Origin of the sequence: Pseudomonas sp. DWP3-1-3b3, assembly GCF_049896305.1 — a bacterium.
Lineage (GTDB): Bacteria > Pseudomonadota > Gammaproteobacteria > Pseudomonadales > Pseudomonadaceae > Aquipseudomonas > Aquipseudomonas azotoformans_A.
Map to the genome: position 1 here is coordinate 1 of NZ_JAFCUA010000008.1, position 57671 is coordinate 57671.

A 57671-nucleotide genomic window follows, 5' to 3' on the forward strand; every position below is an offset into this window, starting at 1 on the left:
CTTGCTCGCGAAGGCGGCGTGTCAGCGATTACATCTCTGACTGATCCACCGCTTTCGCGAGCAAGCCCGCTCCCACAATTTAGATCTCAGATAGACATCAATCTGCTCTGGCTCTGGCTCTGTTTTTGATTTGATCTTAGGCGGCCCCCCAAATCCCTGTCGGATTACGGGCACACCGAGCCTAGGCGAGGTGCCGAGTGTTGGGGCAAGAGCCTTTTGGTTACTTTTGGGCTCTTTTCAAAAGTGACCCGCCGTAAGGGCGGAACCAATACCCGCCATTACCCAAATAACGGATATGCACTCAATCAAAACCCCACCCCCTGCAACGGCAACTCATAAGACTTCTTAACCGTCCGAACCACCAACGTAGAAGAATAAGTCCGAATCGGAATATCCCGATAAGTCTCCAAAAACCGATAGATATACTCGGTGTACTCCGCAGCATCCCGAAACTTCGCCACCATCACAAAATCAAACTCCCCCGTCATCAAATAACAGTCCTGAATCTCCGGGTGACTAGCGAGTATGTGCTGCATCCTGCGATCAATATCATTGCTATCCCTATCCAACTTGATCAGAAAAAACGCCGTCACCTGGATCCCCAGCTTGCGCTCATCCAAGACCGCCACTTTCGCCTTGATAATCCCCACGTTCTCCATCCGACGAATCCGCCGGTAACAACTGGTGGAAGACAGCCCCACACTGTCGCTCAACAACTCCAGGCTCTGGTCGCAATCCTTTTGCAACTTGCCCAGGATCTTCAAATCCATGGCGTCTGTCATCGGTTCCAAATCGTCCTTGAAAATTGCAATGAATCCGTCGCAATGACGGGCCAATTTGCACAAATCCTGCACAGTGGCTAGTTAACATCGATTCAGCTTAGCAGCCCGGCCAACACCTGGCCTTACGGCGGCATGAGAGGGATCTTATGATAGTCGCGAAACCGACATGGACCGCTGATATTCAAGGACTTTTCAGCGCACCCTACTGGATACCCGCCAGCCAGCGCGCCGCCGTTGCGGCCACTTGGATCGGCTGCATGAATGCCTACGATGTGTTCCTGGAAGACCCTGCGTCGGTCAAGACCTGGTCGCAAACCATCTACCAGCACCTTGCCTCGCGCAACATGCCGCTGACCACCGACCAACAGCAGTTCTGGCCCATCGATGCCCTGGAAACCTTCCGCCTGTGGGTCAACCAGGGTTGGCGGCTGGACAGCATCTCGCCCTTCGACATGGCCGAGCGCATCCCACCACCGGCGTTGCCGCAGCCGGTCAAACGCGTGCGCCAGGACATCCGCTCGCTCAGCCCTGAAGCGTTGAACCTGTACCGCGCCAAACTGGATGACGTGATGCGCATCAGCGACCCCGACAGCGGTTCGCCCTGGCAGCGTTACGCCTACATCCATACCAACTGGTGCCTGCATTACCAGGAAGCCTTCGCCCTGTGGCATCGCGCCTATCTGCTGTACCTCGAAGCGTTGATCGACTGTGCGATCCCTTACTGGGACTGGATGGCCGTCGACGCCAGCATCGACGGCAGTCCCCAGGCTGGCCTGCCCCAGGCGTTCCTTGACGAAACCTATGTGCACCCGCAGACCGGCGAAGTGCGGCGCAACCCGTTGCGGTATGCGGCGGCCAAGGACGGCTGTTCCAAGGTGTGCGCCACCGCGCCGGTCGGGGACGTGGATTGCCTGTATGTGCAGCGCAACCCGCTGTTCTATACCCAGGGTGAGGCCTTTCGTTTCGAGCGCACCCAACTGTATGGCATGAGCCGGATCTTCCAGCAGCAGGTGGTCGATGCGCTCACGTTCACCACATTTAGCCAGCCCCAAGGGGTGCCGGGTTACCCCTGGGCCAACATCACCAGCTTCGACCCACCGCAACCGAATGACCTGTACCCCAACCGCGCGCTGAATTTCGACGGGCTCTACGAGCAGCCCCACGACAACTATCACGGCTGGATCGGTGGTGACATGGCCGACAACGCCTACACCGCGTTCGACCCGGTGTTCTGCTCCTACCACGCCAATATCGACCGCATGCTGGAAGTCTGGATCCGCGCCAACCCGGCGGCGCAGTACACCACCCAATGCCTGTTGCAGCCCTTCGCTGGCCATCAGGCGGCCGAGGTGAGCTTCACCAGCGCCGACGCCTGGCGCTACACCACTCTGGGTGACATGGCCCAGGACAGCCGACACATCGGCTACGACTACGGCACCCCGGTGGCCCCGCAGTTCGGCGCAGCCAAGGCTGCGTGCTGCCATCAGCAAAAGGCTGCCACCACCGGCCCCTGGGTGGTGTTCGATCACGTGCGCTGCACCCACGACACTTACCTGATCGACATTTTCCTCAACCAACCGGACGCCACGGCGCAACACGCGAATACCGACAACCCGCATTACGTCGGACGCTTCAGCCGCATCGGCATGGGCCTGGTGGACGACAAGGGCCGCTGCATCACCCAGGGCGTCTGCCGCGCACTGAATGCCGCGCGCAACGCCCAGGCGCTGAGCCTTAAACCGAGCGATACAGCGCAGTTATCGCTGATCGTGACCCATCCCGATACTGGCCAGGTATTGACGCCCGATGCATACGCGCCCCTGCCTGGCTTTATCGCGCAACTGGTGTGGGACGACCCACGCCAAACCTCCGCCGGGCCCGCTCCGGGTACCGGTTGCTGCTCCACTTCCACCACCGCCAATGCTGGAGAACCGACATGAGCACGCCCTTCACCCAATTCACCTCCCCTGCCGAACAAGCCCCCAAGGACTACAACAAGCTAGGCCTGGAGAACGAGCTGTCCACCTTCGAAACGAACTGGAACAACAACGTCACCGGCTGGACCCAGATGTCGGTGATCGGTAACCCCTGGTCCAACCTCAACGACGCACCGCGCTCGGGCTACTACAACCCGATTGAAAGCGGCTACGGCACACAGACGCCAGTGACCATCACCTGGCAGCCCTTCCCCAACCGGCTGTGGACGTTCTTCTACAACAATGGCGCCGCCGTGGTCCCGCAACTGGGCGGCAAGGCCATGACCCTGGACCAGGTGATGCAGTTGACCGACCACGGCCAGATCACCCTCAACAACACCCTGTACTCGCTGTACCCGGACCCCAAGGCGACCCAACTGCAGATCCCCAGCGTGCTGTGCAAGTCCATCAACTGGAACGGCCCCTACGCCGACTTTTCACCCTCGGGCCCACGGGGCTGGCTGGATGAATACTGCGAGTGGTCGATCACCCGCGACCCCGACGGCAACATGCGCAGCATCATGTTCACCAGCGAGAACCCGGCGTATTTCCTGACCATGTGGAACATCGACCCGCAGGCCGTGCTGGGGCTGTACAAAGCCTATGTCGACCCACAAGTGAAGATCGAAGACCTGTACCTGCGCTACACCGCCAACGGCCCGACCGGCAACGCCGGCGACCCGGTGCTTGACCCCACCACCGGCCAGCCCGCCTACGACACCGTGAATAAATGGAATTCCGGCACGGTGCGCATTCCCGGCGTGTCGGGCGGCGCAATGCACCTGACCTCCGGCCCCAATACCTTGAGTGCCGAAATCTACCTGGCAGCGGCGGCGACTATCTTGCGCCCGCTCAACAGCAGCCGTAACCAGCAAAGCCTGATCTGCTGCGCCCAGTACGGGCAGAACTACCGCAACTCCGATCCGCATATCGGTTATTCCGCCAACCAGGAAGCCGTGAAAGCCCTGATTTCCTTGACCAACCCCATCGGCCTGTACCTGCAACAACCCAAGTCCTTCAGCACCTGGAAAGGCCCGCAAGGCCAGGACGTGAGCAGCTACTGGCGCATCACCCGTGGCACCGCCGGCACCGGGCCGAACAACTCCGACCAGATCCTGCAGGCGGTGTTCGAGGTGCCGGCCAGCGCGGGGTTCTCGATCAATGACATCACCATCAACGGCACGCCGATTGACTACGTGTGGGTGATCGCCAACGAGCTGAATGTGGCCTTGAGCGTCACCCCGGCACCGCTCAGCGGCACGCCCAAGGAGTGCGATTGCGTGGCGGCCAACAACACCGATGCGCAACCCTGGCCCGTGCAGTTGCTGCCGATTGACCTGTTCTACGGCCAATCCCCCAGCGACTTGCCGGCCAGCTTTGCGCCCGGCAGCTCAGGCCAGTTCGTGCTGGTGGTGCAAGGCGCCGACCCGAACACCACGGCGGCGGATGCACGGGTGCAGTTCTCCAACCCAGGCATCACGGCCCAGGTCACGCAGTTCCTGCCGGATGCTTCGGCGATTCCTGGGCAGACCGACAGCGGCGGCACCCAGGGCTACATCATGACCGTCACCGTCAGCAGCAACGCGGCGCCGGGGCTGGTCAGCGTGCGCGCGCTGAACCCCAGCGAAGCCGCCAACCCCAGCGCCACCCAGCACCCATGGGAAAGTGGCCTGGCGCTGGTGCCCGTCGCCTGAGTGCCTGCCGGCCGCCCATGCCTGGCGTGGGCGGCCGCCTCTTGAGTCTTGAGCAAGGAATGCGACCATGAACGGATGGCTTCGCCCGCTGCGCCGGGCACGCTTGAATGTGTTGTGCTGGATAACCTGCGCCCTTCTCCCTTTCGCACCCGCACCGGTCAGCGCGGCGTCAGATGCCCAGAGCTGCATCAGCCAACTGGTGTTCGACCCCACCAGCGGCGGCTTCCTGCCGGTGAACAACTTCGGCACCGAGCAGGACTTTCTCAACTGTTTCGGCTGGCAACTGTTCATCGCCATGAACTGGCCGGTCAACCCCGGCTGGCCCGCCAACCCGAGCCTGGCCGGTGAGCCGGACACGCAAAGCACCGCGGCCCAGTTCGGCGTGCCGCCCACGCCCGGCCAGCCCATGAGCAATGCCCCGGTGTGGGCCAGCTACAAGGATGCCAGCGAGATCTTCCTGCCCGGTGCGCCCAAGCCTTCCGGATGGGGCGTGGAAACCCGGGTGCCGTCCAATTGCACTGCCACCGGCAACCTCAAGGCGTTTTCCACGGGCGCGCGTAAATTCATTACGGCCACCTCCGAAAGCGCGATCAACCGCAAACACCGCTTCCACCTGTCCAGCGGCACCCAGGTGACCTTGCCGGATTCGATCATGGAAGCTTCCGGCGGCTGGCTCACGGACCAGTCGGGCAACCTGGTGTTTTTCGAGCGCAAAGTCGGCAAGGCCGAGTTTGATTACATCGTCGATAACGGGCTGTACGACGCCGCCAACCAACTGATCGTGGCGCAGAACAGCGACAACCGGCACCCGGCCGGCCTGTCACTGCCGGCCGGCAAACTGGTGCGCGAGCTGCCGGCCCAGGCGCTGCCCCAGGAAGAACTCGGCGCCCTGGAACTCAAGGCGGCCTGGCGCGTACTCACCAACAAACCCGAGCTGTACGGGCGTTACCTGACCACCGTCGCCTGGCTGCAACGCCCGGATACGCTGCAATGCACCCAGGAAGTGGTGGGCCTGGTGGGCCTGCACATCATCAACAAGACCCAGACCCAGCCGAACTTCATCTGGACCACCTTCGAGCAGGTCGACAACGTGCCCGACGGCGGCGCCACCCCGCCCGGCGGCTACAGCTTCAACAACCCGGCCTGCACCGGTGACGCGTGCACGCCCAACGTCGCACGGGTGCAGTGCGATGCCACCCACACACCGCCCAACTGCACACCCCTTGATCAGCCGGTGCAGGCCACGCGGGTCAATGCCACGCCTCAGGACATGCAAGCGCTGAACACGGCGGTGCAGCAGACTTTCGTGCAGAAGACCCAGGGCCAGTCGGTGTTCCAGTACTACAAACTGGTGAATGTGCTGTGGTCCAAGACGCCCAACGCGCCCAACGATCCAGGCCCTGGGCCCAACGTGAAGGTGCCGCTGTCCTATGGGCCGTTTGTCAGCGACCAGAGCGTCGTCGTCGCCAACACCACGATGGAAACCTATGTGCAGAGCGACAACTGCAACGACTGCCATCAGTACGCGACGATTGCCGGCGGGTCCAAACTGGCGTCGGATTTCTCGTTCCTGTTCGGCAATGCCGACTCCGCGAAGAACACGCGCCTGATCAAACGCATCGAGGCGTTCAAGACCCTCAAGGACAATCCGTAGCTGCCAGGCTCACTGCAGATAAAAAGGGGCTGCTTCGCAGCCCAACGCGGGGCAAGCCCGCTCACCACAGGTCCTTGCCAAAGTTTTACAGGCTGATCTGCTTGCGCTCCTCGTCCGTCAGCCGCGCCCGCGCTTGTTCACTCAGCGGCCCCGCGCCCAGTACCTGCACGGGGCTGTTGGGGTTGTAGCCGGAGGTTTTCTGCGCCGGTGCAGGCTCCTGTGGCAACGGCTCGCTGCCCAGGCTCAACACCTCAACCGTCATGATCGACGGCCGGCCCTGCTTGGCCGCTGCCTGTTGGCTGCGCGCCGCGTCTTCCGCCGCCTGGGACGCCGCTGCCCCGGCCGCGCTGGCCGAACTCATGGCGTTGGTGTTGACCGCCGCAGACACCGGCACCCCGGACGACTTGCCCTGAGTCTGGATGTTCGCCGCGTTCACCACACGCAAGGCGGCAATGTTGACGTTGCCCGACACACGAATGCCCGCCTCGCCCGCATCGATGGTGCCCAACGGCGCGATCAGGTCGATGTCCCCGGCTGGCACTTCCGGAATCGGGTTGAGCGTGGCAATCCCCGCACCCGTGCTCGGCACCGATGGCGACAGGCCCACATTGCCCCAGTTGTCGTAGACACGCTTGGGCGGCGTGTAGACCACGGTGGTCTTGGAGCCGCGCCCGGCGTTGATGTCGCCCTCGGCAGTCCAGCCCATGATCGAACCGCCAAAGGTGGTCATGATGCGGCTCTGGCCAAGCAGGATGCTGCCCAGGGAATACAGCTGGATGTCCCCCGCGCCCTGGGTGATCACTCCTGCTGTCGACGGCGGCGCCGTACCTTCGATGCCGAAGGTCTGGCTGCCGCCTGGGGTGAGCATCTGGATCGAGCCACCGAAGTTGGTGTGCACGCCCGCGCCGCCGAACATCGTGATGTCGCCTTTGTAGGTGACCGGGTTGCCGGCCACGTCCTTGTCCGGGAACAGCGCTGCAATCGCCGCGCGGCCACGCAGGTAACTGCCCTGGCGCACGCTGCCATCGGTGTTGTACTCACGGCCGGCGGCCTTGAGCTCGGCGAAGTACACGTCACGGGCGAACACCCGTTGTTGCTCGGCGGGAAGTGCCGCGTAGTAAATACGGGCCTGTTCGGTGTCTCCGGTAAAACCGAAGCGCTCGACCAGCCAGGCGAGCAACTCTCTCTCGTAGGTCTTGGCGACCTTGCTACCCTGGATCGACTCACCCGGCTGCGCCAGGTTGGCGGGGTTCAGGTAAGCCTCGACAAACCGGCGGTAGTCCGGCCCATTGGGGCCGACGCCGGCTTGCAGGACAATGCTTGCACCCGCTCGGTTGTCGCCGGCCGCCACGGCGCCCAGACTGTTCACACCCACTTGGTCATCCATCTGGATATTGCGCCCGGCCGTCAGCTCAAGGGTGCCGGGGCCCGCAACGTTGAAACTGCTGTAAAGGATGTCACGCCCGGCACTGGCAATGGAGATATCGGTTGCGCCGGTGTGCACGAACAGGTTGCCGGTGAACGTGTATTGACCGGTGCTCACGTCCCCCCCAAGGGCACCGTTCAAGCGGGTACCGCTGCTGACGATATCGCGCCCGGCGAGCATCCATACCGGGCCTGCACCTTCGTAGTAGGTCTGTCCGAATCGTGGGTCATTTGCCCCGTAAATCGTGAGCGCTCGCCCACTGTTGACCCCCAGCAGGTCACCGCGCAGTGCGTAGAAACGGGCCGGCTCCAAGGCGTCGCCCCACGCCATGCTGGCGGTGTCAGGGCCAAACGCGAACAGCGGATGAAGCCCCAGGCGTGCGATGTTGCCATCACTGGAAAGATTGCCACTGCCTGCGACCGGCAAACTGTTGATGAAGCCCAGGAAAGCAGGATGGTGGATCGTCGCCAGGCTTTGAGGGGCGGCGCTGGAACGGCTGATGGTCAAGTCGCCGCCGTAGATCGAATCGCCCGCCAGCAGTTCCAGTTGCCCGTTGGCCGACGGTGCCAGCACCAGCGCCTGCAGCGGCTGCGGTACATTCGGGTTACTCGTTGACGCACGCCCGTAGTACAAGCTGCCGCTGGCGGCGACCGCACGCAATGTGGCGGGGTAGACCGCCGCCATATCGGTTTCCAGCGTCTGGGTCAGTGGTGTGAGGTTTCCGCCGGAGGAGAACAGATCGACTGCCGTACGCTCGGTCCACAGGCTGAACCAGCTCTGCCCTACCCCGTTGACGCCTTCCTTTGCGTAGGCCAAGGCATTCATCTGCGGTGCACGGCCCGGATCGGCGACATCCTGGAGTACCAGGTCGCCCCGGGTCGCCAGGCTGAAGGTCGAATCCCCTGGCAGCAGGCTCAAGCCGCCGGCTGCCATGGCCGACGTGGAGCGCAGCGGGTCGTAGGCGCGCACTTCGCTGGGGCTCTGGTCCCTGAGCTGGTTGCCGTAACGCAAGGTCAGGCTGCCCAGGCTGCCGCCCGTCACCTGTACGTGGCCGCGCAGGTTCACCAACGAGCCATTGAGGTGATCGACAGTGAGCTGACTGGCGGGGTTCAGCGCACCGCCCACCCGCAGGTTCAAGTCGCCACCACCGGTCAGTTGCACGCTGCCATCGGCCGCGACCCGCCCGGTACCGCCGACCGCCAGAACCAGGCCTTGACTGCGGGGGCTGACGTTCTGGGCGGTTGACGACAGCGGGCTGATGATCCCCGCATTGCCCCCCACATCAACTGTGAGGTTGCCGCCGCCCAGGGTACCGAACCCGGTAAAACCGACCATTTGGTCCGAACGGACGTTGGCGACGTAAGAACCGAAATTGATCCACCAGGCGGTCGCTTGTGCCTGGCTGCCCCCGAGGTCATTGCCCTGTCGCCACAACCAATTGCCGACATTGGCTGAATCCTGCCCCAGGTCGACAGGCACAGGACGCGCCACGCCACTCTGCGCAGGGCTGGTGATATTGCCTGTCAGGTTGCCCCCCACTTTCACCAGCACATTACCGCCCGTGTCCGGGTACCAGGCGCGGTACAGGCTGCCGGTTTCACCGTTGACCCACTTTTCGTTACCGCCTGCGTTACCCAGGACCTTGCCATTGCTGCCCTTGGCGCGCTTGAGGTTATACGGGTCGCTAGCCGAGGTTGCAGTGGAGGAGCTGCCGGCGGTGTAGACACCGTACAACGACTCCATGCTCAGGTTGCCTGCTGCCAGCAAATCCAGATCCGCAGCGCCGGTGCGGATGACACTGAATCGCGTACTGCCGCCCGCCAGCAAGGTGTAGGCATCGCCTTCGGACGAGCAGTATTCCGGCATGTCGTCACAAATGCCGGGGTAGGCGAAACCATCATTCACATCGATGGGCTTGCCCACCATGCTGTTATCGCCATAGACATCCAAAGAGCCCTGCTCTGTCCAGACCAACGCACCCTGCCCGTACATCCCATAGTGACTGTCGGCCAACCGAAGGTTGCCCGTGACCGGATGCGGTTGCAGCAGGCGACTGTCCGCCGCGCCGGTGTCCGCGCCGGCCACCAGCCGAATCGACCACGCCTGCGAGCCTTCCTCCAGCATCGGCGCAATCGCCCAGTTCTTGCCCTGGCGCCCGGCGTCGGCGACACGCAGTTGTACCGAGTCTGCACCGCCCGGCAGCTTGACATCGGTACCCGACGGCAACAGCGCGCCACGGGGCAAGACTTGGCTGCCCGCCAGCTTGATGCTGGTGGCCAAAGGCACCCCCTTGGGCCAGATCAGCCCTTTGACGTTGGCCGAGCTGCCCAGCAAGGTGCCAGCGTCCAGTGTGCTGCCGGCGACGAGGGTCTGGCTCTGAGTCAGCAACGTGCCTGCGGCGAACAGCACATTGCCCGATGCATCCCGAACGGCGGCCGCCAATACCGTACCGGCAGGCAGCACCAAGGATTGGCTGAGCGTTGCCGCGACGGGCAACCGCGTGCCGGCAGGCAGGAACAGCGGCTGCGTCGACACATCGAAATTGAGCGTCACGCCGCCTGGAAACAGCGTGCCATCCGCCAGGGTCACGCCACTGCCCGGCACCACCACCGTGCCGCCGGTGTAGTCGATACCTGCACGCAGGACCCAGCCATTGTCATCGTCGGTTTCGGGCGGCGGCGCGAAGCCGTCGTTGATACTGCCGTAGATATTCAGGTCGCCACCGGCGCGCAAGGTCAGGCTGCCGGCCTCGGTGAGCTGGGTCGACTTGAGGCTGGCGTAGCGATAGCCGGACAGGTCCAGGTCGCCCTGTACCACCAGGTCGCCGTCGGGCGTCTTGCTGATGATCTCCACACCGGGCCGCAGGTGGAAAACATCGCCGTAGGTGGCGTTATTCAGGCCTGCCAGTTTGTTCTGCAGCAGGTTGGTATTGCCGAGCGCGGCATTGATGAACGTCGTGCTCAGTGCGTGCTTGCCGTCGAGGTAGGCTTGGTCGATCGCCTGGTACGGACGTCCGTTCGGGGTGGCATCGGTCTTGGTCGGGGCATCGTCGTAGGTGACCATGCCATTGAGCGCGATGGAGCGCGCACCGGTGATGGTCAGGCGCCCACTGGCATCGATGGCAATGTCATTGCTGCCCAGACGCGGCGCATTGAGCTCCAGGGTGCCGCGGCTGCGCCCGTCATTACCGGCCACTGCCCCCGTGCCATGGCGCAAGTCGATGCGCACGCCATCGGCCAGGGTCAACTGGCCCTGGCCTGAGCCGAGCACAACGGTGGCGCGGTTCGGCGCGTCGATGACCTTGCCATAACTGTCCACGCGCACTTGCGTGCCATGGGCATCGAGCACCGCCGTACCGTCCAGGACCAGGCCGTTCCTGGCGGCCAGGTTGATGCTGCCGACGCGTTCGCCGCTGGCGTCTACCAGGCCGGTAACGCGCAGGCTGCCATTGTCGACCGAAACGTTGACGCTGTTGGCCTTCACATCGCTGCCGATGACCAGATCGCCTTGCTTGAGCTGAAAGCTGCGCGAGCCATACACTTGGCCTTGATTGAGGCGTTGGTTGAGGGCGGCGAACTGTTCGTTCAATGTGCCGCTTGTGCCCAGCCGCTGAGCCTGGATCTCCACCGCGCCCGCCAGGTAAGGCACCCACGTACCGCCGGCATCGTAGTCGCCGCTGCTGCCGGCGACGATCCTGCCCGCCAGGTCGACGGTGCCCGCCGCGCCCTCTACGGCCACCGCCCGCAGCCGACCCGCCTGGTTGTGCTGCGCCGACAGGTCGATGGTCGAACCTGCCGCCTGCAGCACGTTGCCCGCACGGCTTTCCAGCAGGACCTCGCCGCCAGCGCTGTATTTAGTCAGGTCGTTGAACGCAATGGCCAGGCCGGCCACATCGATCAATGCCGCGTCAGTCAACACCACATCGCCACGAGCGCCCAGGGTGAGCTTGCCGCTGGGCAATACCACCGCGCTGGCCAGGCGGATGCTGTCGCCCTGCATAGACAACTCGCCGCCAATGCCTTTCGCCTCGCCCACCGGACCCGCCGAGGCGCTCACATCAATGGCGCCACCGGCAGTGATCCGGTTGACTGAGCCGGCTTCACCGGTCATCAACGGTGTGAGGATATTCAGGTTACCGCCACTGTAGGCAAAGCCCTTGACCGCGTCATACGCGCCCTGACGCTGGTACACCGAGAGGCTGCCCTTATGGTTGGCGGTGATGCGCTGGCTGGCGTTCAGGTTGACGTTGGCAAAGCCCAGGGCCAGGCGGTCCAAGGACTGGGTGGTGCTTGGCTGGGCAAAATCCCCATAACCGAACTCGATGCGCTCGGCATGGATATCCAGGCGCCCGCTGCCGCTGCCGGCACCGTCGGTCACTGCCGCCACAGGCGGTGTCGCGGCCCCCTGCCAGATCAGGTTGGCGGTGTGGATGGTGGCCACATCGTTGGCGCCGCCCGAACCATAAATGGCCGGCGTGGACAGCATCAGGTTGCTCAGCATCGACTTGCCGGTCGCCGAATCATAAGTGTCCAGGGTCGTGGTGCCATAGAAGTTGAAGCTGTCGCGTGCCGACAGCTGCAGGGTTTCCAGGGCCGGCGCGCCAAATTGAGTGTCACCCCGCAGCAGGCGCTCCAGGACTTGCTGGGTGAGGGTCATGCCCACCGGCAGGCGATTGCCGGCAGCGGCAGCAGCCAGGGCTTCGGGGCTACCGACGTTGATGCTGGATACGCCCAGGTTCAGGTGGCGGGTGCCATAACGCACCTGCGCACCCATCTGCAGGGTGCTGTCGGTCAAGGCCACGAGCGTGCCTTCGGAGTACAGAGCGGTCTGGCCGCTGCACGGCGCGCTGGTGCAAGCCCCCAGCTCGATCCCGCCGCTGGTCACACCCCCCATCGGCGTTGCTGCGACCACGTTGAGCAGGCCGTTGGACACCGCCAGCATATTGGGCATGTTGTAGACAAAGCCGTCACGTGCGTCATAACTGGCCTTGCCGCGACCAATGGTGTTGATCGAGGCCCCCTGTTCGACGGTTATCTTGCCGGTAGAAGACACCAGCAACACTTCCGGTGCCGCCAGGTTCGCGCCATCGCGCAGGTTGATGTTGCTCACCGCACCGTTGGCCAGGTTGATGTAATTGCCGCCCTGACCGTAGGTCACCACGGTCAGGCCACCGATCAACAGACGCGCCGCGCCGAGTGCGTTGAGGCTGTCGGCCTCGACGCTGATGCCGCTGAAACCCGTGGTCGCGCCCTTGCCTGCCGCGACGATCTCAATGTCCTTGCCCGTGCTCTTGTTGCCATTGGTCAACGCCACGGTGCCACCGTAGCCGCCATCAGCGGCCTCGAAGCGACCGATACCGTTGAACGAAAAGGCATTGGCACCCGCACCCGGGCTCAGGTTAAGTTGCAGGGTCTTGGCATCCACCGGCAACAACGCACGCGGCACCCCAAGCCGGGCTGCATCGGCCACGGCGAATTGCGCGTAACTGGTCTCGTTGTATTGGGAATAGCGGCGCAAGGTGTCGGCGGAGGTGAGGATCACCTGGCTCGCCGTACTGTTGCCGATGCCGGTATTGGCGATGGACAAGCGCCCCGCAGTCGACCATGAGCCGTTGCGCAGCAGCTGGGGCGAGCCCTCGCTGCCGAGCCCTGCCAAACCGTTGACTTCCAGGCGGAAGGCCCCCGGCATCAGGGCATATGTGGACGGCATCAAAGTGTAGGTGCCCGCTGTCAGCCCCGGCACACCGGCACCAATCGTGATTTGCTGGCCAATCAACGGGTCGCTCGCCCCGCCCTCCGGCCCCACCGGGGCATACCCTGGCTGCACGCCCGGCACGATCGCATAGACCGGGTTGGTGCCCAGCCCCGGCAACACAAAACCGCCGGTTGCCCCGAATTGCACCAAGGGGTTGTAGCGCGCATCGGTAGAACCGCCGCGCCCGGAAATAAACCCGGCCCCGAGCAGCTCGCCGCCGCCGGACAGGTCCACGATAGCGCCAGGCTGCACCGCCACCGATTCGCCACCCAGGACCATCCCGACATTCAAGCTGCCGTTCGCGTTGGGCAACGCCCCCTGCCCAAGGAATGTCACGGTCTTGCCGTTGTACTTGTAGACCTGGCCGTCCACCGTGCCGCCGTAGGGCAGCACCAGGCCCTTGCCACTCACCGATGTCAGGCTGCCGGGCAGCAGCTCGACACGGCTGGCTCCCAGGTTGCCGATTTCAATCAGGCCCAGGGGCGCACGTACCACCCCGCCCTGCTTGATCGTGGGGCCACCCAGTTGCAGACGGCCGAACGCCGAGTACGGCATGGCGGCATCAGCACTCCCCGTGCGTGCGATCGTCAAGGTGCGGGTCGGGTCGTACTTGAAGCCCGAGAAGGCATCGATAAAACCGGCCAGCACCCGTGCGCCGACTTCCGTTGCCGGGTACAACTGCGCGGCGCGCAGCGTCATATCGCCTTTGGTCATCAACTGAGTACTGATGCCCTGCGCGATCACATCCGCTCCGGCACCGGCCAGGAAGCGCAGGTCACCCTGGCTGCTCAACCGCACATCATCGAACCCACGGCGATCGATGCCCTGCTTGCTGGCATCGCTCAACGTCAGGTCACTCTTGTTGCCAAACAGCACGTTGCCGCGCACGTCGATCAGGTTGCCACTGGCCTGGAACAGCGCCTGGCTGGCACGTTGCGACATGTTGGACGCGAGCACCGGATGCAGGTACTGGTCCTTGCTGGGGTCCAGCGGCGCAAGGATGCCGGCCAGCAGCAGATAAGGCGCAGACAGGTTGATGCGAGCGTTGGCGGCGGCGTTTTCGGCAAGGCCCATGGCCCCGCTGTACAGGCGCAGGCTTTGCCCCATGTTCAGCGACACATCACCGTCGAAGCTCAACACGCCATTGCTGAGCAAGGCCAGGTTATCAAAGCCGCCGGTGGTGACCTGGTCCACACCGAGGCGGCCATGACCGTACTCGAGGGTATTCGGGAGGGGGCTGGCTTGATGGGACTGGCTGAGCACCAGTTCACGCACCTTGAGCACCGAGTCGGTGACCGCCGCCTTGAGGTAGTAAGGCGTTTCCAGTGCCAGCGACAAACTGCCGCCCGCCGCACCGGCACCGCCGGCGCGGGCGACAAAGCTGCCATCCAGATACAGGCCGTTGTTGGACGCAAAGCTGATGCTGCCGCCATTGCTGGCCACCTGCACCCGGCCCTGGCCCGGAATGTCGAGCATCGCCTGGGCACCGGAAGCGTCCAGCCGCGCGCCGTCGCGCACCACCACAAACAGGTCGCTGGTCTTGGCAATCCCGGTGGCCAGGTCAATTTCGCCGCCGAGGCTGATCCTGCCACCCTTGCTGACCTGGCCGTAGAGCCGACCGCGATTGTCCGCGGCACTGACCGCACGGGCTGCCACATCGATTACCGCGTGGTCGCCGACCCAGATAGAGCGGTTATGCCTGGCGGCATTGGCCACCTCGGAACCGACAGCGGTCAGGCCACCCAGACTGACGCTGCCGCCCCAGGCATTGAGCGTGCCGTTCAGGGTCAACTGACCGACGCTGCGCAGGTTGATGCTCTGGCCCGGGTCGACGTTGATCACTGCGCCCCGGCCCACTGTCAGGGCTGTGGTAGCCAGTTCGGCCGCCGTGGATTCCTGCCGGCCGGCAGTCAGGGTCAGGCTGGCGCCACGGCGCTGGGTCAGCATGCCTTTGGCAGCGTCTTCCTGATACAGCCCAGGGGTCCAGCGCTCCAATGCCGTGGCAGGATCGCCACCGGTTGGCGCAGCGGACGTCTGCTCGCCAAGGCGATACACCGGCGTGGTGACATCCACCTGGGTGCCGTCAGTGACCAGCAGGCCCTCGTTGCCGGTGATGTCATAGGCCGAGAAGCCCTTGTTGAAGAAGTCTTGCGCCAGTCGCACGGTGCCGGCGTCAGGCGCCCCGGCGCTGTTACCGATCTGTACCTTGCGGGCCTGCAACGCCAGGGTGCCGCCGCCATTGACACCATAACCACGAATCTCGCCCTCCAGCCCCAGGATGCCCAGTGCCCCCAAGGTCACGTCACCGCCCTTGCCGCCGATGAGCTTGCCATCCACACCGAGCGTGGCGCCGGAAGACGCATCCACCACGCTGCCTGACGCCAGGTTCAGGTTGCCGGTGCTGCGCAGCGATACCTTGCCGCCGTTCACATAGGCCACGCCTTCACGAAGGCTCGGGTCCAGTGCCAGATTGTTCCAGCGCCCGGCGGCGTCCAGCTTGACGCCTGTCGCCACATCGACCCGTCCGCTGCCCGCCAGGATCACATCGCCGACGGTGTTGCCCGAGTTGAGGTTGACCTGATTGAGGATGTTGCCCGCGTTGATACTGCCCCCCCGGGCGGTAAGATTGGCGTTGATACCGACCCCCGGCCCGAACAAGGTGATGTCGCCGCCGTCTGCCACCTTGAGCGCGCCATTCACCGTGATCTGCTGCTTGGCGCCCACCTTGATCGCACCCAACTGGTAACCGTTGAGCTGGTCGCTGTCGAGCACCATCTTGCCTTGGCGATCCGCCGGCAAGGCGGTGGTGAGGTCCAGGCCGTCGGCGATTTTCTGTGTCTTACTATCGATCAGCACCTGGTCGGCGGTGCCGCTGAGGGCATAGCGCAGGGTGCCGGTGGTCTTGTTGTAGATCGGAATGTACTGCCCGATGATCAACTGCGCCCGCCGGGCCATGGCCTTCTGGGATTGCTGGTAACCGTCGAGGTTGATGTTCGGCGCCTGGGTCTGGCGGTCGCCCTGGAACACATCGCTGATCACTTGCCCTTCCAGCACCGCGCTGGTGGTGCCGATGACCAGCTTGCCGGCGTCGCGGCCCACGGTGTAACCGGCCTCATAACGACGTTGCGGCGCAATCAGCGGGTTGTAGTAATACTCGGTCTGGCCCCAGCGTACGCTGTTGTCTTCATAGCCTTTGTATAACCCCGAATAAAGGATGTCGCCCGGCGCCTTGGACAGTTCATACAGCTGGCCATTGGGCCCCTTGAGCCAGGTCTGCTGGATATAACCGGCCTGCACATCCACAGTGCCGCCCGACAGGTTGATCTGCGCACCCTGCTGGGTCACCACATCCTTGCCGGTGAACGTCACGGTGCCGCCCTGGGCCATCCATTCGCCGACCGAGTGGCCCTGGGTGCCGAGGTAACCGCCCACTTCCAGCAGGCCGCCGGCGGTGTACCAGCGGTCCGTCGCATAGCCATTCGTGCCTGCCGGTACAAATACCAGCTCGCGCAGGTCCACCCACACATCGTTGTTGATCAGTTGCCCACCGTCACGGTTGACCGGCGCATCGCGCTGCTCGTTGCCCTGCACGTTGATCTTGATGTTGTTGGATTCCATCGACACCTTGACGCCGACCGCGCCCGACACATCGATCATCGCGCCATCGCGCACCAGGCTGCGCCCAGTCGCGCTGACCGCCACCTGGCCGCCGGTGGCCAGGGTGATCGAGCCTTTCTCGAAGTCAACCGTGCCGCCGCTGACGATCTCGATGCGTGACTGGTCAGTGCGGTCAGCCACGGCGCTGAGGTTATTGAACTGGCCCGTGATCAGGTTCGCGGGCGTGCCATCAAGCTTGATCAGGCCGTTATCCTTCTGGCCGTTGAGCGCGGTGCTGCCACTGCTGTCCAGCAGGATTGCGGTGGTGCTGCCCTCGCCCAGGGTCACGCTGCCGGTGGAATCGGTGGCGGAGTTGAGCAGGTGAATCGTGCCGCGTGTGTCCACCGAGGTGCTGGCCAGGGCCACGCCGTTTTGTTGCACCTGATGCCCGGTCAGGGTGATGTCGCCAGTAGAGGCCATGATCAAGCCGCTGTTGGTGACTTTGCCGGCGCTGCTGCCGGTATTGAGACGGGTCGCCACCTCGTTGCCGCGCGTGGTGGAGCGGTCGTTGCCGGTGGTGCCGACGCCCTTGCGAATGTAGAAGCTATCACCGGCGGCCAGGGTGGTCTGGCCCTTGGCGGTGATGACAGTACCGGCGTTCTCCACTTGGGTACCGAGCAGCAAGGCATAACCGCCGGCGTCGGTGGAGGTGGCCGGATTGTGGGTCTGGATCAATGCTCCGCGCTGCACCTCGACCTTGCCTGCCGCATCGGTGAAGGTCGGCTGGGTGCCGTTGGCATCGACGTAGAGGCCGTGCTGGGTGAACTGCGCGTCGGTGATGTTAGCGGCTGCGGCGACCAGGTTACGCACATTCACCTGGCTGGTGCCGCTGAACACCACGCCGTTGCGGTTCATGATCATCACCGTACCGGCGCCGTTGATCTGGCCCTGGATCTCACTGGGGCGCGCATTGGGATCGTTGACGCGGTTGAGCACCGCCCAACTGGCCTGCTGCTGGAAATCCACGGTGGTGTTGCGCCCGACGTTGAACGTCTCCCAGTTGAGGATCGCCTTGTCGGCGGTCTGCTCGATGGTCACCGTGGTCTTGCCGCCGGATTGACTCTGGGTCGGGTTCTTGGCGTTAGTCCAGCCCTGGGTCAGGCCGTTGTCCACCTGCAAGCCGCCCTTGCCCAGGCCATCGGGAACATTCGAGACCTGGCCGAACGCCGCCTGACGCCCCGCCGCTTGTGCGGCCTGCTGGGCCGCGATCGCCGCGACGCTGGTGTTCAAGGTGCTGATGGAGCGCGACAACTGCTGCTTGACCCGCGCCTGCTGGTTCAATGAGGGAATCCCCGGCACCTGGCCCGCGCCAGTGCGTGCCGCCGTGGCCGCCTGGGACGCGCCCTTGTCGGCAAACCAGCCGGAACTGAACGCTGTGGCCGCCTGGGCATTACCCGCCACCATCAACAGCGCAATGGCATGGGCCAACGGCTTGAGGCGCAGGACAGTCGCTTGGGCTTTCAGGTTTACCGGTGATTTGCAGCGGACCATCTGGAATCTTCCTTCTTTGTTTTAGCCCAGGGGCAAGACAAGCTCACGTATGAGGGTTAGGCGGTTGGCGAGGGGCGCGACTGAACTTCTGTCATGAAAAGTTCACATGGGGCTGTTAGTGCGGGGCAAAACGACACAAACGCAAAAATCAGCAACGGCACAGGCCGTTGCTGATCAGGTGTTGCCGGTCGGTGAACGCTTGGGTTACTGCGGACGACCGATGCCGTTGCAGACGTTGGTGTTGCCGATGCTCAGGGCATTGGAAGCGGTCAGGAAGCTACCGCGAATGGCGATTTTCCAGTTGTTTGGCAGTGGCACGAAAGCGTTGGCTTCGATCGCTGCGTCGTTGTTGGCAGACGAACCGTAGTGCTTGGTGAAGAAGTCACGCACTTGGGTGGTCTGGGTGGCATCGGCGTAGCACTGGCTGAAGATCACGTTGGTGAAGCCCAGGATCGGGTAGCCCGACGTTGGGTAAGGCACCACACCTGCGGTGTTGGCTTTGCCGAACACGGGAACCCAAGCGTCAGGGTTGCCACGGTCAGCGACAGCTGGCAATGGAACAGCGTTGATGGCAGCGGATACGTTGCTCGAAGCCGGCGATACACCCTGGACCGCCACACCGTTGACCACGTCCTTGCCCACGCGAGCGACTTTAGTTGCGTCATCCAGACCAGCCAGGGTCGGGGCGGCAAAGTCAGGGCTCATGTAGGTGATACCGCCGTCGGTACCGGCCAGGGTGGTCATCACGCCTTGGCTGCCAGTTGCGGAAACAGCACCGGTAGGCAAGCCATCGGTGTAGCTGGTGCCGAAGGTGGTGGTGACATTGAAGGTGCCGGTTTCAGCGCACTTGGCATTCAGGAAGCGCGTGAACAGCTCGGTGGTGCCACTGCTTTCGCTGCGGTAAACCACTTTGATGGCGCCACTGCGACCCGAACCTGTGATACCGCTCCAGTCGGTGATACGACCGGAGAACACACCGCACAGCTCGTTGACGCTCAGGTCAACGGCAGCAGTACCGCTTTTATTGAAAGGGATGGCAACCGAAGTACCCACCGATGGCACCTGGATCAGCTTGCCCCAGGTTGGTTGCTTGGCCGATACGTAGGTCGACAGTTCAGTGGCGCTCAGTTTGGAATCGCTGCCCGCCCAGTGCACGTTCACGTTGGAAACGCCAGTCTTCAACTTGGTGTAGTCGTTGGTCAAGAAAGCTGCCTTGCCATTGCCGCTGCCCACACCGATGTACGGGGCAAAACCTGCGGTCAACACGCCGGATGTCTGGTACAGCGCTTGTGGCAGAGTTGCGCCGCCGCCGTTGATGTCGGCCATTGCAGCCTGGGCCGAGCACAGTGCAGCGAGGGTCATGGATACCGCGAGAACGTTGCGCTTAAACATGAAGAATCTCCTTTCGTCGTGTTTGTACGTTTGGGGTAGATGGCTCTTGCATGACGCCATGGCTTCGGTCCCAAACCGTATTGCGGGGGTGGCTGGGGGTGAAAACCATGGAGAAAAAGTCGCAGTTTCCGATGACAGCTGTGGGAAAAAACCTCGGGAGGAACACCTTGATTTCTAAAAAGATTCTCGGGTGTTTTGGTCATGGTTTTGGGCGGTTTTGGCGCAGGTGACAGCGAGGTTTCAGCAACGGCCGAGGGCCCTGGGCTGGAGACAGCGCGGGCCGTGTGACGCGCAAGAAAGATGACGGAATGAGGAACCCGAGGTCGGTCGGGTGAGCTAGGTGACCAGTTGATTGATTTCAATGATCGGCAACAGCACCGCCATGACAATCACCAGCACCACGGCGCCCATCACCACGATCATCAACGGTTCCAGCAACGCAGTCATGCCCATGGCCCTTCGCTCAATATCCCGCGACAACGTCTGCGCCGCACGCTCCAGCATCGGTGGCAGCGAGCCGGTTTTCTCGCCGCTTGCGATCAGGTGGATCAGCACCGGCGGGAACACCTTCTCCACCGCCAACGCCGGGGCCAGGTTGACGCCCTCGCGCACCTTGGCAGTGGCGTCGTTGACGCACTGGCTCAGGCGATCATTGGACAGGGTCTGCCGCGCCGCTTCCAGAGCGCGCAACAACGGCACCCCGGCCCCGCCGAGAATCGCCAGGGTCGAGGCAAACCGCGCGGTGTTCAGGCCCAGCACAAAACGCCCGATCAGCGGCAACCCCAAGACGCGGCTATGCCAATTCAAGCGCGCCACCGGGTTACGCAAATACAAGCGCCAGCTCCAGAAGCCGCCAACGATCCCGGCAAAACACAGCCAGCCCCAGGCGCGGATAAAGTCACTGGCGTTGAGCATCGCCAGGGTCAAACCCGGCAAATCCTGACGCGCCTGGGAAAACGCACTGACCACCTGCGGCACCACGTAGCTCAGCAGGAAAATCACAATGCCGATGGACACCAGCCCCACCACGCCGGGGTAGATGAACGCGGTGAGGATCTTGCCGCGCAGGTTATTGCGTTCCTCGATATAGTCAGCCAGGCGCTCCATCACCTGGGCCAGGTCGCCGGACTCCTCGCCCGCCGCAATCAACGCGCGGTAGATCGACGGAAAATCCCGCGGCCGCGCCGCCAACGCATCCGCCAGGCGCATGCCACTGCGTACATCAGCGCGCACCGCGCTCAAGGTCTGGGCGATGTGTTTTTTCTCGGCCTGCTCCACCGTGGCACTCAAGGCGGCTTCCAACGGCAGGCTCGCGCCCAACAGGCTCGCGAGTTGCCGCGTGGCCCACGCCAGGTCGTTGTCCGACAGCTTGGCGGTGAACAGGTTGCTGCCGGCCGCCGTCTGCTGGCCGCCTTCGATCTGCACCAACAACGCCGTCAAACCCCGGCTGCGCAGGTTGGCAAAGGCCGCACTCTGGCTGTCGGCCTCCACATGCCCGGCCTCGACTTTGCCGCTGGCATCGGCGGCTTCATAACGATAGCGATTCATCAGGCGTCCCGTGTCACACGCAGGATTTCTTCGGGCGCGGTGGCGCCGCTGCGCACCCAACGCTCGCCGTCTTCACGCATGCTGAACATCCCGGCGCGGCGCGCGGCCAGGCGCAGGTCCTGCTCGTTGGGGCCCTGGTGGATCAGGCTGCGCACATCGTCATCGACGCAAAACAATTCATGGATACCGGTTCGGCCGCTGTAGCCGATCTGGTTGCACTGCGCACACCCGACCGGACGCCACGTGCCCGGCGCGGCCGGGTCTTCCTGCTTGCAGTGCGGGCACAGGCGACGCACCAGACGCTGGGCCAATACACCGAGCAACGACGAGGCCAACAGGAACGGTTCGACGCCCATATCGATCAGCCGGTTGACCGCCGACACCGCATCGTTGGTGTGCAAGGTCGCCAGCACCAGGTGGCCAGTGAGCGAGGCCTGTACGGCGATTTGCGCGGTCTCCAGGTCACGGATTTCACCAATCATGATGATGTCAGGGTCTTGGCGAAGGATCGCCCGCAGGGCCAGGCCGAAGGTCATGTCGATCTTGGCGTTGACCTGGATCTGGCTGATGCCCGGCAGGTCGTATTCCACCGGGTCTTCCACGGTGAGGATGTTGCTGGTGCTCGCATCCAGCCGCGCCAGGGCGGCGTACAGGCTGGTGGTCTTGCCGCTGCCGGTGGGGCCGGTCACCAGCACGATGCCGTGGGGTTGGCGGATCAGCGTATCCAGGCGTGCCAGCAATTGCGGTTCCATGCCCAGGGTTTCCAGCTGCAGGCGCCCGGCTTGTTTGTCCAGCAGGCGCATGACGACGCGTTCGCCATGGCCGGTGGGCACCGTGGACACGCGAATGTCGATGGGCCGCCCGGCTACGCGCAGGGCGATACGGCCGTCCTGGGGCAGGCGTTTTTCGGCGATATCGAGTTGGGCCATGATCTTGATCCGTGAGACCAGCGCGCCATGTAGGGCCTTGCGCGGCGAGACCACGTCACGCAGGGTGCCGTCGACGCGGTAGCGCACGACGGAGTGGGTTTCGTAGGGCTCGATGTGGATGTCGCTGGCTTCGTCGCGGGCGGCTTGGGTGAGTAAGGCGTTGATCATGCGGATGACGGGGGCGCCGTCCTGGGTGTCGAGCAGGTCGGTGATTTCGGGCATGTCTTGCATGAGGCGGTCGAGGTCGACTTCGTTTTCGGCGGCGCCCACTACGGCGGCGGCGCTGCCGGTGTCGGCGTAGGCGCTGGTGAGCAGGCCGTCGAGTTCGTCGTCGCGCACGTGTTCGATGTGGCATTGGCCGAATTGGCGGTGGACTTCGCTGATGGACCAGCCGGGGGTTGAGGGGCACACGGTTAGCAGGTGGCCGGCTTCGGTGGGGCGTAGGAGGATGCGTTGGGATTTGGCCCAAGCGTAGGGCAATAGGCTCATGAGTTTTGCCCTGGTTGTGGGTGTACATATCCGTTTTTTGAGTAACGGCGGCTATTGGTTCCGCTCTTACAGCGGGTCACTTTGGAAAAGCCCCAAAGTAACCAAAGGGCTCTTGCCCCAACACTCGGCACCTCGCCTAGGCTCGGTGTGCCCGTAATCCGACAGGTATTTTGGGGGCCGCCGCCACGCGCCATCCATGGCGCGGGGCGGCTAAACCGGCATCCCTGCCGGTTTACCCCCCAAATCCCTGCCGAATTCCGGCCAGCGTGTTTGACGGGGCGCCTAAGATCAAAATCAAAAGCAAAAGCACAGCGGCATGACAGCCGGCTTGAGTGGTGTAGATCAAGAGCAGTTTTTTGTGCACCGCAGGTTGTTTTTCTGTGGGAGCTGGCTTGTCGGATCGCCGCACCGCTGCGATGCGGGCGCCTTGGTGAATCAGATAGACCCAGGCGATACATTCGCAGGCAAGCCAGCTCCCACATTTGACTGGGGTCGACCACACAATACCGGTCGGCTCTAAGGCCGCCGCGCTCTGCTTTTGCTTTGGCTTGTGATCTTCGGCGCCCCGTAAAACCACGCTGGCCGAACGCAGGTTTGAATCCGTGGGTAACCCGGCAGGACGCCGGGTTAGCCGCACTGGGCCATGGATGGCCCATTGCGGCGGCCCACGGATTCAAGCCGGAGTGAGGGCACACCGAGCCTAGGCGAGGTGCCGAGTGGTGGGGCGAAGGCCTTTTGGTTACTTTTGGGCCTTTCCAAAAGTGACCCGCTGTAAGAGCGGAACCATAAGCGGCCGTTACCGAAGAAACGGATATGTACACGGCGATCACTTCGGCACCGCCCGAATCACCGCCCGCGGCCCCTGCTGCCCAGGAATCGCCTTCTCCACCGAAGGCAACTGCGGCGCCTGCACATCCGGCATCGCCCAACTATGCTCCGGCTGCAACCCCCCTTGCGCCCGCCGCATAAACTCATACCGATTCAACGTAATACTGCGCCCCGCCCCACTGTCCCGAATAATGTAAGGCCGCAAAAACACCATCAGATTGGTCTTGTTCACACTGCGCTTTTCATTCCTGAACAACGCCCCCAACCCCGGAATATCCGACAACCACGGCACCGCATCATTACTCTGGCTGTACCCATCCTGCAGCAACCCACCGAGCACCATGATCTGCCCGTCGTCCAGCAAAATACTGGTATCGATCGCCCGCTTGTTGGTCACCGTCCCGGCCTCCACCGAAGCCCGCGCATCCACCGTACTGACCTCCTGGTAGATATCCAGCTTCACCGTACCGCCTTCGGAAATCTGCGGCCGCACATTCAGCTTCAGCCCCACCTCCTCACGCTGCACCGTCTGGAACGGGTTGTTGCTGGTGCCCCCGCCGCCGGTCACATAGCTGCCGGTGACAAACGGAATCGTCTGCCCTACAAAAATGCTCGCTGCTTCGTTATCCAGGGTCAGCAGGTTGGGCGTGGACAGGATGTTGGTGCCACCCTTGCTCTTCAACGCACGCGCCAACACCTTGAGGTCGAGCACCTTGCCGATACCGGGAATATCCACGGTGCCATTGACCAGCCCCACATTCAGGCCCTTGGGCAATACGTCGATACTGGTCTTGCTGGTCGGCGTGCTGTTCACGCCACTGCCGCCGAGGTTCACGCCACCAAACCCGCCCTTGCCACCGAGGTTCCCGGCTTGCCACTGCACGCCAAACTCGGTGGCATCGTCTTCACCGACTTCTACGATCAGGCTTTCGATCACCACCTGGGCGCGGCGCTGGTCGAGCATGTCGATCACTTCACGCAGGTTGCGGTATAGCGGATCCGGCGCAGAAATCAGCAAGGTGTTGGTGGTGGCGTCGGCCTGGATGGTCACGCCGCCGGCACTGAATGCGGTGTCTTGATCTTTGGAGGTACCACTGCTGTTGTCGGTTGAACCCGTAGATTGACCATAGCCCGATTGCACACCACTGCCGGTAGGGGTACCGCTGCTGTTTTGCGCGTTGCTCGCGCCTTGGGTGTTCTTGCCATTGCCGCCCATGGCGCTGAGCTTGCCACGGGCATCGTCGCTGACGCCCGAATCGCTTTCACCGGTCAGCAACCCACGCAGTGACTGGGCCAACTTGCCCGCCTGGGCGTTGCGCAGGTACACCACGTGCATGTTGCTCGGATTGCTCTGGGCGTTGTCCAGCTTATAGATCAGGTTGCGCGCCAGCTCGGTACGCTCCGGGCTGCCGGAGCGGATGATGATCGAGTTGGAACGCGGGTCGCCGATCACGTTGATCTTCTGGGTCTGGTCGGCGCCCTGGGTTTCCAGCAGTTCGGAGACCATGGCGGCGATGTCCACGGCGATGCCGTTCTGCACCATCACCACGTCGGTGTCGATGGCACTGGGGGTGTCGATGCCGTTGATGATCTGCGCCACACGCGCGAGGTTTTCCGCGTAGTCGGTGATGACGATGCTGTTGTTGCCGGGGTAGGCGTTGATCGGGTTGTTTGGCGACACGATGGGGCGCAACACTGGAATCAGGTTCACCGCGTTCTCATATTGCAGGCGGAAGGTGCGCGTCTGCATGCCGCTGCTGCCGGCGCTGTAGATCGGCCCGCCGAGCAATTTGGCATCGGCTTCGGGCACCACCTGGGCCACGCCACCGACGTCGACCACGCTGAAGCCCTGCATGCGCAGCGCCGCCAGCAACATGTCGTAGGCCTGGTGCGCCGGCACCTGGCCTTCGCTGACCAGGGTGAGGTTGCCCTTCACACGCGGGTCCACCAGAAATTGCTGGCCGGTGGCGCGGGACAGCGCGCGCACCACCGCCTGGATATCGGCGTCGACGAAGTTGAGCTGAACCGGCTGGTCACCCAATGGGTTGCGTGCCTTGACCACCGCCGGGGCGTGGTCGCGTGCGCTGTTGGTGACCCGGTGTTGCACGGGGGCTTTGGGGGCCGGTTCGCGCAGGCGATCCTGCAAGGTCTCGCCGCTGCTGCGCGTATCGGCAAGCGGTTGGCCAAGTTCGCTGTCTACCAGCAACGGCTTGGTGGCCTGCTGGCTGCTGCACGCGCTCAGGGCCAGCACCAGCAACGGCGCGACCAGACGAAACGGGGGAACTGACCACTTCATGAAGCTTCCTTAGCGCCAAGCGCCTGATCCATGCGAACGGTCCCGGACACAGTGCCGGCCGAGTTGTCGACGGTGTCGAGGCTGCGTTGCAAACGCGCCTCGGACACCTCCAGGGAAAACGAACGGGCATTGCCCAGTAGCCACCCCACCACGGCATCGGCCGGGGCGTTATCGAAGGTCAGCCGCCAACCCGTGGGTTCCAGCGCCTGCAACTGGTAATGGCCTTGAAGACCTGCGCTATCCAAGGTGTTGCGCAGTGTGCTTTCGTCGCCCTGACGCGGCGCGGCGACATCCTGCAACAGCACCTGCAAGGCTGCGGCCTGGGCGCGCAGCTTGGGGGTTTCGGCCTGCCAGTAATCGATCTTCTTCAGCGCGGGCTGCACCAGCACCAGCCAGGTCAGCAGGCTCGCCAGCACCAGCCCGGCGCCGCCGAGCAGGCGTTTTTCGCGCAAGGCCAGGCCGCTCCAGAACACCTGGGCCTGGCTGCGCAGTCGCTGCACTTTATTCATCGCCGGCTCCTGGCTTTTCTGCGGCCTGGGCCGGGGCAATCGTCCAGGCATGCTCATTGCGACTGGCGGTAAACCCGGCCTGGGCCAATGCCGCCTGCCATTCACCCTCGGCAGCCGGGTTACGGCTGTCGGCGAGCAGTTCAACGTGCAAGCTGCCCTGTTCAAAGCTCAGGTTGTCGACGCTGCCGACCATAAATGGCAGGTTGCTGCCGGCCAGTTGCAGCAGGCTGGTAAAGCGTTGGCCGGGATCGGCGGCCGCACCGGTCTGGCGGGCGGCCAATTGCTGGCGGGCTTGCTGCAAGGGGTTGAGCACCACCGGCAGCTCGGGAAACGCCTGGCGCACCTGTTGGCTCATCAACGCTTTAAGGCGTTGGCCTTCCTCCACCTGACGTGCGGCATACAGGTTGAGGCCAAGGGTCCAGATGGCGGTGGCAAGCGCGACACAGGCGAGCGCCCGGCCCCATCCAGCCGTTGACGGTTGGCTGAGGCGGCCGTGCAAGCCCCACGTGGGTACCGCCCCACTCCAACGCTGCGCCGCTTCAACCAGTGGCCGCTCCAGCGCCTGCAAGCCGAGCGGGTGCACCGTGCCTTGTTGCAGGCTGTCACGTGTCAACAGATAGCCGTCATCCAACGCCGCAGCACCCACCGGCAAGGCAAAGGGTGCCGGGTAAAGCCCGCGCAGCTTGAGTGGCAGTTGCGCGAGCCGCTCCAACCCGGCCTTGGGCACCCATGCGACTTGCACGCGCCCATCGCTTTCGCGCGGGCCGTGGGCCACCTGCATCTGTTCCACCGGGCCGAGAATCAGCGCCTGCGCGGCGCAGGCCACCGCCGCCGCCGTTTTCGCGGCGGATAGCGGGGGCAGCTCCAGGCTGGTGAGCAGGCTGTCGCGCGGGTGCAGGAAACACTCCATCGCCTGGCGCGATTTAGCCAACTGCGCCAGGCTTTCATACCCCTCTTCAATGACTGCGCCGCGCTCCAGCCAGGCAAATCTGACCTGGCTGTCAGCAGTCAATTGATCCAGCGGCGGCAAGCCGATGCGCAGGCGTTTCATACGCCCACCCGCGACCAGATCACGCGCGGCTGACGGTCTTCAGGACGATGCAACAAGGCATCGATCGTCACCCGCCGCTGTTCACGCCGCGCCTGGCCCTGCACACGGAACCACTCACTGGTAATGCCCACGTGCACCGACTCCACTTCCACCTGAGGCAAACGCAGGCGGTTGACGAAATCGCCGCGGTTGATGAACCACTGCCCACTGTCCCGCTCGGCGACCAGACCATGAGCCTGGGCCAGGCTGAGCTGCGGCACCACCGCGCTGAGTACTTCGGCGCTGGCGGTGTTGCCGTTGACCCATGTAGGGCCGGGCAACACGCTGATATAGGCGTGCATGCGCTGTAATACGACGGGATCGAGGCCTTCGATGCCGCTCAGGTCATCCAGGCCGCGCAGCATCGGGTATTTGGCGGGCGGTTCATAAGAAGCAATCACTCGCTGGCTGATGCGCCGGCTCACCGTAGGGTCGACGCCGATCAACCGGCACAGCCGCTCGAAGCTCTGCAACTGCTCGGCATCCACCTGCTGGCGATTGACCAGGTTGCGCAGGTTGAACTTGCCCTGTTCATCCTCGATCCGGCCCTCGAAGTCGCCACGTTGGGCGCGGGCCCAGGCCTGGTCAAGGCGGGTCAACACGTCCTTCTGACGTGCGTCCCAAAGCATCTGCCGGCTGCGCTCAAGGCCGCCCTGCAACAGCCATTGGCCCTGGATGCGCAGTTGCTCGGCTTCCAGACCACGGGTGAACACGGTCTGGCGCGTGAGCATGGCGCCGGCCAACACGGCGACCACCGCGGCGATCAGCAAGGCGCTGATAATCGCCATGCCGCGCTGCTTCGCCGCTGGGGGCGAATACCGTTTCATGGTGGGCCTTACAACTGCCAGGAGCCGATATCGGCATTCACGCCGTCGCCATCTGGCTGGCCGTCGGCACCGAGGGAGAACACGTCGACCTCACCGTTGGCACCTGGGTTGAGGTAGTGATAAGGGTTGCCCCAAGGGTCGTTGGGCAGGCGTTCAAGGTAGGCGCGCCAGTTGCTGTTCTTCGCATCCGCCGGGCGCTCCACCAGCACTTTCAATCCCTGGTTCATGCTGGGGTAGGAACCGTGGTCGAGGCGATAGAGTTTCAGCGCCTGCATCAACCCACCAATGTCCTGCTTGGCCGCCGTGGCACGTGCCTGGTCCGGCCGGTCCAGCACCTTGGGCACCACCATGGCGGCCAGGATCCCGAGGATGACCACCACCACCATGATCTCGATCAAGGTGAAGCCACGCTGCCCGCGAGGGCCTGGCAATGGGGACGTTAGGCGCGCGATATCCATCTCGAAATTCCTTGGCTTGAGTGCAATTCGAGCCGCAGTGTTGCAAGAACACATGTCAGTCGTATTGAAAATCCTCGGGAGTTTCAGTCGCCAATCGGTCAACTGCCAGCGCTAGTCTGCGGGCCTGTTTCCCGGCTTTGAGAGCGCCATGTACGGCCGTCGCAAGGAGCAAGGTTTTACCCTGATCGAGGTGCTGGTGGCGCTGGCGATCATTGCCGTGGCCATGGCCGCCGCTGTGCGCGTGGCGGGCCTGATGACTCAGAGCAACGGCTTGCTGCGGGATAAATCCATCGCGTTGCTGGCCGCACAGAGCCGCCTGGCGGAACTGCGTCTGGAGGGGCATTTGCGGGGTGGCAAGAAGACCTTCGAGTGTGATCAAGGCCGCCTGAAATTGCGTTGCGAGCAGACCATCAACGCCGATGGCCGCCTGTTTCAGGTCAACCTGCAGGTGCTCGACGCCAGCCGCGAAGCGCCGCCCCTGGCGCGGCTGGACACCCAGGTCATGGCCGAGTGAGCAGCGGCAGCGCTGGGCCGTCCGGCAGCTTGTCGAGGTTGACGCGCAGCTTTTCACCACCGCGTTCGATTTCCACACCGTCACCCTGGATGGCGGTCAGCCGCACGCCGGGGCTAAGGCGTTCACCCACTAGAAAGCTGCGCGGCGGGCCGTCGTTGAGACTCAGGATCGCCACCGCACCACGGGCGCCTGCCAACACGCCAGTGACTTTGACTTGCAGCGCCGTCGGCGCATTGGAAAACCATTGCAGCGCCGGGTTATCGCTGCGCGCCGCCAGTGCCTGGGGCGTGGCTTGGGGCGTGTGGGATTCTGCCGTGGTCAGCAGCAGCGGCGTCCATACCGCCACGCCCGCCAGGGCAGCCAGTACACCCAGCGCCTGCACGCCGTGGGCCAGGGTGAAACGAGGGGCAAATGCCATGGGGAGGACCTCCTGTTTGTCCGTCGCACCAGCCTACAGATCAATTCGCACGCTTTTATTTCACAGACTCCCCAGTTCTCCAGGAAGCCCGCGATGAAACAGCAAGGTTTCACCCTGATCGAGCTGATGGTGGTGCTGGTGATCATCGGCATCGCCAGTGCCGCCATCAGCCTCACGATCAAACCCGACCCGCTGCACCTGCTGCGCAAAGACGCCGAGCGCCTGAGCCAGTTGCTGCAGGTGGCCCAGGCCGAAGCCCACGCAGACGGTCGCCCCATCACTTGGCGTGCGGATGCCAAGGGCTTTCGCTTCATCCGCCGCAGCGATGACGGGACGAGCGTGGAGTCCTTCCAGGGCGACACCCCACTGCGGCCGCGCCTCTGGGAAAGCACGCCCATGCAGATCAACATCGAACCCCGGCAAACCCTGGTACTCAATGCCGAGTGGATCAACCCGCCGTTGCGGGTGGTGCTGTCCGATGGGCAGCACAGCCTCAGCCTGCAACGCGACGCTGCGGGTTTGATGCGCGTGGTGAGTCAACCATGAACAGGTCCCAGCAAGGCTTCACCCTGATCGAAGTGATGGTGGCGATCATGCTCATGGCGGTGGTCAGCCTGATCGCCTGGCGTGGGTTGGATAGCGTAACGCGTGCCGATCAGCATTTGCAGGCGAGCAGCGAGCAGACCGAGGTGTTGCTGCGGGCGCTGAACCAGATGCAACGCGACATCAGCTTGCGCGCCAGTGTGGAGCTGGTTGCAACCGATATGGCGCAAGACCAGACGCCCAAAACCGAAGGGTTGGCCGCCGTGACCGTACGCAGCTCCGACAGCAAGGGCTTCAGGCTGGACGTGATCCGCAGCGCCCCAATGGCCGGGGATGGGCTGCAACGCGTGCGCTGGTGGCTCAAGGGCGACTCGCTGTACCGCGCCGCCGCGCCAGCGCGGGACCGATACCCGCTGCCGGCGGCGAAAGATGGGGTGGTGGTGTTAACCGGTGTGAGTGACCTGCAGGTGCGAGTGTGGGACGCGGACAAGGGATGGCGACAATTGAGCGGTAATCGTCGGGAGGATCCGCTGGGACTGGAAATCAGCCTGGTGCGGCAGACGCCTCAGGGCGTGGAAAAGTACCGGCAGGTGGTAGGCCCGTTGAAGTAGAGGCGGCTGCCTGGCCACCCCTGAACCCTTATTTGCCGCACTCCCCCGTCTCAAGCCACACCTTGCTGACACTCAAGGTGGTCGCCAGTTTTTCCATGCGAGCAACCGGCAAACCCCGTGAAAACCAATTATTGAGGCACTGCGGGCTGATGCGCATCCATTCGGCAAATGCCGTGGGTGGAATGCCGTAGGTGTTGAGCACCGAACGCAAGCGCTGGCCGGAATGGAGGATGGGGGGTTGTTGTGCGGTGTGGCGTCGGGGGGACTTTTTTCGGGTGTTCATGGATGGTCGGCTCCCTGCCGTGGTGGTTTCCATGAAGCACTATAAGCAGCGATAACGGAAATTGGCAGACGTCTGTAGACGCACGCAACAAGCAAACAGAACAGGCCTACAAGAGGATCTAGACATATCCTACAGACAGGGACGAACACTTCAGCCGGTAGGTGCCATCTGCTCACAAGCACCGACCTGCGGGACCAGTTGGATATCCACACGTCGATTAGCGGTACGCCCGGCCTCGGTCTCATTGCTGGCGATCGGCTGGTTGGCCGCCAAGCCCTGCACCGCAAAACAGCTGTCGGGGATATCGCCCATACGTTGCATCCAGTCACGCACGGCGGAAGCACGGGCATGGGACAAGGTCAGATTCTGCTCCATGGCCCCGGTCGCATCGGAATGCCCTGCGATCACGATCAGCCAACCTGGCTGCGCCTTGATGCCGACCAGCGCGTTGATCAGCACTTTGGTCGAGTCGGGTTTCAAGGCGGCACTGCCTGCATCGAACAGCGACAAACTATCCAGCCGCACGGGTTCCGGCATCGACGGTTGGCTGCTAGGCCTCATCAGCCATGTCCGCCAGCCGAACCCCGCGAGCACGGCAACCATCAGCGCCCCGGCAAGCAGCCACAAGGTCATGCGCCGCCTGCGGGGCTGTACTGGCGGAGGCGGCGAAATCACCAAAGGCGTCACCAACATCGGCGTCATCACCTTCATGGGGGCGAGCACCGTGTCGCCCACGACGAGATTCCGCTCCAGACGCTGGATCAGGTGACCAACCTGATAGCGCAGAGCCTGCAACGTCAGCAGAGGGCTGGCTAGTTGAGGCACTAGGCGGGCGTGCAGCCGAGCCAGTTCAGTGTCCAATTGAACCAGGGCGGCCTCACTGTGCGCTGTTGTCGCCAGACTGCGCAGCAGCAGTTGCAGTTGGTCGCATAACCAACCCAGCAGGTCCAGGCGCGCGGACTCCATTGCCGGCCACAGATGGCGCCATTCGCTGCTCAAGGCCCCCAGCAACACTATGCCTTGGGTGATGCCCTCCAGCCCGTGGCGCTGACCGCGGGCCAAGGTGTAAAAGCACGCGGTTTGCAGCTCTGCACCATTTTCCTCGAACAACGCCAGGCACAATTGTTCCACCCTGGCCCAGTCCACATCCGGGCAGGCAGGATGGCTCAGCTTGGCCAACTCTTCACGTAATGCCGCGAACTCACTGAAGCCACGCGGATCACCCCCCAACCGGATACGCATCTCAAATAACGCCGCCATCGGGCTTCCCTTCCGTTATCGGTTCAAGACTTCGACAGGTAATGCTGTCGCTTCAAGTGACGTACCAGCACCCTGCCCTCGGGAGCCAGGGTGGTGCCGAAGCTGACGTGCTGCCCATCTTTGAGTTGCGCGTCCAAGGCATATTCAAGATGCCCCGGCAGTGCCTGCGGCAGGAGTTCAATAGCGACAGCCGCCAGCCGTGGTTCGTACTTGAGCAAGGTGGCGGTCATGGTGCCGATCAAGCCATGGGCGGTGGCGGGCAAGCCTTGCAGAATCAGGCCCATGTCCGGCAACCCATAATCCGGCAGGTGGCTCAGCGCACCCGCGCGGCTATTGAGGATGCGTTGCAGGTTGTCCAGCACCGACAGGGCATGCTGGTCTTCCTCGCTGACGCGATGCAGTTCCAACTCGCCGTCGAAGTTCTGCAGCAGCATTTCGTACAGCGAGGGGTTGTACTCGGTCATGACTCAGTCCTTGGCCAGGGGCCGCAGGGTCAGGCGGTTGTCCCCCAACTCGATGACCCGCGCGGCATCCGGGTCCAGGTCGTCGCGGGCCAACGTCAGCCGCCAAGTGTTCAATTGCGTATCGGGGCTGCGAAACAGCGCCACCACCGTGACGTACTGTGCATCCTTGTCCATTGGCACGTTCAGCTGTGCGCCCTCCTCGGGCTTGACCACCACCGTGCGTTTGTCCAGCAAGGCACTGGCCAATAGCCGATCGTCATCATTCAGCACGCCGTCGTAAGTCGCTTGCTCGACCGTTTTGCTGTCGCGCAGTTGGTACACCCGCACCAGGGTTGGCACCGACAAGGCGCTCATGTCGGTGGCATCCGTGTTCAGCGCCGTGCGTGCACTGAAATCCAGATGCAGGGTTTTCACCTGCTTGTAGAAGATCGACTTGGCAGTGGACGCGGTGCCATCGGCCACCGTTTGGGCTAGCCCACAGCCGCTGAGCGCGACGAACATCACCAGACTAAAAACGATACGCAACATGCTGTGTCTCCCGGTTGATGGGATTAATCGAAAGGCCCTGATAACGGCCCAGGTTGATCGTGAGAGTGTCGTGCTCCGCCGACTGCCAGGCATCGCTGCCCAAGCCCAGTACGCCGGTCATGCCAAGCTGGATGGCAGATTGCCCCAGCACCGGCGTAGGCAAACTGTGTACCGGCAGCGACAACTGCAATTTCGCCGTGCAACGCCACCCGAGGTACACGCGCAGCAGCACCAGCAAATCGCTATACAGCTCGCCACCGGGTAACCAACTCCGGGCTTCATCTGTGTCTTCGGTATGAAGCGTCAAGCGCAACTGGCTGTTGGCATCAAAACCGACGCTGCCCAACGGCGTGCCTTGAGACAAACTCACCGGACGTTGGCAAGAAAGGCTGGCCGGCTGTTCCAGGGCAATTTTCTGTGGCCAATGCGCGGTCACCTGCGCCTGGGTGTTGGGCGCCAGTAACTTGACCAGTGCGGCGATGCCCTCGGCATTACGCGTAGGCAGGCGCATCACACTGAGCAAGGCCAGAAAGCGTGACACCGGCGTGGCGACCTGCTGCGCGGTGCCGGGAATACCCAAGCCGATCAGGCCAAGCAGGCATTGCGAAGTGGCATCGGTGCCGCCTGCTTCGAATGTCGCCGGGTAAGAGTACTTGCGCCAGATCCGGTAGAACTGGGTGAAGATCCGGTGGTTGAAGATATCCAGGAAGGCTTCCAGCGCGTCGTGCCCTTCCCGGCGCTGCGCGATGTCGTCCAGAAACACCGTCGGCAGCGGCGAATCAACCCCGTATAACCCGAGCAAACGCGTGCGTACCGTGGCGGGTCTCTCAGGGTAGGCGTCATCGGTTTCAATCGACTTCAACTCAGCGGCCGGAAAGCCCATACCCGGATCGGGACGAAAGCGCACCGCGTCATCGGCCGGGTGCGCGGTACTGCCCAGGGCTGGGTGATCGGGCAAGGCCTGCTCCAGCAACTGGCAAAACCGATACAGGTTGGCCTCGGCCACCTGCCCCTGCACGGCGTCGAGCAGACCGCTGGCGTTCAGCCGGGAATACGCTGACTGTGGTTCTCGTTCCATCGCAGGCACTTTCCAGTAGGTTGCAGGATCAGAGTGAGCTGGGTGTACAGATGAATATCGGCATACAGGGCAAAGAAACGGTTGAGCATTTCGCCGAACAAGCTGATATCGCCCTCGCCCGAAAAGCCATTGGCATCCAGGGTGATTTCGATATCCACGCCACGCAGCAGAAAGCCTTTTTCAAAACGCTGCACCAGGTGATGCTTGACCTCGGCAATCGCCGCCAGTCGACGTCGGTTGAGTTCGCTGCCGGTCCAGTCATACAGCGCCAGGGTGCCGCGCAGCACCTCGGCGCTGTCGAGCATCGGCAGGAAGTTCGACCCCAGGTGGCTGAGCACCCGCCAGTGAAAGCGGTCGCGATTCGGCGGGTAGCACGGCTGGGTCGGCGCACACAGGTTGCGCACGCGCAAACCGGCTTGGGTGGACTGCACCACCGTATCCAGCAAGGTGCTTTGCAGCGCCTTGCGCGGCAGTTGGCCGTGAGTGCCGGTCAAGCGCAGCGACAGGCTTTCACGCTCGCGCAAGCGGTCCTTGTCGAAGCCCTCGCCGCCGAGGACCAGCCAGGTGTCATGCAAGCCATTCGCCGCACGTTTCAAGCGCGTGTGAAAGTAGCGTTCCGGGGCGTCGTCGCGCAGCATGCCGCCCTTGTGGCGAAAGCTGGTGAACGGCACGTAATCCTGGCGTTCAGCGTTCTTCGACGCGGTCACCCGGTCTACCGAGTAGATCTCGGTATGCCCGTCCTGCAGGCGCATCGGGCGTAGCAGGTAGTCGGTCTGCAGCGGCGCCAAGGTCAGCGGGTCGGCCTCCAGCGGGAACAGGTTGATTACCGGCACCGCGTGCAGGCGGATGTGTTCGCCGCTCAAGTCGAAGTTCGCCGGCCAGGGTTCACGCAACACCACTTCGAGTTCGAACCAGGCAGTGCCTGGTGTGATCTTCAATTGCTCCAACCCACACAGGGTCACGAACATGAATTTCTCGCGCAAGCTGAAATACTCCAGCAACAGCTGGTAACCACTGAAAGCACTGTCACCCTTGGGCCACAGCCGGTCCTCCTCGGCGAAGCCCTTGGGGGCAAAATGCGCCGTCAACGGCTGGCGCTCGGTTTGGCCCGGCCAGCGCACATAGATCGCTTGCGCATTCAGGGTCAGTGCCTGATGCAGCGCACTGGCCAGGGGGGCATCGGCATTCAGGTACAGCGGCAAACGGCTCAGGTCGATCTGGCTCCAGTCCGTCAACGTGCCACAGGCGAAACGCAGACGCAGCACAGAGCGACCATCCAACTCATGGCCACGCCCCACCGACTCCAGGGCCAGCGGCCGTAGGGTCAGGTCCTGGGTGGTGGTGTAACGGCAGCGGGTGCGTTGTGGACCGATGGGTTGCGACAGCACCTCAAAGCCTTGAGCGATCAACTCGCTGCGTTTCATCTGTGCCAGTTCAGGCACCAGTTCGACCACCGACAGCGATGGGATGGTGCGCAGGTAATGTGGCCATAGCAGGCTGACCAGGCCTTCGGTCAACTCCGGCAGGTCATCGTCGAGCTTTTCCCGCAGGCGGCCCATCAAGAAGGCGAAGCCCTCGAACAGGCGCTCCACGTAGGGGTCCTGAGCGCCCGGTTTATCCAGGTTGAGTTGCGCCGCCCGATCCGGGAACGCGTCGGCGAACTCCTTGCCGGCCTCGCGCAAGTAGCGCATTTCGGCATCGAAGTAGCGCAGTGTCAGATTGTCCATGCTCACAGAAAGAATCCTGATATAGGAGGGTTAGCCGCACAGCACGGCGGCGCGTACCGGGTCGATGGCCACCAGCGCAGCCAGCAGGGTTTCCATGCGTCGCGCCAGGGTGGGTTTGTCGGCGTCGTTGCGCTGGGCCTTCACACGCAGCAGTTTGAGCAGGCGTGCCTTGACCTCGAAATTCAGTTCGGGCTCCCACTCGGCCAAAGCCTGGCGTTGTGCTGTGGAGTCCAGTTCCGTCAGCAAATGGATAGCCAAGTCACCCTTGCCGTACTGCTCGGCCACCCGTGCCATCAGCAGGCGCAACAGCCAGCGTTGACGTCCGGTGTGGATGCCGGGGCGTGCGGCCAACCAGGCCAGCGCCGGCTCCACACCCTCACTGTCGGCCTGAGCTATGGCCTCGCCTTCCAGGGATAAAATGTCGGCATCACCGCTGGCCAGCGCGACTGAAGGCACAGGCAACCATTGCTGAGGCTGGTTGCCGCTGACGTGCTGGGCAATCCACTCGCGGGTAGTCTCATCGGCGAACGGGCTGCCGTCACTCCAACACAACACCTCCAGACCCGGCAGGCGTTCCAGGAACATGCCCAGGTCACGCTGGGTAATGTCGGCCCAGCGATCCTGCGGTGCGGGTTGTTTGCTCAGCGCCTGATACAGATACCACTGCAAGTCGAGCCAGAAATGATTCACCCCCTCGGCATAGATCCGCTCAACCTGGTCGATCAGTTCCGTCCAACTCTGTTGCAGGTACAGCCGTTTGAGCTGTGCCCGGTAGTCACCTCGCGGCGGCGCCAGGCGCGTCTTGTTGTCCACCTCTTGCGGCGGGGCCTGGTGGATCGTGTCCCAGCGCAGGCTTTTCATCAGTCGGTGGGCCGCTAGCCAACCCAGAGGTTGTTCGCGCAAGTAACCCGCCAAGGCCCGGCCGCTGTCCAGCAAATCGCGACCGGATTTGATCCCACCGGCAGGCAGCGTAGGTTCATGGCTGACAGTGTTTTGGGGCACCACCGCGTCCATGCCACCGGACTGCGCAAGTCTCGCGGATAAGGCGGCATACAGCGGCGCAAAATCCGGACGCTGTTCCTGCGGCCACGCACTCAAGCCGCGCTCAAGCCAGGCAAGGGCCGCAGCGGTGCGCTCGGCCTCGACCTTGACAACCTCCGGGTACAGCGACAGCGTGTCCAGCACCTTGCCACTGGCCAACCACTCCAGCGCCATTTTGCGACTGTTGGGGCGAATGGGCAGCACGGCGTCGGAGAAGCGTTCCACCAATGCCGCCAACAAGCTGAGGCCATCGGCCAAGCCCACTTCGCCGTCCTTCTGCAAGCGTGCCCAAAGGTAATAGGTGACCACACGCAGATCCTTACAGCTGTGGGTCAGCAGCTTCTGCGCCAGTTGGGCCACCTGCTCGGCATCGGCGCCGGAGAGCTTGTTGACCTCCTCGCGCATGCGCTGAAAGTCATCGTCGTAGCCGGGATCTTCGCCGACCGGGGATTCGGCGCTGATGGGTTGCAGCCAGGAATGCCAGTGGGAAGCTTGCTCGCGGGCGATGGACAGGGCGTCGCGTTCGCCGAGGCAGCGGGCGATCAAAGTACGTAGGCTCATGGGAAACTCCCGTTTTGCACATACGGCGTTTCCACGGCGTTCTCGCTGAGGAAGATCTGCTGGGGCAATTTAAAGCCCCTCAACTTGAGCAACGCCAGCGGCCCCGCATCCAACTCGGTGCGCAGATGCCAAATCAGGTTTAAACCATCAGGAGCCTTGAGCACCATGCGGTAGCGGCTGTCACCATCGTCCAGCGGTGTAACCTGGGCTTTTTCCAGCAAGCGAATCAGGCCCCAGGTACCGGGGTAATCACCGAACAACCGTTCGCCGGCCAGCAGGCTGGTCCAGCTCAGGCTGACGCCGGGATAGTCACTGCGCCCCGGCCAATTGAAACGCTGCCAGCTCTCCTTCTGGTTGAAGTGCTGGTGTTTGTCGCCATTGAGGATGAAGGTGGTTTGCACCACATCGCGTACGGGTTTGCCTTGCAGCTCAAAGCTCATCCCCATGCCGCCGTCGGTGTAGAGCACATCGGCCAGGTCGCTGAGCTGGTTGATGGCCGCCAGAAATTGCGGGTTAAAGCGCAGCCCTTGGCTGTGGCGTGGATCGGCCACCCAACGACTACCTTCCTTGCGCAACACGCCGCTCAATTGCCGCTGCAAGAACTGCTCGATGCGCCCAGAGTCTGCACGGATCATCTGGCCCAGCATCGGCAAAGACGCATCACTGGTGGTGGCTGTGAATGGATAGCGGCTGGCGAAGGAATCGTTCCAATGGCTGACGATCGAGCGTTGCCATTGGCTATTGATCCCCGCGGCTGACGGTTGCAAAACACGTTGCCAAGCATGCTCCAGCGGTTGTACGAACAGGGTTTGTGCCGCCCCGCCCCACTCCGAGCCCAGACTGGCGGCCAGTAGGCTGCCATACGCTTGCGTGTCGGTCAGGTCGATGCTGCGGCCTTGAAACACGGTTTGCGCCAGAGCCTGGGTCATTTCCGGCGGGTCGGGTGCCGTGCTGACTTGCTGCAACTTCAGCCGTACGCGGGTGACTCGGGTCAGAAAGGATTGGAGGCTTAAGCCATCAGCACCATTCTTGCCTTCAGGGCCTTTCCCCAATAACGCCAACAACGGGCCAAAGGTTGCATCCAAGGGACCGCTGGGTATGTGGGCCAATTGGTCGATCACCGGAGCCTTGTCTTGACCGATCAGCTTTTGTGCGGACTTCACCAACGATTCGGTTAACGCCTGAGTTCGAGTACCGGCCTGACCTTGATAGGCCAGCGTGTTCATCAGCGCAATCAGCGGCGATTGGCGCACATCGCTCATCAGCGTCAACTGGTCGATGACTTCGTCAAGGCTACCCGCTTCCTGCCAGCGCAGGCTGTTAAGCAGATCCAGCCAGGCACTGGCGTAGTCCTGGAAGTAACGTTCAGTGAGACGCTCACGGAACTGGTCAGGGCTCAAACGGGTATCGATGTCGGTGGGCTTGTCGCTGAGGACCCAGTCGATCTCCTCGCGACGAGCCTCGGCGATCTCGTCGATGGCTTGGCGCACTTGCCCCTCCCAGGCCTGGCGGGTGAATACGCCCGGCACGCTCGCATCGGTGGAGAACAAGACCGAGCCATCGGTGTCACCCACAAGCTGGTGAAGGCCCAGGTCTGGGAAGTGATTGGCGGCGTCATCGAGCAACTGTTGATACAGACTGGCTTCGGCATTGCGCTGGCCCAGCTGACCGAGCAGTACCTGCCGGACTTGTGCGACCAGCCTGGGGTCGGCCTGGATGCGCCAAGCGGGGTTCTCTGTCAGGTGTTCGCCATAGAACCGCCACAAATTGGGGGCCAGATTTTGCCAGAGACCAGGTGATATACCTGTGCGTGTAGGTTCAACTTCACTCAGGGTTGCGACCAAAAGACTGGCATCGGCTTTTTCTGGGCGCGCCATCATCAAGTACGCGTTGAGCTGGGCGTAGGCTTCACGGGCGCGTTCAGCACGCTCGGGGCTGTCCGGGGCCAGCTTGACCAGTGCGCTGAGCTGCTGGCGCAGAGCGGCGGTCGCCGGATCGCGGATCAGGCGGTTGTTGGCCTCCACATAACGTGGCCACAACGTGTCGAGCAGAGCTTGATTTTGGTTCAAGCCAAAACGTTGGTACCACGGAGCACCGCCCTGGACACGATCATCCAGGCGCGCCAGCTCGCGGACCAATTCGTTCAGGGCCTGGAGTTGTTCGTCAGCTTGCGAAGACTGTTGCAAGGCGGAAAGTGAAGTGTGCACCTGAGCGATCTGCGCGCGATTGCTGACGAAAGACAGCAACAGTCCCGCCCCCCACAGTACGGCAAGCCCCAGGACCATCACATAGCCGACTCGATAGGGGGACCAACCCAAACGAAAGCCCGTGCCAGTCTTATCACCCACAACCCCTTGCCAGACCGCATCCTCGGACCAGAAGTGTGGGAGCGTGCTCTCGACACGTGACACCGGCAGGCTGAACCAAAGCCCACGCAGCGGCACGCTCCCGGCGAATTCGCCCAATATCGGCGTCAGTACCTGACGCCAACGAGCAATGCCCTTGGCCTGTAAATCGCGGGACAGTCGCAAGAGGAAGTCATGGGTCAAGGCATCCTGCAATTGCGCCAAACCCGCATGGCGCAAAGGGGCGAGCAGCCCATTCAGATTTTCTTCTAAGATCTGGGGAGTGAGGCGCCGTGGCAGCAGGCAGCCTACGGGTTGGCTATCGCGTTGATCCTGAGACCATGCGCTGTCGCCAACTTGCCATAGGTGCAACGGCAACTGCCAACGTAAAGCACGGGCCAGACTTTGTAGACGACGGGCACCGGCGCTCATCGCGGCGGCATCGGTGCATTGGTCTTTGCTCAATGCCCAGACGACACCATTGAGTGCACGCCTGCGGCATAGGCCGCGCCATTGCTGAAGCAAAGAGTCTTGCGGCTCACCCTGGACGCTGCCAGCCCAGAGCAGCATGGTGTTTTGCCCTTCCAGCCAACGCTGCTCAGCCAATCCAGGGGCAATCGCCTCGATCTGCTCAGGCTCACCGACCACCAACAAGAGTCGAATTTTGCGCCTCCAGAAAACCCCATAGCGTTCTCGAAGATAAGCAGCGTTGGGAACGGCACTTTGCGCAACCTGAGCAACCTGAGGTTTTGAACGGGCAATTTGGGGGAAGTCCTTTGCGTCTTGCTTACGATAGGCCGAACGCCCCAGTTCACGGCCCAATAGGTGGTAGCCCAACAAAAGCAGCACCACGATCAACGTGATTGCAGCGATCACCACCAGCCAAAAAGTCTGGCGGTCGCTGCCAGGCTGAATGCTCAACCAATCCGGGTAGCGCCATACCACCACACCCAGCAGCGTGCCGGCCAGCAACAGCGCGCCCGCCAGAACCCAGAAGCCTACAATGCGTCGAAACTGCATTCGAGATCCCTATGTCGAAAGCGGCAACACAGGCGTCATCGCTGTGCTCCAGAGCTCTGCATCAGCGCAGCCGCTCCCGCTGAAAATGAACTGCGGCCCAGCGCCGCCCTGCATGGTTTGTGTTGCCGCAGCAATGGCCAGCCACGGTGCGGCTTTGCCTGAGTGCCCTAGCAGTGTGTCCAAATCGAGAATTTCTTGGTCACGCGTCACCGACATGGGTACCTCACCCAGTACGGTGTTTAGCGTTGCGTGACGTTGTGCCTCTATTCCTGCTCGCCAGACATGCCGCACCGATGTCGCATCCACCGGTCCCCAGTTCAAGGCTTGAGTCACGGCATAGCTCAACGCTTCAGCCGATGGTTGCTGCTCGAGTTCCGGGCGGTGCAAAACAGCCACGGGAGACAGAGTCGTTTGCGTCAACCGGTTGCCAAGTAGCAACCCCACAACCACCTCCCCTGTTGCCTCGGGCTGCTTCGGTGCAAAGTGCACTGCAATCACCAGCAGCAGTGCCTGATCGTCGCTACGTTCATCGAGCCATTGGTCCACAGCGTGCAAACCACACCCCTCCACGGCGATGAACGTTTGACGGATACCTGACTTACTCAAGGCCTGTTGCCACACACGGTCCCATGCGCGATCCAACAAACCGGTCTCTACTTCCAGCAACACTGCCAGCTGCGTTTCATCAGGTAACTGCTTCAATGACGGAGCCAGCTCGGTAAACAACTGCACCAGCGTACGCAGCAACGCGGGCTCGGGATCTTCACTCACATCGCCAGCCAAACGGCTGTGACGTAGCGTTACGCTATCCCGCCGGGCGGGTTGGGCCTTTAGGGCTTTGATACCCCCGAGCAACGCATCGACCTGTGCCGTGGGGCTTTCGTCCGGCTTGCGCAAGGCGGTATGCAGACTTACGCTCAGTACATCCAGGGCATGTCGCCCTTGACGGACTCTCTGCATCAAATCGTGCTCACGGGCCTCATCCCAACCGTCCGCCACGTGTTGCTGGCCGAGATACAACAGCACCCTTGCGAAACTCAGCACACACCACCCCAGAAACGGGATGCCCAAGGCCCATCCCCAAAACATAAGCGGCTGCTGGCTTACCGGTGCAGTACTGAACAGCAACGCCCCCCCTCCCCCCAACACCAGGAAGAGCACCAGCAGCCCCAACCACCGCCACGCACGAAGGCGGGCGGGTCGAGGCGCCAAGGCCGGTACCTGGTCCATCCTGACCGGCATGGTTAGCTGGCACCTGCAACGGGCAGCGATGAAATCAACGTACAGCCACAGGCACAGGCGTGCCCTTCAAAGGCTATCGGGATGCCGTTGTCACGGAAGACCGGGTGGCCCTCGGAAATTTCAGTACGGCCATGGCCTGGGATCGGACAGTCCACAGAGTCGCCCTCGCGGGCGACGCCGATACCGCCGAACCTCATGGTTGTGGAACCGGAGAGGACCTCGCCCTCGCCGGTTGTTTTGTCGCCTATGCGGATGATGCCTTTCATGCAATACACCTCTTTTAAAAGACCAGCAAAAAGCAACTTAGCACTAAAACTTTAGACTCAATGAACCCACCAACTTAGAAACAGACCTCCACTTAACACAACTTTCTCACGACCTTATATACCCCACACTCAAATACAGAATCACTTGATTACGAACACCCCAAAGCATCGTCAACATCACACTCCAAGTGGGGAATCACCTTCTCAAGATCGTCTACATATATTTTTTCACATGACACTTGTACAGCCGAGCCTTTAGATGCATCAGAAACAACTATCCCAGCACTTCTCGCACCCTTTCCAACACCTTCACCATCGTAGTTGCTATAAAGGCCATACACATAAGAGCCGATGTGAAATTTAATTACTTTGTAGTCAACCTGATAGCGAACAAAGTGGTTCGACTTGAAAGCATCAAAAGAAAAACCCGCATCAGGGAAAACAAGTTCTATATTTTTTTCTCGACCAAAGCGGTACTGAACTCCAGCCAACGCCCCATCAATATAGCTTGGACAGAGAGCCAGGTCTTTTCCTCCGGCAACTTGGCACTGAAACAACGCGCCCCCATCATCACAAATTTTTCCCGGCACAGCCCATATTGGACCGGTCCAGAAAATCGCATAAAAACAGACCAAGACCTTAACAAAAAAATCACAAACCCTTAAGCGCATTATAGTTATCCCTCATCTTTCGATCATACCCTTTTTGAGCCGGGCCATTATATTTAAGAGCAAACCTTAACCAATCTTTTTTTACAATCGCCGAAGACAGAACCGCATCAAACTTTATAAAACTTACGAACGCTTTTAAATGATTTTTCTCAGAACGATTAAGGTCTCGTACAAAGTCTTCGACAGAGGAATATCCAGCGTTGGAAAAATATCTTCCCATAATTTGGAAACGCCCCCATGACGCGGATTTCAAAGCCTCACTTGCACTCAACTGATAGGCCCTAACCATTTTCCCGTATTGTGCTGAATGAAGGCCATAACCACCACCCACAGGGGATGATATATCCGAATCCGAACCATCAAACCGACCACCTGTCAATTGATGAAAGTAGTGCCGCTCAAACAGTATAGTTGCAACCTTATCGTCCCCCACCCTCGTAAAATAACTACCTAAAGATCCTGTCTCTGTAATTGCGACGGCTTTTATTGCTTCGACTTCACAACCAAGCGTAGCCGCCGCCAAAACAAAATCACTTTCTTCAATCACTGAGCCGTCATACAAGTCCAGAAACATCAGTTCTGTTTTTACGCCATTTATAAAAATTTCCGGATGCTTCTTTTCATTACTAAACCACCCCGCCAGCCCCACAGGATGAAAGTGATAGACCTTCCCATCAATCGGCAAGCCAACTTTATCGGCCGCCTCCCCCCACCAGCTCAGCCGTTTAATACGCGTCTTCTCCGCCAACCAATTAATATGCGGAGTTGAGCCACCATGACCAAACATTTCATCCAGACCATCCCATTTCTGCGTTTTGTAGTACCACTCGCTTTCGCAGCAGATAATTAACTGCGAGATCGACTGGGCGTGGGCAGGCACTCGAATTGCCGCTTGGATTTCCTCAGCCGTAATTTTGTTATTGCGATCACGATCGATGATTTCATACAAACGCTTCTTGATTGGCCCTGCATCCCCTGCATCGGCTAATGGGCCATAGCGTTGGAGTTGTTGATCTGTGAAACGATTAAGTGATCTTAGGAACGACGCCATAAACGCAGGAGCAGCAGTATAGTCCGTGATGACTTCGTAGCCTTCCCATGCCCATGGACTGACCCATGAGGTGACGCCCACTTCCTCACGCACCCAGCCATTCAATAGCGTGTTGTTGGCATCGTTGAGAAGCTGTTGAAGGCGATACCAGTTGCAAGCCTTGCGCCCTTCCGCTGCAGGCACCGTAATTTTTTCTGCGGCAGGCAAACTATCAAGAAAACTTTTTGGGACCAGTAGATCGGCTCCACTGATTGCGTCAGCCGCACTGAAGGTGGGCAGTCGTTTGGCGTTAAAATGGTCTTGATGGGCCACTACGGCAGTGCCCTTGACGAGCTTCAGCCAAGTTTTGCTCGTGGTGGGCAGGTTCAGTTCCCACTCGCGGCTCTTTTTTATGAATTTCTCCATATCATCGTCGCTGAACACTTCTAGGTGCAGCTTCTTTTCCGAACGGTCGGCGGCGTAATCCTGGTAATCCCCAATATGACCTATCAACTCTCCAGCCTTGATAGGAATAGGCTCATCAAGCACAGATATATCATCAAGCTTCAGCGGTTTGCGGACACGTTGCAGCGATTTATAATGGATATATTGGTTGACGCGCTCCAGCTTGCGAAAGTCGCCCTCTCCGCTGACCATCACTTGCGATCCAACGGGAAGTTTCAGACCAATTGTTTTACTGCGCGCACTTGCTTCTACATAGACATCAAGATCTTTCTCAACACGATATTCACCATTCCCAGTAGCCTTCAAGTGATCAGCACGTACGTAACCAAGTAGTGAGCCTTGTGCGTTTGGATCTTGCAAATAACGCGGTCCTGGAGTGCTCTCAAGCTTGCGGTACTCACCGTCACCACTGATCGTAATTTCTGCCCCTCGCGGCAGCAATTCAAACACTTTGCCTTGACGGGGTAGATTCCGCACGTTCAGTCCGCGCTGTTCAGAGGATCCGGGATGTTTATCCCCTGCGGTGTCTGGAACTAAGTAAACGTCACTTTCTGGCCAGAACGCTGGCCGGGCAATGGCTGAAGCGTTTTGGTAGTACGTCCAATTTTGCAGGTGCATATACAGGCTGTAGAAGAACAAGCGGGGAGGAGTCTCCGATTGACCTTCAATTTTCGGTGCCTGCAGAACATGACGCACCAACACGAAGTTACGCGAGAAGGTTTTCTTTACCGCCACCTTGTTGACTTGATAAGTCGTCATCGGTGCGTGACTGTCGACTCGATAAGCCACCACCTCACCATCGGCCAAACAGTGCACACTAGCGTGATTCAGAACACCAGTGCCGCTATCGAAATGCACGCCACCATGCCAAAGACCGCCCACTCCCAGTGGATATGAACCCGACGCCGCATTGGCCAACTGCGTTAGTTGTTGTAGCGGATTGCTCTTTTCCTTGAACGGGTGGCTCCAATTTTTTATTGCCTCAGGTCGCAATTGGGCAGTCACTGGCGCCATATTTCGGAAGGGCCTTCCATCCGGCGTCAAATAGAACGGTTCCTGCGAGTCCTCCGATTTCGCGTCATTGGGACTAAAGATATTGGCAAGCCGTTTGAAAAAACCATCAGCCATGGTGCGCTCCCTCATGGTCACGAAAAGATGTCATCCCGAGAAAACCGTTGAACTCAAAGAGTCAGCGTCATACTCAGTCACCGGGGGAAGTTGCGGCATCTGCGCGACCTGCTTGGCAGCCCCCGCCACGTACTCGTAGCTCGCCGACTTGACGATGTAATCCCCTTCGGTGCCCGACTCGATGCTGAACGGGTCCAAGGTGATGTAGCTGCCGCCGGCATTGAGGATGATTTTCTTCTTGGCCGTAATGCGGATCTCGTCCTCTGTGCTGCTGATCTCCAGCCCATGGCGTGCCATCAACTCCAACTTGTCGTTCTGCGCCTGGATACTCACCGCGCCCTGGTTGGCAATCAGCTTGATGCCCAACTTGCGCACAAACAGGCTCAACCCCTGCCCCACGCCGATAAACAGGCGCTTGACCACACTGATATCGGCCTGCCCACCAGCGTTCAGCATCAGGTTGTGCTCAGCGGCCAATTGCAGATGCTGACCGCTGGTGAGCGCAATGCCCTGCGGCGCGCTGAGTAGGAGTACCGCCGATTGGAGCTGCTCCAGGTCTTTCTGCAGCAGATTCAGTTGCGCCTGCACGTCTGCCGGATCGGTCTGGCTGGCCTCGGCATCTATCGAGAGCGCCTGCAGCTGCTCGCCGGCCTGCTGCAATCGGCCCACGGCGGCGGTCATCTCCAGCATTGGCCCCTGCGCGCGGCGCTGCGCGTCGGCACTGATAAACAGGCCTTTGCCGCCACGGATCGCCGCATGCCCGTCTGTGCGCAGTTCCGCGCCCTCCCCGCGAGGTTGGCGCTCGGCATCGACCAAGTGGCCGAGGTTAAGCTGGCTCTTGCCGCTGTGTTCGGTGCTGAGCTTGAGGTGCTCTTGCCCACGGGTGTCGTCCATACGCAGTTTGTTGTTGGCCGGGGTGCGCAGCACGTTGCGCTTGTCGTTGCGCAGGGTAACGTGGTCCACATGCTGACTGTCGTGCAGAGCATGGGCGATGTAGGGCCGGTCCGGGTCGCCCTGCTCGAAGGCCACCGCCACTTCGGTGCCGGCCAGCAGCGGTAAATGCAGGCCATAGGTGTCGCCGGCGTAGGGCCGGGCCAGGCGCAGCCAGACGCTTTCTTCACCGGCCTTCCAGCTGTCGCGATCGAACAGGAAGTTCACCCGGTAGCGCCCTTCCAGGTCGATATGCGCGTAGGGGTCATTGGCCTGCGGGCTGGTGACGCGGGCGGGGACGGTGCCGGCGATTTGTGGTTTGTCCTTCAGTTCAGGGCGAAAGCACACCGTTTCTGAATAGGGCATGGCCTGGAAGGTGGCCTCGAAGCTTTTATCGCGCGCGGCGGTGGTGGTAAGGCCAGTGATCACCACACCCGGGGCAAAAGCCTGGGGAGCACCGCCGCTAACCTTCAATACCTGACCGGGCATCAGGGTGGCGCTGCTACTGATGCCGCTGAACTGGGTCTGCCCATTCAGGTAACGCTCGTGGCGCAGCCGCGCGTAGAAGTAGCCGCTTTCGCTTTGCAGGTCTTCGTCCTGGGACTGCGCATCGCCGAGTACCCGGTAGGGTTCGGCATAGTGGTAGGCCTCGCCGTAGGTGGTGGTCGCGCCACGGCTCTGATCGATCTCGCCGCTCAGATGAGCACTGGCATCGCGATGCTGGTAGGCACGAACATGCACCTGCTGTTCAACCACCGCATGGCTCGATTGCAGGTTCCAGACGCCATCCTGGCCGCTGCTGCCCAGCCCGGATTGCGGGCGAAACGGCAGCTCGATATCGAACTGATAGAGGCGCTGATCGTCGCAGAACTCGACCACATCGATGCCCAGGCGCTCGTCGCTGGTAAAGCGGTACCAGATGCCGACCTCGGCCAGCAGGCGCGTAATAAAAGCCAGGTCGCTTTCGCCGTATTGCATGACTTGCTCGCGCTTGGGGTAGTCGCGTTTCAGGCTGAACAGAAAATCCTGGCCTTCGAAGCCATGGCGAGTGCGCAGGATGCTCTCGACGATGTCCGGCACCGATTGGTGCTGGTAGATGCGGAACTGCCGGCCACGATCCAGCAGGGCCAGACGCGGCTGCAGGGTGATCTCATACGTGGCCTGGTCGTTGGAGCCGGACTGGCGCTTGAAGCTGGTGACCACACCCTGCAGGGTACGCAGTGGTTTGACCTCTGGCGCACTGACACCCACAACCGGCAGCTTTTGCGGCGCGGCGTGCAGGCTGAAGCTGACGTCCTGGCCGAGCAGGCTTTCGGCGGCCAGGTCACGTTCGCTGCTGGTGAATTCCACACGGTAGTGGAACGGTTGGCTCAGGTGTTCCTGGCCCTCGAAGGCGAGCACGTCAAGGCGGGGCTCGACATCGCGCACCTTTAGGATGTGCCGGCTGTGGTCGAAGAAATTTTGCATGCTCACACCTCCATGGCAACAGACTGAGCCGTATCTTGAACGTCGGAAAAGTGCAGGCAGATGCCCTCATCGACGCTGTAGCTGAGGCTCACGCCCTGGGTCCGTTGCTGCGCCGCACGGCGCTCCAGCAGTTGTTGGCTCAACACCGGTAGGATCTGCTCGTTGAGCAAGCTGTCGATGTTGCGTGCGCCTGAGTCCGGCAGCAGGCAAGCGGCAACCAGAGCGTCGCTCAGCGCGTCGTCTATCTCGCAGTCCAGGCCGTAATGCCGTTGTAGACGCTTGGCGACCTGGCCCAACTTGATGGCCACAATGCGCTTGAGTGCATCAGCCTGCAGCGGGCGATAGATCAGGGTCTGAAAGCGTGCCAACAAGGCAGGCTGGAAGTGCTCGCGCAGGATCGGTCGTAGCAGTTCGTGCAGCACGCTGTCCGGTGCCTCAGGTTGTTCCTGCAAACAGGTTTGCAGCAAGTCGCTGCCGAGGTTGGAGGTCATGAGAATCACAGTGTTGCGAAAGTCGATCTCGCGCCCTTCGCCATCGCGCATGAAGCCGCGATCAAAGACCTGGTAAAACAGATTGAGCACGTCGCGGTGGGCCTTTTCCACCTCGTCGAGCAACACGACACTGTAGGGTCGTTGGCGCACGGCTTCAGTGAGCACACCGCCCTGGCCGTAACCGACATAACCGGGCGGAGAGCCTTTGAGTTGGCTGACCGTGTGGGCTTCCTGGTACTCGGAAAAATTGAGCGTAATCAGCGATTTCTCGCCACCGAACAAGCTGTCGGCCAGGGCCAGGGCTGTTTCGGTTTTACCTACTCCACTGGTGCCAACCAGCAGAAAAACGCCCAGCGGCGACTGGTCATTGGTCAGCCCGGTTTTGGCCGCACGCAGGCGTTGCGCCATGGCGCTCAATGCTGGCGCCTGCCCGATCACGCGCGCTCCCAATTGCTCCTCGAGCAATAGTAAATTGGCTTGTTCGTCCTTGAGCAAACTGCCCAGTGGCACGCCCGTCCAATCGGCGATGACTTCTGCCACGCTACGTGCGTCGACATCCAGCGACAGTAGGGGTTGATTGCCCTGAATATCACTCAACTGCCGTTGTAACTGCGCACAGGTGTCGCGCTGTGGCGGCTGTGCCTGACGCGCATCAATCAGTTGCTGGGTCAGGTCAAGCTCTTGGCGATATTGCTGTTCCAGTTCGAGGTACTGGCGTTGCAATTCGGCGTGTTGTGCAGCGATCGCCGCCAGACGCTCATCAGTGCCTTGGCCGCCAAGTCGCTGATCCTGTTCCAGGGCTTGCGCTTCCAACTCCAGAGCCACTTGCCGGGCACCCAGGCGGATCAAAGCCTGCGGTTCACAATCCAGGCTCATGCGCACGCGGGCGCTGGCGGTGTCCAGCAGGTCAACCGCTTTGTCCGGCAGTTGACGGCCGGTCAGGTAGCGCCGCGACAGACTGACCGCTGCCTGCACCGCCGCGTCCTGGATATGCACCCCGTGGTGATTGGCATAACGGACCTTGAGGCCGCGTAACATCAGGTTGGCGCTGGCATCATCCGGTTCATCAACCTTGACCCTCTGGAAGCGTCTTTCCAACGCCGCATCGCGCTCGAAATACTGCTTGTACTCGCTCCAGGTGGTGGCGGCGATGGTGCGCAGTTCACCACGGGCCAGCGCAGGCTTGAGCAGATTGGCCGCGTCGGCGCCACCTGCCTGGTTGCCGGCACCGATCAAGGTGTGAGCCTCATCGATAAACAACAATACCGGTTTTTCCGATTGCTGCACGGCATCGATCACATTCTTAAGACGCTGCTCGAATTCGCCTTTGACCCCGGCACCGGCTTGCAACAAACCCAGGTCAAGGGTGCGCACACTGACCGACTTGAGGCTGTCCGGCACTTTGCCTTGAGCAATGTTCAACGCCAGGCCTTCGACCAGTGCTGTTTTGCCCACCCCTGGCTCGCCTACCAAAATCGGATTGTTCTTGCGCCGACGACTGAGGATATCGATCACCTGACGGATTTCATCGTCACGGCCAAACACAGGGTCGATCTTGCCTTGCGCCGCCCTGGCAGTCAGGTCCTGAGTGAACCTGTCCAGCACCGCCTGCAACGCATGCTCTTTTTTTGTGGTACTGGGCGGGAGCAGGGCCAGGTCATCTGAATCAGTTGTGGGACTGTCCGATGTGGCTGACACCTGCACCTCAGGGCGCTCCTCGGACGTCTGATCCAACAACACCACCAAACGCTGAACCTGAGCCTCACTGAGACTGAGCAATGGCCACGCCGCCTCGCATGTAAGCAGACTCGGCGTTTCCATCAAGGCACTCAGCAGGTGTACAGAGCGCAGGCTGTCGTTGTTGTCGTCCAATGACGCACGCAGCCAGGCATTTTTGATCAGTTGCTGCAACGGCTCCGACAACTGTGGCTTGCTCTGCACACTGCGTGGCTGCCGATCAATGTGCTCTAACAATCCGTACCACAGCGTCTCAAGATTCCACTCGTAACGGCGTGCGATCACGGTCAGATCCCCCTCACCCTGCCCCAACAATTTGAGTAGCCAGTGTTCGATGGTGATCTGCGCGTGCGCGCGGCTTTGGCACAGCGAAGCCGCCGCACTCAACGCCTGAGCGCAGTAAGGGTTGAGACGGCGAAGCAAGCGGGTGGAATTCTGTGCCATACGGTTACATCCTTGTCTGGAGATCTGGGTGTGTCGTCGGTTGAGCCGGCCGTGGGTTTGAAACTTGATGTGTTTGGCTGAACGCCCGCGAACGGGCGCTCAACCCAGCACACCTGGGGCCAGCAGGCGAAAGCACGCCTGCTGCTCCATGCGCATCACGCGCTTTGGCGTTCATTCCACGAATCGGAGTGGATGATGTTGCCGTCCTTGTAGGTCCAGGTGACCTTCTCGTAGCGCAGCTCCACCAGTTCCAAGTGGTTGTGTTTCTCTTTGCTTGGGTCTTTGACGTCGTGCATTTTCGGCGCGACTTTCACCACCTTGACGTCTTCCAGCTTGGTGATGAAGTACTCGACTTCCTGCCCGGCATCATCAATGCGGTACCACTTGAACTCGGCACTCTTGAGGGTTTGTCCGGTGGTCACTGCCTTGTAAAGGTAAGGGCTGGACGCATCGATTTCCTTGGAGAACAGAAACGGGGTGTGTACGCGTGTACCGGTCAATTTGCCGGTGTTGTTATCGGTGGGGATGTACAGGCTGTGGTCTTGAGCCACCACCTCGATACTGCCCTCGCGCTTTTGCACGTTCACAGAACCTTTGATCTTTGCGCCGCCGTCGTCTTCCAGCCAGAGGTAAACGGGAATAGCCATGTGAAGCTCCTTTTCTCGGAAATTTAACTGTCGCGGGATACGACAGGGGGTTGTCTGTCCGGCCCTGCCGCAGGAAGCGCGCACGCACCCGCCTCAGGTACCAAACGGATATCAACGCGGCGATTGGCAGAGCGCCCCGCCTCGGTGTCATTACTGGCGATCGGTTGGCTGGCGCCGAATCCCTGCACCGCAAAACAGCTGTCGGGAATCCCGCCCATCTGCTGCATCCAGGCATGTACGGCAGCGGCACGGGCGTGGGACAGCTGAAGGTTTTTCTGGGTGTCCCCGGTGGAATCGGTGTGCCCCGCAATCACAATCAGCCAGCCTGGCTGGGCCTTGATGTCGACCAACGCATTGACCAGGACTTTGGTTGAGTTCGGCTTGAGCTGGGCGCTGCCGGTGGCGAACAGCGACAGACTGTCCAAGCGCACCGGGCTGGCGATCTGCAGAGGGAGTTTGGTGGGTGCAGGTTCAACATGCGCTGCCAGAACCGCCTGCAGCGGCGCACGCAACCGCTCACCGCGATAAAGGCCCAGGCCATACGCCAGTGGCACACCGTGCCGGTAGTAAGCGTCCAGGCGCTGGGCATCCTGACGAAGCACGGTCACAGCCTCTTCGCGCCATAGGAATTCACGTTGTTCACGCTGCGTCGGCTGGGGAATGGCCGCATAACGTCGCAGGTCGTCACTGACCTGGCGCACCAACAAGGTGTTCTGCCACGCCGAACTGGCGAGTGCGCCGACACCTGCAACAGTGAATAACCACAGCGCAACGATGCTTGCGCGCCGTATCGGAGAACGCAATGGACCGAGCGGGAGCAGGCTGAGCAAAGGGTCTGGGAACGGCAAGACTGCATCCGTCACCACCGGCCTGTTGTCGACCAATGCCACTTTGTTGCGCAACCACTGCTGCCATAGGTTGCCCTTCACCGCATGGGGCAACGCCGGCACCCATTTGACCGCACAGACCGCCGCCAAATCCGAAGAGTGGCGAGTGGCGAAGTGAGGCAGCACGGCGTCATGCAGCCAGGCCACAACGCTGTTCAGCTGTACGCTCGCCGGCATCCGCGCGGCTTGGGCAGACTGCTGCCACTGGGTCAGACTGACGCAAGCGCCGGCGTCATGTACCCGAACATCAGCCTGGCCGTTGTCACAACTGAACCAAGGGTCCTCACCCAATGAAGCTTGCAGGTAGCTCACCAGCAACAGCGGCAATGGGATGCCACGCTTACGCACTAGAGACGCTTGATGGCTGAAGGCACGAATGTGGCCTGCAAGCACAGCGCCGTCGCTGTGCGCACCGGGACTGACGGTGAACATCACGCTGAGTTGCGCCCCCCAGCCAGGACGCGAAGCCAGGATGGCATCAGCGACTGCCGGCAGTCGCTCCAGATTCGGAACACGGACATAACAACCGTGTTCAATGACCCGCAACGTCAACGGTTCGACGGGAACCGAGCCGAATAGCCCATCCAGACCATCACCACACACCAGCACGATAGGATGACGAAATGCGAGCGCAGGCAAAACATTCTTATCGACCCACTTTATCCGGTCCAGTTGTCGGGCTGCACGGCGCCCCAACAACACCCAGGCCCATACAACGCAGCCCACCGCCATCAACATGCCGAGGACTCGCACCCCCATGCCAAGCGGAATGATGACCAGCAACGCGAGGGCCAGAGCCCCCGCCCACAGGTAAAGGATTCGATATAGGCGCAGGCTCATCTCGCCCTCACGCCTGAGCAGGCAAGAGCGAGGCAAGCGCGCCGCTCAACAGATGATCCAGCCCCCACCACGTAGCCGCAAGCAACAGGCCCGCAATTACCACATGGATCAGCGGTGAACGCAGCCAGGTCGTGCCTACAACCCAATCTCCCCTGCCTGGCTGGGTAACCAAGCTCTGACGGATACTCAAGGGCGTGATTTGTGCACTGAGGGCCACCAGTAACTGTTCACGCTCGGGGTCACCCAGGTCACGGTAGCGTCCACGAAAGCCCAGCATCAGTACTCGTTGGAACGCCGTCAGTACCTGCCGGTTGGGCGCATGCTCGCGCAAGACGTCGCGCATCTCTTCATACATAGACTCGCCCGCCTGATGGCGATTGAAGAACTTGGTCTGCAACGGTTGGCTGGCCCAGGTAGCATGCGCATCACCATGGGTGCAGGTAAGCACTGTTTCGTCGAGCAAGGCACATTGTGCATGGCTGATGTGGTCGATATTGCGCTGGCTAAGGCCTGCCAGCTTCAACTGCTGCCGAACGTACTCGACCTGCTCCACGCACAGTTGCCACAGGGCCTGGCCCTGTGACACCGAAGCCCCTTGGCGCAGCTCCACCACCAACAGGCAGGTGTCTTGCAACAATTCATCGATATCGACCGCGATGGCGGCGTGTTCCTGGGTGGCTGTCATATTCATGAGCGCAGCACCGCGAACAGTTCAAGCTGCACATCGGCCACGGTGCTCGGCACATAAAAAGCACAGACGCCTTCATCCAGCATGGACTGGCCCTTAGCATGGCCGAGGTCCAGCGCGAAGTACTGGTTTTCCAGACGTAACGGAATAGCCGCTGGCACATGGCTAAGGGATTGCAGCGGCACGCCGTCAAGCGCGGAGTTGACCAGGTAATTAACCTCGTCAGGCGTCCCGATCTTGCACAGGCGCGGAAATTGTTCCTGCAACTGTGCCGCCGGCAGCCGGCAGCGTACCGATAGATAGAAGTCGGCACCGTCATGCTCGCGCAGGCGCGGGTCATTCAGCGTGACCTGCCAGCGATTGGCCCCCTGCTCCTCCAGCACCAATGCGATCACCCGGGATGGCAGGCTGGCTTCCAACAACAGCGAGATGGTGTGCATGAGCGGTGGGAACACGGCTTCAAGTTGCTCGTGCTGATAGGTCGGAATTTTGTCGATGTCGTGTTCCAGCGAAAACGTCAGCAGACTGCCGGCCAGCTTGATCAATTGCTGGTAGATCTGCTCAGGATGCCGCGCCGGGAAGTCCAGAAGATCTGCCAAGACCGGCTGATAGGTATTCAAGGCGTTCAGCAACCAGAACAGCGACACATCGGCCACGGCAAAATCGGCCATGCGCTGATTGCTTTCGCGGCGCATGCCCATCAGTCGTTGCCGTTTGGCCGATAGCTGCGTCAGCAAGTTGTCCAACTGGTTCAACAACCCCGCATGGGCTGCGAAACTCAGCAGCGGCGGGACATAACCGGGATCAACGCTCCAAACCCCTTGCGCATCGCGTACCAGACGTGCGACCGGACATGTCAGGTAATCGGCATTGTCGTCGCTGTGCAGACGCAGGCTGAGCGCGTGTTCAAGCACACCGATCGACTGTATCTCGTCAGCATAAATATCCTGTACTTCGCGCCATGCCTGGCGATAGCGCATCGGTCGATCAGCCCGTCCACCTTCGAACAGGCAGTTGTTACCGTTGGCCTGCTCCAGCGGCAAGGCCAAGTGCACGATCGCGTCCTGACCTGCATCGGCCAGCAATTGCGACAGCTCCAAAGCGGGAGGCAGCCGGTCCACCTGCTCCGTGTCAATCCAGGCACCATCGGGCATGCGCACACACAGTTGAGTCGCCTTGAGTTTGCCCAGTCGCAAGGCGTCAAGGTCAAACGCCGCAGCCTGGACACCCCAGGGGTGTACCAGACACAGATGAGCCAGCTGTTGGTTAGCCCAAGCCTCCCAACGCGCCTGCTGCTGGAATTGCTGTGGCGACAGCAACGCCCCGGCAGCCCATAGTGGGCGATCGATCTTCATGGCATCGTTTCCCTACGACTGAATCAGGCTTTAGCCTTGGGCATCTGCGAAACCAGCGACAGGTTCACGTCCATGCCCTCGACCTGGAAGTGCGGCACGGCGTACAACTTGACGCGGAAGAAACCGGGGTTGTCCTCGATGTCTTCCACCGTGACCTTCGCATCACGCAGCGGGTGTGAGGCTTGCAGATCGTCGCCCGGGTCAGTCATCTCGGTGACCAGGCCGCCGATCCATTTGTTCAGCTCAAGCTCCAGCAGTCGGCGGTCTTTGGTGGTGCCGATGTTCTCGCGCTGGATCAGCTTCAGGTAATGAGCGATGCGTGAAAGCAAAAAGATGTAAGGCAGGCGGGCGTTGATTCGACTGTTGGCGGTGGCGTCGGCGGTGTCATACAGCGCCGGTTTCTGCGCAGAATTGGCTGAGAAGAAGCACGCATAGTCGCGGTTCTTGTAGTACGAGAGCGGTATGAAACCGAGGTTGGCGAATTCAAATTCGCGCGTCTCCGGGATCATCACTTCGGAAGGGATCTTGACCTGATTGCCAGTGCCCAAGTCGTACAGGTGGATCGGCAACTCCGTGACTGCGCCACCCGATTGCGGACCACGGATCTGCACGCACCAGCCGTTGGTGATGAAGCTCTTGACCATATTGGCGGCAAAGGCAAACGACGCATTGGTCCACAAATACTTGCCGTGATCCGGCCCTTTTACGCTTTCAATGTAGTTGAAACTGCGCACGGGAATGGTGTCGGGCCCATAGGGCAGGCGACCTAGAACGCGTGGCATGGTCAGACCGATGTAACGTGCATCATCGCTGTCGCGGAAGGCTTTCCATTTGATGTATTCGGCGCGGTCGAAGTAGTTACCGATGTCTTTGATCGCAGCCACTTCTTCCATGGAGTCTTTGCCAAAAAAGGCCGGGCCTACGGAGCCCACAAACGGCATATGTGCAGCGGCAGCGACTTTGGAAATGTTACGCAGCAGGGCTATATCCTGAGGACTGCGATTGAATTCGTAGTTGGAGATGGCAGCTGCAATCGGCTCGCCACCCGGCGTGTCGTATTCCTGGGTATAGGTATGCAGGTATAGGCCACTCTGGGCGATTTCCGGCGCATCCTCAAAATCCTGAACCAGATGATCCTTACTGATATCCAGCAGTTCTATACGAACATTCTGACGGAAGTCGGTCTGGTCGATCAGCGATTTCACGCCTCGCCAGGTGGACTCGACGCGCTGAAAGTCCGGGTGGTGCATAACCGCATCAAGTTGGCGACTGATTTGCAAATCCAACGAAGCGATATGTTCGTCCAGCAGAATCTTATCCAAACGCTCGACTTTTTGCGGCGACTGCTTGAGTAACTTCAGAAAAACACTGACAGCAGCTGTTACCCGCTCATCAGCAGACACCTCAGACAAGGCTTCAGAGTTTTGGAAAACCTCGATGCCACCCAGCTCAGTCACCGGGCTCAGATTGATCTTGTTAAACAGAGTGCTATACACACCACCGCTATCTTCCGACAACACTGTGGCGCCGCGCGATTGCACGTTCGAATTTTCTACGGACATGATAAAACTTCCCTTTAATACAACCGATATGGATTAACGCTCGTCTTTTGGCGCCAAAGCAGCCAACTCAGCGCGCAACTCCTCACTCAGGGCGTCATCCTTGAGGATGCGCTCCAGTTCATGGCGGAAGGTCACGTTATCCAGCAGGTTCGATTTGAGATCACGCAACAGATTGCGCATGGCCAACAAGGCGCGCAGTTGCGGAATCTGCCGCGCCACCTGTTCGGGCTCAAAGTCCTTCATGCTCTGGAAACTCAGTTCAACTGAGGTATCAGACGCGTCATCGGCCAGGGTGTTATTGACCGCAAGCTTCAGGCTAGGCGAGAAATCGCCAAGAACGCTATTGAAGTTGTTTTTATTGATGTCAACCTTGCCTCGCTCAGAAACTGGGCGTTGCTCGCGGCCATTGCTGTAGTCGCCCATGATCATAAGCTTAAGCGGTAACTCGACTTTTTTCTGTGCGCCGCCGGTATGCAGGTCGAGCTTGATATTGACTCGCGCCTTGGGCACTTCGTTTTGAAAACTGTTTGAAGCCATGGATTATCTCCTCCCGACGCATCCTCTGCGTCAAATGCACTTACACGACATATCAAGTGCGCATTCATTTCCAAGGCACAATGAACTATTT

General features: G+C 61.3%; 37 protein-coding genes. 6 read left to right on the plus strand and 31 right to left on the minus strand.

The features are described 5' to 3' along the window. Nucleotides 1-305: 305 nt before the first annotated feature. Nucleotides 306-770: an Lrp/AsnC family transcriptional regulator gene (locus tag ACP7BX_RS22495; RefSeq protein WP_177113479.1), complete on the minus strand. Its 465-nt coding sequence runs from the start codon at nt 768-770 to the stop codon at nt 306-308. Nucleotides 771-928: 158 nt separating this feature from the next. Between ACP7BX_RS22495 and ACP7BX_RS22500 the strand changes: the two genes are divergently transcribed. From ACP7BX_RS22500 to ACP7BX_RS22510, 3 genes are all read left to right on the plus strand, one after another. Beyond that, entirely contained in the window at nt 929-2722 is a 1794-nt protein-coding gene (locus ACP7BX_RS22500) for a tyrosinase family protein (RefSeq protein WP_426127839.1), read from the plus strand. Further along, nucleotides 2719-4452: a hypothetical protein gene (locus ACP7BX_RS22505; protein ID WP_426127837.1), complete on the plus strand. Its 1734-nt coding sequence runs from the start codon at nt 2719-2721 to the stop codon at nt 4450-4452. Before ACP7BX_RS22500 ends, ACP7BX_RS22505 begins: the two co-directional genes overlap by 4 nt. Before the next feature lie 67 nt (nt 4453-4519). After that, nucleotides 4520-6106: a hypothetical protein gene (locus tag ACP7BX_RS22510; protein ID WP_426127835.1), complete on the plus strand. Its 1587-nt coding sequence runs from the start codon at nt 4520-4522 to the stop codon at nt 6104-6106. An 85-nt stretch (nt 6107-6191) separates the two neighbouring features. On the opposite strand, the gene ACP7BX_RS22515 is transcribed toward ACP7BX_RS22510, so the two are convergent. The 9 genes from ACP7BX_RS22515 to gspG form a co-directional block, all read right to left on the minus strand. After that, the gene (locus tag ACP7BX_RS22515; RefSeq protein ID WP_426127833.1) at nt 6192-18434 is read right to left on the minus strand and encodes a filamentous haemagglutinin family protein; all 12243 of its coding nucleotides are present in this window, start codon (nt 18432-18434) and stop codon (nt 6192-6194) included. A 204-nt stretch (nt 18435-18638) separates the two neighbouring features. Then, the gene (locus ACP7BX_RS22520) at nt 18639-19826 is read right to left on the minus strand and encodes a substrate-binding domain-containing protein (RefSeq protein ID WP_426127831.1); all 1188 of its coding nucleotides are present in this window, start codon (nt 19824-19826) and stop codon (nt 18639-18641) included. 336 nt (nt 19827-20162) lie between these two features. Continuing rightward, nucleotides 20163-21374 carry a type II secretion system inner membrane protein GspF gene (gene gspF, locus ACP7BX_RS22525; RefSeq protein WP_426127829.1) on the minus strand — a complete coding sequence of 404 codons (1212 nt, stop codon included), beginning with the start codon at nt 21372-21374 and terminating at the stop codon, nt 20163-20165. Further along, on the minus strand, nt 21374-22792 hold the full coding sequence (gene gspE / locus ACP7BX_RS22530; protein ID WP_426127827.1) for a type II secretion system ATPase GspE: 1419 nt from the start codon (nt 22790-22792) through the stop codon (nt 21374-21376). Before gspE ends, gspF begins: the two co-directional genes overlap by 1 nt. Nucleotides 22793-23618: 826 nt before the next feature. After that, a complete protein-coding gene (gene gspD, locus ACP7BX_RS22535) occupies nt 23619-25916 on the minus strand; it encodes a type II secretion system secretin GspD (RefSeq protein WP_426127825.1) in 2298 nt (765 codons plus the stop codon). Next, nucleotides 25913-26425, minus strand: coding sequence for a type II secretion system protein GspM (gene gspM / locus ACP7BX_RS22540; RefSeq protein ID WP_061436291.1), 513 nt, complete (start codon nt 26423-26425; stop codon nt 25913-25915). Before gspM ends, gspD begins: the two co-directional genes overlap by 4 nt. Beyond that, nucleotides 26418-27476: a type II secretion system protein GspL gene (gene gspL, locus ACP7BX_RS22545; protein WP_426127823.1), complete on the minus strand. Its 1059-nt coding sequence runs from the start codon at nt 27474-27476 to the stop codon at nt 26418-26420. The genes gspM and gspL overlap by 8 nt, the downstream gene beginning before the upstream one ends. After that, nucleotides 27473-28342 carry a type II secretion system minor pseudopilin GspK gene (gspK, locus tag ACP7BX_RS22550; protein ID WP_426127821.1) on the minus strand — a complete coding sequence of 290 codons (870 nt, stop codon included), beginning with the start codon at nt 28340-28342 and terminating at the stop codon, nt 27473-27475. Before gspK ends, gspL begins: the two co-directional genes overlap by 4 nt. An 8-nt stretch (nt 28343-28350) precedes the next feature. Then, nucleotides 28351-28800 (minus strand): type II secretion system major pseudopilin GspG, encoded by a 450-nt coding sequence (gspG, locus tag ACP7BX_RS22555; protein WP_033901551.1) that lies wholly within the window; start codon nt 28798-28800, stop codon nt 28351-28353. Between the two features lie 148 nt (nt 28801-28948). On the opposite strand from gspG, the gene gspI reads away from it, so the two are divergent. Beyond that, on the plus strand, nt 28949-29314 hold the full coding sequence (gene gspI / locus ACP7BX_RS22560; RefSeq protein WP_033901550.1) for a type II secretion system minor pseudopilin GspI: 366 nt from the start codon (nt 28949-28951) through the stop codon (nt 29312-29314). On the opposite strand, the gene ACP7BX_RS22565 is transcribed toward gspI, so the two are convergent. Continuing rightward, complete coding sequence (locus ACP7BX_RS22565; RefSeq protein WP_033901549.1) at nt 29301-29732, minus strand: type II secretion system protein N; 432 nt, start codon at nt 29730-29732, stop codon at nt 29301-29303. The genes gspI and ACP7BX_RS22565 overlap by 14 nt on opposite strands. Before the next feature lie 93 nt (nt 29733-29825). Between ACP7BX_RS22565 and gspH the strand changes: the two genes are divergently transcribed. After that, nucleotides 29826-30278, plus strand: coding sequence for a type II secretion system minor pseudopilin GspH (gene gspH / locus ACP7BX_RS22570; RefSeq protein WP_426127818.1), 453 nt, complete (start codon nt 29826-29828; stop codon nt 30276-30278). Then, nucleotides 30275-30886 (plus strand): type II secretion system protein GspJ, encoded by a 612-nt coding sequence (locus tag ACP7BX_RS22575; RefSeq protein ID WP_426127816.1) that lies wholly within the window; start codon nt 30275-30277, stop codon nt 30884-30886. The genes gspH and ACP7BX_RS22575 overlap by 4 nt, the downstream gene beginning before the upstream one ends. A 28-nt stretch (nt 30887-30914) precedes the next feature. Here ACP7BX_RS22575 and ACP7BX_RS22580 read toward each other — a convergent pair whose 3' ends face one another. The 20 genes from ACP7BX_RS22580 to tssB all read right to left on the minus strand — a co-directional run bounded on the left by ACP7BX_RS22580 (nt 30915) and on the right by tssB (nt 57580). Beyond that, nucleotides 30915-31169, minus strand: a complete 255-nt coding sequence (locus ACP7BX_RS22580; RefSeq protein ID WP_426127814.1) for a hypothetical protein — start codon at nt 31167-31169, stop codon at nt 30915-30917. Between the two features lie 150 nt (nt 31170-31319). Then, nucleotides 31320-32429, minus strand: a complete 1110-nt coding sequence (locus ACP7BX_RS22585) for an OmpA family protein (protein WP_426127812.1) — start codon at nt 32427-32429, stop codon at nt 31320-31322. 23 nt (nt 32430-32452) lie between these two features. Beyond that, complete coding sequence (gene tssE / locus ACP7BX_RS22590) at nt 32453-32893, minus strand: type VI secretion system baseplate subunit TssE (protein ID WP_219023431.1); 441 nt, start codon at nt 32891-32893, stop codon at nt 32453-32455. A gap of 3 nt (nt 32894-32896) precedes the next feature. Next, nucleotides 32897-33421, minus strand: a complete 525-nt coding sequence (gene tssJ, locus ACP7BX_RS22595) for a type VI secretion system lipoprotein TssJ (RefSeq protein WP_426127809.1) — start codon at nt 33419-33421, stop codon at nt 32897-32899. Further along, on the minus strand, nt 33402-34499 hold the full coding sequence (gene tssG / locus ACP7BX_RS22600; RefSeq protein WP_426127807.1) for a type VI secretion system baseplate subunit TssG: 1098 nt from the start codon (nt 34497-34499) through the stop codon (nt 33402-33404). Before tssG ends, tssJ begins: the two co-directional genes overlap by 20 nt. After that, a complete protein-coding gene (gene tssF, locus ACP7BX_RS22605; RefSeq protein ID WP_426127805.1) occupies nt 34463-36232 on the minus strand; it encodes a type VI secretion system baseplate subunit TssF in 1770 nt (589 codons plus the stop codon). Before tssF ends, tssG begins: the two co-directional genes overlap by 37 nt. A 24-nt stretch (nt 36233-36256) precedes the next feature. After that, a complete protein-coding gene (gene tssA, locus ACP7BX_RS22610; RefSeq protein ID WP_426127803.1) occupies nt 36257-37828 on the minus strand; it encodes a type VI secretion system protein TssA in 1572 nt (523 codons plus the stop codon). Further along, the gene (locus ACP7BX_RS22615) at nt 37825-41193 is read right to left on the minus strand and encodes an ImcF-related family protein (RefSeq protein ID WP_426127801.1); all 3369 of its coding nucleotides are present in this window, start codon (nt 41191-41193) and stop codon (nt 37825-37827) included. The genes tssA and ACP7BX_RS22615 overlap by 4 nt, the downstream gene beginning before the upstream one ends. 9 nt (nt 41194-41202) lie before the next feature. Then, nucleotides 41203-42321, minus strand: coding sequence for a hypothetical protein (locus ACP7BX_RS22620; RefSeq protein WP_426127799.1), 1119 nt, complete (start codon nt 42319-42321; stop codon nt 41203-41205). A 116-nt stretch (nt 42322-42437) separates the two neighbouring features. Next, nucleotides 42438-42701 carry a PAAR domain-containing protein gene (locus tag ACP7BX_RS22625; RefSeq protein ID WP_426127797.1) on the minus strand — a complete coding sequence of 88 codons (264 nt, stop codon included), beginning with the start codon at nt 42699-42701 and terminating at the stop codon, nt 42438-42440. A 149-nt stretch (nt 42702-42850) separates the two neighbouring features. Next, entirely contained in the window at nt 42851-43372 is a 522-nt protein-coding gene (locus ACP7BX_RS22630) for a hypothetical protein (protein ID WP_426127795.1), read from the minus strand. Then, nucleotides 43353-45995, minus strand: a complete 2643-nt coding sequence (locus ACP7BX_RS22635) for an N-acetylmuramidase family protein (protein ID WP_426127793.1) — start codon at nt 45993-45995, stop codon at nt 43353-43355. The genes ACP7BX_RS22630 and ACP7BX_RS22635 overlap by 20 nt, the downstream gene beginning before the upstream one ends. Nucleotides 45996-46025: 30 nt before the next feature. Then, a complete protein-coding gene (locus ACP7BX_RS22640; protein ID WP_426127791.1) occupies nt 46026-48392 on the minus strand; it encodes a type VI secretion system Vgr family protein in 2367 nt (788 codons plus the stop codon). Nucleotides 48393-48394: 2 nt separating this feature from the next. Continuing rightward, complete coding sequence (gene tssH, locus ACP7BX_RS22645; RefSeq protein ID WP_426127789.1) at nt 48395-51064, minus strand: type VI secretion system ATPase TssH; 2670 nt, start codon at nt 51062-51064, stop codon at nt 48395-48397. Nucleotides 51065-51219: 155 nt separating this feature from the next. Then, nucleotides 51220-51711 (minus strand): Hcp family type VI secretion system effector, encoded by a 492-nt coding sequence (locus tag ACP7BX_RS22650; RefSeq protein ID WP_038848394.1) that lies wholly within the window; start codon nt 51709-51711, stop codon nt 51220-51222. Nucleotides 51712-51734: 23 nt separating this feature from the next. Then, entirely contained in the window at nt 51735-53438 is a 1704-nt protein-coding gene (locus ACP7BX_RS22655; RefSeq protein WP_426127786.1) for an OmpA family protein, read from the minus strand. A gap of 7 nt (nt 53439-53445) precedes the next feature. Next, nucleotides 53446-54129 carry a type VI secretion system protein TssL, short form gene (gene tssL / locus ACP7BX_RS22660; RefSeq protein WP_426127784.1) on the minus strand — a complete coding sequence of 228 codons (684 nt, stop codon included), beginning with the start codon at nt 54127-54129 and terminating at the stop codon, nt 53446-53448. Then, complete coding sequence (gene tssK, locus ACP7BX_RS22665; protein WP_426127782.1) at nt 54126-55481, minus strand: type VI secretion system baseplate subunit TssK; 1356 nt, start codon at nt 55479-55481, stop codon at nt 54126-54128. Before tssK ends, tssL begins: the two co-directional genes overlap by 4 nt. A gap of 23 nt (nt 55482-55504) precedes the next feature. Further along, complete coding sequence (gene tssC, locus ACP7BX_RS22670) at nt 55505-57043, minus strand: type VI secretion system contractile sheath large subunit (RefSeq protein ID WP_426127780.1); 1539 nt, start codon at nt 57041-57043, stop codon at nt 55505-55507. A gap of 33 nt (nt 57044-57076) precedes the next feature. Next, entirely contained in the window at nt 57077-57580 is a 504-nt protein-coding gene (tssB, locus tag ACP7BX_RS22675; RefSeq protein WP_426127778.1) for a type VI secretion system contractile sheath small subunit, read from the minus strand. Between the last annotated feature and the right edge of the window lie 91 nt (nt 57581-57671).

What these genes read in the sequence shown, in the direction of transcription:
- gspD (WP_426127825.1), bottom strand. Translation starts at nt 25,916, where the DNA reads ATGAAGTGGTCAGTTCCCCCGTTTCGTCTGGTCGCGCCGTTGCTGGTG.
- ACP7BX_RS22640 (WP_426127791.1), bottom strand. Translation starts at nt 48,392, where the DNA reads ATGCAAAATTTCTTCGACCACAGCCGGCACATCCTAAAGGTGCGCGAT.
- tssG (WP_426127807.1), bottom strand. Translation starts at nt 34,499, where the DNA reads ATGGAACGAGAACCACAGTCAGCGTATTCCCGGCTGAACGCCAGCGGT.
- tssB (WP_426127778.1), bottom strand. Translation starts at nt 57,580, where the DNA reads ATGGCTTCAAACAGTTTTCAAAACGAAGTGCCCAAGGCGCGAGTCAAT.
- ACP7BX_RS22630 (WP_426127795.1), bottom strand. Translation starts at nt 43,372, where the DNA reads ATGCGCTTAAGGGTTTGTGATTTTTTTGTTAAGGTCTTGGTCTGTTTT.
- gspG (WP_033901551.1), bottom strand. Translation starts at nt 28,800, where the DNA reads ATGGATATCGCGCGCCTAACGTCCCCATTGCCAGGCCCTCGCGGGCAG.
- tssE (WP_219023431.1), bottom strand. Translation starts at nt 32,893, where the DNA reads ATGACCGAGTACAACCCCTCGCTGTACGAAATGCTGCTGCAGAACTTC.
- gspM (WP_061436291.1), bottom strand. Translation starts at nt 26,425, where the DNA reads ATGAATAAAGTGCAGCGACTGCGCAGCCAGGCCCAGGTGTTCTGGAGC.
- gspE (WP_426127827.1), bottom strand. Translation starts at nt 22,792, where the DNA reads ATGAGCCTATTGCCCTACGCTTGGGCCAAATCCCAACGCATCCTCCTA.
- ACP7BX_RS22625 (WP_426127797.1), bottom strand. Translation starts at nt 42,701, where the DNA reads ATGAAAGGCATCATCCGCATAGGCGACAAAACAACCGGCGAGGGCGAG.
- ACP7BX_RS22580 (WP_426127814.1), bottom strand. Translation starts at nt 31,169, where the DNA reads ATGAACACCCGAAAAAAGTCCCCCCGACGCCACACCGCACAACAACCC.
- tssA (WP_426127803.1), bottom strand. Translation starts at nt 37,828, where the DNA reads ATGAGCCTACGTACTTTGATCGCCCGCTGCCTCGGCGAACGCGACGCC.
- ACP7BX_RS22575 (WP_426127816.1), top strand. Translation starts at nt 30,275, where the DNA reads ATGAACAGGTCCCAGCAAGGCTTCACCCTGATCGAAGTGATGGTGGCG.
- gspH (WP_426127818.1), top strand. Translation starts at nt 29,826, where the DNA reads ATGAAACAGCAAGGTTTCACCCTGATCGAGCTGATGGTGGTGCTGGTG.
- ACP7BX_RS22505 (WP_426127837.1), top strand. Translation starts at nt 2,719, where the DNA reads ATGAGCACGCCCTTCACCCAATTCACCTCCCCTGCCGAACAAGCCCCC.
- ACP7BX_RS22495 (WP_177113479.1), bottom strand. Translation starts at nt 770, where the DNA reads ATGGATTTGAAGATCCTGGGCAAGTTGCAAAAGGATTGCGACCAGAGC.
- tssJ (WP_426127809.1), bottom strand. Translation starts at nt 33,421, where the DNA reads ATGTTGCGTATCGTTTTTAGTCTGGTGATGTTCGTCGCGCTCAGCGGC.
- ACP7BX_RS22655 (WP_426127786.1), bottom strand. Translation starts at nt 53,438, where the DNA reads ATGAGCCTGCGCCTATATCGAATCCTTTACCTGTGGGCGGGGGCTCTG.
- gspL (WP_426127823.1), bottom strand. Translation starts at nt 27,476, where the DNA reads ATGAAACGCCTGCGCATCGGCTTGCCGCCGCTGGATCAATTGACTGCT.
- ACP7BX_RS22515 (WP_426127833.1), bottom strand. Translation starts at nt 18,434, where the DNA reads ATGGTCCGCTGCAAATCACCGGTAAACCTGAAAGCCCAAGCGACTGTC.
- ACP7BX_RS22585 (WP_426127812.1), bottom strand. Translation starts at nt 32,429, where the DNA reads ATGGCGGCGTTATTTGAGATGCGTATCCGGTTGGGGGGTGATCCGCGT.
- gspI (WP_033901550.1), top strand. Translation starts at nt 28,949, where the DNA reads ATGTACGGCCGTCGCAAGGAGCAAGGTTTTACCCTGATCGAGGTGCTG.
- tssL (WP_426127784.1), bottom strand. Translation starts at nt 54,129, where the DNA reads ATGAATATGACAGCCACCCAGGAACACGCCGCCATCGCGGTCGATATC.
- tssC (WP_426127780.1), bottom strand. Translation starts at nt 57,043, where the DNA reads ATGTCCGTAGAAAATTCGAACGTGCAATCGCGCGGCGCCACAGTGTTG.
- tssH (WP_426127789.1), bottom strand. Translation starts at nt 51,064, where the DNA reads ATGGCACAGAATTCCACCCGCTTGCTTCGCCGTCTCAACCCTTACTGC.
- ACP7BX_RS22565 (WP_033901549.1), bottom strand. Translation starts at nt 29,732, where the DNA reads ATGGCATTTGCCCCTCGTTTCACCCTGGCCCACGGCGTGCAGGCGCTG.
- tssK (WP_426127782.1), bottom strand. Translation starts at nt 55,481, where the DNA reads ATGAAGATCGATCGCCCACTATGGGCTGCCGGGGCGTTGCTGTCGCCA.
- ACP7BX_RS22520 (WP_426127831.1), bottom strand. Translation starts at nt 19,826, where the DNA reads ATGTTTAAGCGCAACGTTCTCGCGGTATCCATGACCCTCGCTGCACTG.
- gspF (WP_426127829.1), bottom strand. Translation starts at nt 21,374, where the DNA reads ATGAATCGCTATCGTTATGAAGCCGCCGATGCCAGCGGCAAAGTCGAG.
- ACP7BX_RS22650 (WP_038848394.1), bottom strand. Translation starts at nt 51,711, where the DNA reads ATGGCTATTCCCGTTTACCTCTGGCTGGAAGACGACGGCGGCGCAAAG.
- gspK (WP_426127821.1), bottom strand. Translation starts at nt 28,342, where the DNA reads ATGAAACGGTATTCGCCCCCAGCGGCGAAGCAGCGCGGCATGGCGATT.
- ACP7BX_RS22615 (WP_426127801.1), bottom strand. Translation starts at nt 41,193, where the DNA reads ATGCAGTTTCGACGCATTGTAGGCTTCTGGGTTCTGGCGGGCGCGCTG.
- ACP7BX_RS22635 (WP_426127793.1), bottom strand. Translation starts at nt 45,995, where the DNA reads ATGGCTGATGGTTTTTTCAAACGGCTTGCCAATATCTTTAGTCCCAAT.
- ACP7BX_RS22500 (WP_426127839.1), top strand. Translation starts at nt 929, where the DNA reads ATGATAGTCGCGAAACCGACATGGACCGCTGATATTCAAGGACTTTTC.
- ACP7BX_RS22510 (WP_426127835.1), top strand. Translation starts at nt 4,520, where the DNA reads ATGAACGGATGGCTTCGCCCGCTGCGCCGGGCACGCTTGAATGTGTTG.